The organism is Candidatus Babeliales bacterium (genome assembly GCA_035944115.1).
Lineage (GTDB): Bacteria > Babelota > Babeliae > Babelales > Vermiphilaceae > DASZBJ01.
Genome location: DASZBJ010000017.1, coordinates 1 through 57,671, shown reverse-complemented (window position 1 = coordinate 57,671; position 57,671 = coordinate 1). Strand labels below are relative to the sequence as shown.

The window sequence follows — 57,671 nt, the reverse complement described above, 5'->3', positions numbered from 1 at the left end:
GTATTGCAAAGACGAACGCTGTATATGGTTTTTTAGAAGTGGATATAGCAACTGATAATGCAAAGAACATGTATTTAAACTGTGTTGCATGTAATAACGGCATTAACTATTCTCCTAACATTATAGCAGCCAATAACGCTCCAGTAACTACGTCGAAAGCCGCTCGTGGATTTGATAATATTGATTGTAGCTTGCCGGAACCACCAACATGTGCAGCAAAACAAGTTTCAGAACCACAAACATTGATAGAGCCCGGTATTTATTGTTTGACCAATGATATTTGTGGCACAATTTGCATTGAAGGATCAAGCATCACCTTAGATTTGAATGGATACACAATTCATGGTACGTGCGATAATAACGCTATTTGTGTTAAGTGTACGGATGAAGTGCGTATTAAAAATGGACGAGTAGAGGGTAGTTATTATGCTCATGCTGGTATTGATGTACGTGATTCTCTCAATGTGAGAATAGAAGATGTTACTTGCGAGGGTTGGTCTATCGGTATTAAAGTAAAATATAGTTCGCAAGTGGTTCTTGAACGCATTATTTCCAGTGACAATCAGCAAGGCGTAAATTGTAAGGAGGTTAATGGACTTATAATACGAAATTCTATTTTCGACTACAACTGTGAGAATGGGGTCTATGTACGATCCAATAGTCAAGCTGAGCTCGTTGGATGTTCTGCAAAGAATGAATTTACGGATCAAGCGGATGCAATTGCGTTTCATTGTGCTGATTCTAAAGTGTTGTTGCGTGATTGTTTTGCCGACGGATATGGTGTTGGATTTGGTGCAGAATGCAGCGGGAACGTTCAGATGTATAACTGTGTTGCAGAATGCAATACGGTATCAGGATTTTCAGTAGATGGCGATCAGATTTATTTAACAAACTGTGTTGCTACTAAAAACTATAACGGATTTGTGATGCCGTCGTCATATGATGGTAAAGTTACTTTGCGTGATTGCGTTGCAAATGCTAATGAAGAATTTGGATTTTTTGATGGAACTACTCCGACAGATGAATCAGATAATATGTATCTAAATTGCGTCGCTTGCGATAATGATACTAATTATTCTTTCAATATTATTCTTGCAAATAACGCGCCGGTTACTTCAGCGGCTAATGCACGTGGATTTGATAATATTGATTGTTCAGATTTTACACCTGATTTGCTATCTCATGTAATTGAAGTGTTACTTGGTTAGGATATTGGTGTTTAGCATAAGGAGGACGTAGAGTTTTGGAGTAATTGTATAGAAGGCGATGAGAGTCTCTTGTTGCATCTTTGTAATATGCATATGGAACAAGAGGTTGTGATGAGAATGTTTATAATATAAGGAAGTACAATGAATTATAAAAGCATGTTGCTAACAGGTGCTGTATTATTCTTTCATTTGGTAAATGCAACCGGTAATGTGAGCAATAAAGGGGTTGATGCTTCTCGGGCATCTAATGGAAAGGGTTTATCCTGTATTCAAGATACACTGTGTGCGCTTGTAGAAAAAGTTGATAATCTTGCGTCTTGCGAAGATAATACATGCGCAGCTACGGTAATTACGGAAGCACAATTATTATCAGACAGTGGTATTTATTGCTTGGGTAATGACGTAACAGGAACCATTATCATTACAGGATCAAGTATTACATTGAACTTGAACGGGCATGTAGTATTATCTGGTTCTGATGGAATTGCAGTTGCATCAACTGCATCAGATGTACGTATTAAAAATGGATTTGTACGAGGGTCTGGCGCCGATCGAGGTATATTTATTAATGGTGCAACTGACGTACGCATAGAAGATGTAACTTGTGAGAACTGGGAAAATGGTATTTACGCCCTTGATGCATTTACTGTTACATTGGATCGCGTGATGTGTAATGAAAACGAAGTTGGTGTGTTATTTGAAAACAGTACAGCAGCCGTTGTTCGTAATAGTGCGTTTAATGATAACTTGCTTGGGACCCTTTCAATAAATGGTAGTATTGTTGAATTTATTAATTGTTCTGCGTTAGGCGAGATTGCCTCAGACTGCTTAAGACAACGAGCTGTTGTGGATCAGTCGGCTCTTAATCGGTTTGGCGGAAAAAATGCAATGCGAGCATGTACACAAAATAATGAGACAATTGGATTCGGTTGTGGTGATGCAACTGCACTCTATCGCGATTGTTCCGCATTTAATCTCTTTTTTGGTTTTATGGCTGAAGGTGGGCAAACCGATACCTTTAATTCAGTTGCTCAAGGCAGCTTCATAGGATTTGCTCTTTTTGGTGATAGACATACGCTTACAAATTGTTTAGCTGAAAATAACTTTGAAGCTGGATTTGCGTCAGAGACTTTTCAAGGTTCAGGTGAAGTTATATTCCGTGAGTGTGTGGCTAAAGGTAATTTTGGATATGGTTTTTTAGAAACGGACGTAGTAACTGATAATGTATCAAACATGTACTTAAATTGTGTTGCATGTAATAACGGTACTAACTATTCTCCTAATATTTTAGGTGCGAATAATGCGCCAGTCACTACACCGACAGCAGCTCGTGGTTTTGACAATATTGATTGTGATTTAAAAGAACCAGCAACATGTGCAGCAAAAATGGTTTCAGAACCACAAACACTTACAGAACCAGGTGTATATTGTTTGACTAACGATATTAGCGGGACGATTGTTATTGAAGGTTCAGGAATAACGTTAGATTTGAACGGTTATACTGTTTTTGCACAATTATTAAAAGCTGGTAATAACAATGGTATTAATATCAGCGATGTAGATGAAGTACGTATCAAAAATGGCCGTGTACAAGGCGCTGATAACTTCAATAGCAGCGGTATTTTTGTAACTAATTCTTCCAACGTGAGAATAGAAGATGTTACTTGTGAAGGTTGGACTATTGGTACTGAGATGGAATGTAGTTCTGAAGTAGTTTTGGATCGCGTATTTTCTAGTTATAACGATAATGGTGCAACATGTAATCATGTTACAGGGCTTGTGATACGCGATTCTATTTTTGATTACAACTCTGATAATGGGGTGTATTTAAATGGTGGTTCTCAAGGTGAGATTGTGCGATGTACTGGAACGGGAAATAATGACTTCCCAATTACAGATTTAGTAACATTGGGCGCAACTACTTTCCATGTTGATGAATCGCAAGTAATACTGCGTGATTGTTCAGCATCTGGTTATGTAATTGGTTTTTCTGTTACAGGATGCCGTTGTAGCGTAGACTTGTACAATTGCGTTGCAGAACAAAACTATGAAGGGTTTGTATTGGATGGTTTGCGAGCATGTGCGACAAATTGTGCTTCGAACAATAATGTTTTCAGTGGATTCTTTATGCCAGTAGATTGCGAAGGCGGTTTTGTTACACTACGCGATTGTTCAGCGATAAGTAACAGTAGTTTTGGATTTGTTGATTCTACTGTTCCTACTGATACATCAGTAAATATGTATTTAAACTGTGTCGCATGTCTTAATGGCATTAACTACTCACCTAATATTATTTTAGCAAATAATGCTCCGGTTACTTCAGCAGCGAACGCTCGTGGGTTTGACAATATAGATTGTAGCGATACAACTCCAGATTTGTTGGCAGCCGTGATTCAGTTATTACTTACATCATAATGGTTGAATAACTGATGATATGCTTTTTACGTTGTAATTGATTATTAAGCGCCCTTTGCAGATGTGAAGGGCGCTTAATAATACCAATTTAAGGATTTAAAAGGTGTATGTAGTACTAAAAAAAGGAGAAGGCATTATTACAGTTTTTGTTATGCGGTATTGATAAATTAGAATCAAAGGATGGCTAAAGATGAATTATAAAAATATTTTGTTGATGTCTGTTGTGTTGCTTTCTCATATGGTAAATGCAACCAGTAGTAATGTTGAGCAGGATGTTGCATCAAATAGATTTTGTGCGCCCAGTGGTGGAAAGGGTTTAGCGTGTATACAAGACACTATTTGTGAGCTAACAAATAAAATTGATGCTCTTGTATGCTGTGAAGACCTATGCGCAGCTACGGTAATTACGGAAGCACAAATATTATCAGAAAGTGGTATCTATTGCTTGGGTAATGACGTAACAGGAACCATTATCATTACAGGATCAAGCATTACATTGAACTTGAACGGGTATGTAGTATTATCTGGTTCTGATGGAATTGCAGTTGCATCAACCGCATCAGATGTGCGCATCCGTAATGGATCTGTACGAGGTTCTGGGGCCGATCGGGGTATATTTATTAATGGCGCAACTGACGTGCGCATAGAAGATGTAACCTGTGAGAACTGGGAGATCGGTATTTATGCCCTTGATGCATTCACTGTTACTTTTGACCACGTGATGTGTAACGACAACGGTACGGCAACAATCTTTGAAAATAGTGTTGGAGCTGTTGTTCGCAATAGTACCTTTAATAATAATGAATTTGGAGCGTTGGCAGTAAACGGTAGTATTGTTGAATTTATTAATTGTTCTGCATCAGGAGGAACTCAGATTTCTTCAGATTGTAGTCTAAGAGGACAAAGTGTCCCTGCTTTGCGAGTAATTAATCGTTTGAAAGCAAAAAATATGACGCGACGGGCTTCAAGCAATAGTTTGGTTGGGTTTCTTTGTGATAATGCGACTGCATTATATCGCGATTGTTCAGCATTTAATTTTGCGGTAGGTTTTACCAGTGAGTTTGGTCAAATTGACGCGTTTAATGCAGTAGCTGAAAGTTGTTGTATAGGATTTTCACCCATTGGAGACAGGGCCACTTTGACAAACTGTATAGCGGAAAATAATTTTGAAGCTGGATTTTTCTCAGGGACAGGCTTAGGTGAAGTTATTTTTCGTGAGTGCGTAGCAAAAGGTAATTTTGGATTTGGTTTTTTTGACGACACGCTGGGAACTGATAATGTATCAAACATGTACTTAAATTGTGTTGCATGCAATAACGGCACTAACTATTCTCCTAATATTATAGCTGCGAATAATGCGCCAGTTACTACTGCGATAGCTGCGCGTGGTTTTGATAATATTGATTGTGATCTTCCAGAACCAGCAACATGCGCAGCAAAAATGGTTTCAGAACCACAAACACTTACAGAACCAGGTGTGTATTGTTTGACTAACGATATTGTTGGAACGATTGTTATTGAAGGTTCAGGAATAACGTTAGATTTGAACGGTTATACTGTTATTGAGCAGTTGTTAAGAGCTACTGACAGTGCCATTTATGTCAACGATTCAGATGAAGTACGTATCAAAAATGGCCGTGTAGAAGGTGGTGACAATTTCAACAGCAGCGGTATTTATGTACGTGATTCTTACAATGTGAGAATTGAAGATGTAACGTGCGAAGGTTGGTACCGTGGTATTCGAGCAAAATATAGCTCTGAACTGGTTCTTGACCGCGTTATTTCAAGCTACAATTATGATGGTGTAAACTGCAAAGAAGTTACAGGGCTTGTGATACGCGATTCTATTTTCGATTACAACGCTAATAGTGGGGTGCATGTACGTCGTAATAGCCAAGGTGAGATTTTGCGATGTACTGGAACGGGAGATAATAACTTTCCAATTACAGATTTAGTAACATTTGGTGCAACTACTTTCCATGTTCATGAATCGCAAGTAATACTGCGTGAATGCTCAGCTACTGGTTATGTAATTGGTTTTTCTGCTAAAGGATGCCGTTCTAGCGTAGACTTGTATAATTGCGTTGCAGAGAGCAACTATGAAGGTTTTGTATTGGATGGTTCGCGAGTAAATGCAACGAATTGTGCTTCGAACAATAATGCTTTCAGTGGATTCTTTATGCCAGTAGATTGTGAAGGTGGTTTTGTCACACTACGCAATTGTTCAACGACAGGTAACAGTAGTTTTGGATTTCTTGATGCTACCCTTGTAGGATCAGTAAACATGTATTTAAACTGTGTTGCATGCGCCAATGGTATCAACTACTCACCTAATATCGTTTTAGCAAATAATGCTCCGGTTACTTCAGCAGCGAATGCTCGTGGATTTGCTAATGTAGATTGTAGTGATATGACTCCAGATTTATTGGCAGCCGTGATTCAGTTATTACTTATACCATAATGGTTGAATAACTGATGATATGTATTGTGCATTGTAGTTGATAATAAAATAAGCGCTCTTTGCCAATGCTAAGGGCGCTTATTTTATTATAAATTATAAGAATACAAAAAATGGATGTTGATCTTTTTAATAAACAAGGGCTCGGTGTATATCCTCCTTGTTTTAAAGGACATCATATGAATTTTTATAAAGGGATGAATCAAGATGAATTATAAAAATATAGTCGGTCTATTAATGTTGATGCTTTCTCATGCAGTATATACAACTGGCACGGTGACGAATGAGGATGCTCTTCGCTCTGCAGCATCTACACGAATATCTGGGACTGCAATTCAAAATGCATTGTGTGAGATGCTCAGTACCCTTGAGGATATGAAACGTACAGATGATTTGTGTAAAGCGACTGTGATTACGCAAGCGCAAGTGCTATCGGAAAGTGGTATTTACTGTTTGGGGAATGATGTAACCGGTACTATCTTTATTGCAGGATCAGGGATCACACTGAACTTAAATGGATATACCATATTTGCGGGCTCTGATGGAATTGCTGTTTCAGATACTGCATCAGACGTGCGTATTAAAAATGGGTTTATACAAGGCACAAGTGTTGATAGATTGAGCGAAGATAGAGGGATTTTTATTAGTGGCGCTCGTGATGTTCGCATAGCAGATGTAACATGCCAAAATTGGGCAATTGGGATTTATTTTGTAGATGCCACTGCTGGCACCCTTGATCGTGTAGTATGTGATAGAAATAGGGTTGGTTTTTTATGTGAGCAGTCTCTAGGGCTTGTTATTCGCAATAGTGTGTTCAGTGACAACGTTCTCAGAGGCGCCCAGAGCAGCTCTTGTAGCTCTGTAGAATTTATTAATTGTTCGGCATTTCATTCAAGTGGAGCTGATTCAGAAGTGATCGGGTTTTCATCTAATGGTGCAACAATAGTGTACCGTGATTGTACGGCATTTAATTTAGGTTTAGGTTTTATTGTTGATTTTGGGCGAGGTGATTTTTTTAATTGCGTTTCAAATGGCAACATTATAGGGTTTGAAGTTGATGGAGATGCAGCAACGGTGAACAATTGTGTTGCACAAGACAATATTGGGAGCGGATTTTTTTCAGTTCCTGATCAAGGTGAAGTTGTTTTTCGTAATTGTTTGGCAAAAGGAAATGGTATTGGTTTTGGAGAAGTAGGCGCTATAACGGATGACATCAAAAATATGTATCTCAACTGTATTGCGTGCAATAATGGTACTAATTATTCTTCTAACATTATTGCTTCAAATCATGCTCCTGTTACTTCAGCAGCGAATGCTCGCGGATTTGATAATGTAGATTGTAGCAATATGACTCCAGATCTACTAGCAGCAGCGATTCAGTTGTTGGTTGGAACTGTTCCTACAGATTTTATACCATAATAGTTACACAACTGCTGTTATGTATTTTAGTTAGATTATCAAGTGCCCTTTGCGGATTGTAAAAAGCGCTGATTGGTATGGTTTTTAAGGTTGTAAGTGTTATGTATTGATTTCTTTAAAAAAGAATGAGTAGCTTGTATCACAGTTATTGTTAAAAGATATTATATGAATTTTTATAAAAGGATGAATAAGTATGAGTTATAAAAATATGGTGGGAATATTAGCTTTTGTGCTTTGTCATGCAGTATATGCAACTGGCACTGTGATTAATGAAGATGCTGTGCGTTCTGAAGCATCTTCACGAATATCTGCGGCTGCAATTCAAAATGCATTGTGTGAAATTTTAAGTACGCTTGAGGATCTGAAATGTCCAGATGATTTGTGTGAAGCGACTGTGATTACCGAAGCACAAATATTATCTGAAAGCGGTGTTTACTGCTTGGGCAATGATGTAACGGGTACCATCTTTATTGCAGGATCGAGTATCACCTTGAATTTGAATGGACATATAGTTTTGTCTGGTTCTGATGGAATTGCCGTTGCATCAACAGCGCGAGATGTACGTATTCGCAACGGGATGGTACGAGGAGCAAGCGGGGAGGATAGAGGTATTTTTGTGAATGGCGCTACGGATGTTCGTATCGAAGATGTAACGTGTGAAAATTGGGAAACTGGGATTTATGTTCTTGATAGCTTTACCGTTACCTGTGATCGCGTAATCTGTAGTGATAATAGGGTTGAAGGTGCAAAGTTTGAAAATAGTACTGGAGTTGTTGTCCGTGATAGTGCTTTTAATGGGAGTAATATAGTTGGAGCATCAGTATTAAGTGGCAGCGCAGTTGAATTTATTAATTGCTCGTCAACATCTGGAGTTTCTACAGATTGCTTAAGGCAACTGAATGTTGCAGGTATGTCAGCAATTGATTTTTTGAGAGCAGGGAAAGGCACCGCTCGAGCTTGTTCGGCTATGCAAATTGGCTTCCTGTGCTTCGAGTCAGCAGTAATCTATCGTGATTGCACATCATTTACTTCTATTTTTGGGTTTCTTTGCGACGTGGGACAGACTGATGCCTTTAATTGCGTTGCTGAAGGCAACATCATAGGATTTTCCCTTGGGGGAGATAGGCATTCTTTGACGAACTGTTTGGCAGAAAATAATGCTGAAGTTGGATTTCTGTCCGCGCCTGCTCAAGGTGAAGTTATTTTCCGTGATTGTATAGCAAAAGGTAATCTTGGAAATGGTTTCTTCGAGGATGAAGTGGCGCCATCCGATGCTGTAAGCAATATGTATTTAAATTGTGTTGCATGTAACAATGGTATTAACTATTCTCCTAATATTATAGCAGCCAATAATGCCCCAGTTACTACACCGACAGCAGCTCGTGGATTTGACAATATTGATTGTAGTTTGAGTGAGCCGGCAACATGTGCAGCAAAAATGGTTTCAGAACCACAAACACTGACAGAGCCAGGGATCTATTGTCTAACTAATGATATTTTTGGAACAATTACCATTGCAGGCAACGGTATAACATTAGATTTGAACGGATATACAATTCATAATCAACCACTAAGAGTTTCTTGTGGAAATGATGGTATTTGTATGACTCGTGTAGATGGAATACGTATTAAAAACGGACGTGTAGAAGGTCCGTATACTGATAATATTGGTATTAGTATAAGTACGTGCTCTAATGTGACGATAGAAGATGTTGTTTGCGAAGGTTGGAACGCAGGTATTCAAATAGTATCAGGCATTGCAATAACTATTGATCGAGTTTCTGCAAGTTTTAACAATCAAGGCGTATCGTGTAGCCTTGCTAATGTTATAATGCGCGATTCTATTTTTGATTATAACTTTAATGACGGCGTATATATGACAGACATTTCTCAAGTGGAGCTTGTACGGTGTACTGCAACAGGGGATCCAGGAAACAACGTGCCTACTGATGTAATCACGTTTGGTCGAAGTGGGTTCCATGTAGCAGGCTTTGAAGTGGAAACAGTGTTTCGCGACTGCTCGGCCTTCATTTATCCAATTGGGTTCCTTGTAGAATGCCCTGCTCGTGTTGATATGTATAATTGTGTAGCAGAAAATACGTTTGAGGGATTTGTATTAGATGGTGTTCGAGTATATGCACTCAATTGTGCAGCAAATAATAGTTTTGTTGGGTTCCTTATGCCAGCGCGTTGCGACGACGGTTTTGTTACACTAAGAAATTGTTATGCGTCGGGCAATAGGGATTTTGGATTTTTAGATGAAAGCATTCCAACCGATACCTCTGTTAATATGTACTTAAATTGTGTGGCATGTAAAAATGGGACTAATTATTCTAGCAATATTATTGCATCCAATAATGCTCCAGTTGCCTCTGCAGCAACTGCCACTGGATATTCTAACGTAACCTGTTCTTAGAGTTATCCCTGCAGATATTTTCTCATTTGGTGATATTCGGCGCGCCCTTTACAGATGTAAAGGGCGCTTTTTTTAATGTTTTTCATTATATGTTGCTTATTGTAAAAAATAAGCAGTAATTTGTTTTCAGTTGTCGTTGGAAAATATTGTATCAATTATTATCAAGGGAAGAAGGTATATGAATTATAAAAAAAATATGGCAGTAGCGTTGGGTTTATTATTTTCTTGCGCGGTCTATGCGACTGATACTGCAGCCAAGAAGGATGGTTCTTCTACTCGAGCATCTGGAGCGGTAATTCAAAGCGCGCTGTGTGAAATTTTAAGAAAAATTGATGCACTGAGTGCTTGTGATAATGCATGTAGCGCTACAGTAATTACAGAGTCACAAATATTATCTGAAAGTGGCACCTATTGTTTAGGCAATGATGTTAATGGCACAATTTTTATTGTGGGATCAGGGATTACATTGGATTTAAATGGACACACTGTATTTGCGGGTTCTGATGGCATTGCTGTTTCAGATACTGCATCCAGTGTGCGTATTAAAAATGGATATTTAAAAGGCAATGGTTTTGGTAAGGATACTGTTGCAGTAGATAGAGGTATTTTTGTAAATGGTGCGCGAGAAGTTCGCATAGAAGATGTAATGTGTGAAGGGTGGGATCTTGGCATTTATTGTACGAATGTATCTACACTTTTGCTTGATCATGTGATGACCAATAACAATCAAACGGCAGGATTATTCTGTGAAAACAGTTCGTCTGCTCTTGTTCGTGATAGCATCTTTAATAGAAGTGCTGTTGGTGCATTGGTCACCGATGGCAGTGTTGTCGAATTTGTTAATTGTCTGGCGGCAATTGATTCTCAAGAACATGATCAACTAAGAAACACAGTAATAACAGTGGGCGCTGGATTTTTATCTGACGGCGCATCTGTAGTCTATCGCGATTGCAAGGCGTCAGGTACCGATATTGGATTTTCTTTTATGCAAGTATCGGATATCCCATCGGACTCTCTTAGAAAAGGTAGTGTTTCCAACAACAGAGCAGATTTCTTTAATTGTGTCGCCGAAGACAATGTTACCGGGTTTGAATTACATGGAGATCTTGCAACTTTAACAAATTGTATTGCGCAGGGGAATAGCAAAGCCGGCTTTGCATCATATCCGGATCAAGGTTCCGTGATTTTTCGTAATTGTGTATCAAAAGATAATAGTGTCTTTGGGTTTACAGAAGGGGGCATGATAACAACTGATATCTCTGGGCCTGCTCTTAATATGTATCTAAATTGTGTTGCATGTAACAATTTGATTAATTATTCGGATAATATTATTGCTGCAAATAATGCACCTGTGCGATCAGCAGCGGATGCAAGCGGGTTTGATAATGTTGATTGTAGCGCTGAGCCTGTTTAAGATTAGAGATCGTTGTTGTTAGCTGTGTAGGATCCATTGTTATAGGAGACGAACAAAGATGAATTATAAAAATATATTGTTAATGTCTGTTGCATTACTTTCTCAGGCAGTATGTGTAGTAAGTGCCTCGGTTGAGCAAGATGTTGTACCTAATAAATTGTATGAACTGACTGGTTCACGAGGTCAATCATGGATTGAAGATGCGATTTGCCAGCTTACAAATAAAATTGATGAAATTAAATGCTGTGAAGATCTCTGCAAAGCAACCGTAATTACAAAAGCAGAAATATTAACAGAGAGCGGTATCTATTGTTTAGCAAATAATGTAACAGGAACTATTGTCATCGCCGGATCAAGCATTACATTAAACTTGAATGGGTATACAGTATCTGCGGGTTCAGATGGCATTGCGGTTGCGCCGGCCGCATCTGACGTGCGTATTCGCAATGGATTTGTGCGTGGATCTGGAGCAGATCGAGGTATTTTTGTTGATGGCGCGTCTGACGTTCGCATAGAAGATGTAACGTGTGAAAATTGGGAAAATGGTATTTATGTTCTTAATGGCTTTACCATTACCTGTGATCGCGTAGCATGTACGGGAAACTGTGACGTGGGATTAACAGTTGAAAATAGTGTAGGCATTATTGCTCGCGATAGTACATTCAATCAAAATCTAGCTGGAGCATTATCATTAAACGGTAGTATTGCTGAATTTATTAATTGCTCTGCGGTAGGTCAAATATCTACGGATGTTATGAGGCAACGAGAGATTGTTAATCAATTTAGCGTTGATCTTTTAAGAAAAAAAAATGTAATGCGTGCCTGTGTAGATGGTAGTGGGCAAGCGGGATTTGTTTGCGCTAATGCGGAATCATTATATCGGGATTGTTCAGCATTTAACTGTGTGGTTGGCTTTGCAAATGAAGGCGGTCAAGTTGATGCGTTTAATTCAGTAGCAGAAAGTAATGTTTTAGGGTTTCTACTGAATGGTGATAAAAGTACAGTGACTAACTGTATAGCGGAAAATAATGCGGTGGCTGGATTTGTATCAGATCCTGACCAAGGTGAGGTTGTTTTTCGTGACTGTGTGGCAAAAGCTAATGGAGAGCATGGTTTTTTTGAATACGACGCGACAGTAACTGATAATGTAAACAACATGTATTTAAACTGTGTGTCATGCAACAATGGTATTAATTATTCGGCTAATATTATAGCAGCCAACAATGCCCCAGTAACTACGTCAGCAGCAGCACGTGGATTTGCGAATGTTGATTGTAGCTTGGATGAGCCAGCAACATGTGCAGCTATTCCAGTTTCTGAAGCACAAACACTTTCGCTCAGCGGAACGTATTGCTTAACCAATGACGTAACAGGAACGATTGTCATCACGGGATCAAGTATTACATTAAACTTGAATGGATATGCAGTATTATCTGGCTCTGATGGTATTTCAATTGCATCTTCGGCATCTGACGTGCGCATTAAAAACGGATCTGTACGTGGATCTGGAGCAGATCGAGGTATTTTTGTTAATGGTGCAACGGATGTTCGCATAGAAGAGGTAACCTGTGACAATTGGACTATCGGTATTTATTCTCTAAATGCTGTTACCGTGATCTTGGATAATGTGAATTGTAACAACAATACTACATCTTTCCAATGCGACAGTACGGAGGGAGCTATTGCTCGTAACACTACTTTTAGCAATAATTCTACTGGTGCGTTGGTATCTGTTAATAGTACTGCTGAATTTATTAATTGTTCAGCGTATAAAGTTCTTGAACTGAGAGGCCAGGGCATTGATGATGCTTCGTTGGTAGGTGTAACGAGCAAAAAGGTTATTTCTGAAAATCGAGCTCAGCCCATACCTTCAGCAGGTTTTTATTGTAACTTTTCTTCAATGACGATATATCGTGATTGTAGCGCAACATTTTTTGATAGCGGATTTGTGAACGATCAGGGCAGTGCTTCTGAGCATTTTAATTCGGTTGCAACGTCTTGTGATATAGGTTTTGAGTTGCATGGTGATAAGGCAACTCTTACTAACTGTATTGCACGAGATAATAGCCAAGCGGGATATTCATCATTTCCAGATGTTGGGGAGGTTATTTTCCGTGACTGTGTGGCGAAGGATAATGCCGAGTATGGCTTCCTTGAGGAAGGTCCAATAAGTGAAAATGTGCACAACATGTATTTGAATTGCGTTGCATGCAATAATGGCACCAATTATTCTTCCAATATTATAGCAGCAAATAATGCCCCCGTTACTTCAGCAGCAGCAGCGCGTGGATTTGGGAGCGTTGATTGTAGCTTGGATGAGCCGGCAACGTGCGCAGCTATTCCAGTTTCTGAAGCACAAACACTTTCGCTCAGCGGAACGTATTGCTTAACCAATGACGTAACAGGAACGATTGTCATCACGGGATCAAGTATTACATTAAACTTGAATGGGTATGCAGTATTATCTGGCTCTGATGGTATTTCAATTGCATCTTCGGCATCTGACGTGCGCATTAAAAACGGATCTGTACGTGGATCTGGAGCAGACCGAGGTATTTTTATTGATGGTGCACCGAGTGTTCGCATAGAAGATGTAACGTGTGAAAATTGGGAGAATGGTATTTATTTTGCCAATGTTGTTACAGGGGTGCTTAATAATGTTATCAGTAATAACAATAGTAGTAGTGGCGTCTACTGTAATAACAGTGTAGGGATTGTTATCCGCAACAGTATTTTTAATGATAATCGGGATGCGGGAGTACTGGCAGATAATGGAAGTGCTGTTGAATGTATTGCATGTTCTGCAACGGCCCATATTGTGGATTGTCTCAGGCAGCAGCAGGTTGAAGATAGTTTGAAACAGCGAGCCCACATTACGTGCTTTTCTGGACAGGTAGGATTTGAAAGTCTGAACTCAACGATGGTGGCCCGTAGCTGTTCTGCATCTACGTTATCGTCTGGTTTTTTTAGCAGTCTTGGTCAAAATGATCTCGCGGACTGTTTTGCGCAAGGTTGCTTATTCGGGTTTACTATTGGTGGGGATACGAGCACGGTAACAAATTGCGTTGCTGAAAAGAGCTTGGATTCTGGGTTTTTAACATCGCAAGATGGTGGTGAGGCTGTTTTCCGTGAATGTGTTGCGAAAGACAATATTCTGTATGGCTTTCAAGATGCTATTGTTTTGACTACCGATCTTCCAGTGAACATGTATTTAAACTGTGTTGCGTGTAATAATGGTACCAACTATTCTTCCAACATTGTAGCAGCAAATAATGCCCCAGTTACCTCAGCAGCAGCCGCTCGTGGATTTGAGAACGTTGATTGTACCCTGGATGATCCTGCACCATGTTGCTCAGATATGTGTCCACCTACCACCCCTCCGTGCGCAGCTACTCCAGTTTCGGAAGCACAAACGCTTACATTGAGTGGGACATATTGTTTAACTAATAATGTGGCGGGACCAATTAATATAGCAGGGGACAGTATAACGTTAGATTTAAATGGATATACCGTTACTGGAGCGCCACTTAAAGGTGCTTGTGCAGCACCGGCCATTTCGGTTGAGTCAGGAGTACGTGATGTTCGTATTAAAAATGGGCTGGTATCAAATGCTCCTACAGGTATTTGTATTCTTAATGCAGACTTTGTGAGAATAGAAGATGTGACGTGCGTATCGTGCGATATTGGTATTGATATGGAAGTTGGTAGCAATATTGTTCTTGATCGTGTAATAAGCAGCCAAAATTCTACATATGGTTTAAAAAGTTCAGTGGTTACTGGACTAACGGTTAGAAATTCCTCGTTTGATAATGATGGAGTAGCAGGAGTATATGTAACTCAAAGTACAGGAAATGAATTTATCAGCTGTAGTGCCGTAGGAGGAGTAACAGGCACGGAAGATTCATCAGGATTTGATACTGTTTTCAGTACCGTAGTATTCCGTAACTGTTTTGCTTCAGGTTATACATTTGGGTTCCAGATAGAATGTGACAGTTTTGTAAATATCGATAACGGTATTGCAGAAGGTTGCGAGACAGGATTTTTATTATACGGACTTGATGTATACCTTACAAATTGTACCGCTAGAGATAACAACATTGGATTTTATGTGCCTGTAGAATGCGAAGAGAATGGTAGGATGACGTTGCGTGGTTGTTATGCAAGCGGGAACACCGGGGGCTTTATTGATGATACAGTAGTGCCTACTGATACAACTCTGAATATGTATTTAAATTGTGTTGCATGTCATAATAGCGTTAACTATTCAGCGAATATTATTGCATCAATGAATGCTCCAGTAAGTGCGGTTTCGGATGCTACTGGGTTCGGCAACGCGGACTGTAGTATCCCAGGTCTTCATATAATTAGAAAACAAGCCAGGTAATCCACCAGTTCGACTAGATTTTGGGCGATATGATAATAACGGCACGATGTTTTACATCCGTAAAACATCGTGCCGTTATTTGTTTGTCTGGAGCCCATTAGCATGGTATATTAATTTTTTTACCCTTACATTCACTATTGTAATTATGGAGACATGTCAGAATGACGAAACAAACTTTTTACGTTACCACCCCTATTTATTATGTAACAGCTCGTCCGCATCTTGGTTCATTATATTCAACATTATTAGCGGATGTTGCAGCTCGTTGGAACCGTTTGCACGGTAAACAGGTATTTTTCTTAACGGGCACAGATGAGCATGGGCAAAAGGTAGCGGATGCTGCGCGACAGGTTGGTAAAGCGCCGCAAGAGTTTGTAGATAGTTTTATTCCCGCATATAAACATGCGTGGGATGCGTATGAGCTTGAATATACAGAGTTTATTCGTACCACTGATAGTTATCACGTGAAAGCCGTTCAAGGATGGCTGCAGCGGCTCATTGATACGGGTGATGTATATAAAGGAGCATATACTGGATGGTACTGTACTCCGTGTGAAACATTTGTGACGGAAAAAGAAGATAATACACACCAGGCGGGGCAAGCGCCAAAGCATGCGCTGTGTGGTCGTCCAACTCATGCGGTTTCAGAACAAACATATTTTTTTAAATTGTCTGCATACCAAGATAAATTATTACAGTTTTATGCAGATAACCCAAATTTTATTGTGCCAAAAGAACGAGCTAATGAAGTTATTAATTTTGTTAAAGCTGGATTGCATGATTTTTCACTTTCACGTACTACGGTTTCATGGGGAATTCCGTTTCCGAATGATCCAACCCATGTGACCTATGTTTGGGCAGATGCGCTTAACAATTATATTACCGCTATTGGCTATGGTGATAAAAATAAATTAGAAATGTTTAAAAAATGGTGGCCGGCCGATGTACAGATTCTCGGTAAAGACATTGTTCGGTTTCATGCAATATATTGGCCTGCATTTTTGATGGCTTCCGGATTGCCATTACCAAAGCAATTATTGGTACATGGATGGATTAAAGTTGGTGATCAAAAGATGTCTAAATCACTGGGAAATGTGATTGATCCGCTGACATTGCTCGAAAAATATGGTGCTGAGCCCGTGCGTTATTATTTAATGCGTAAAATGGCGATTACCCACGACAGTTCATTCACTATTGAGGACTTGGAGCAGACAATTACGGCTGATTTGGCAAATGATTTGGGAAATTTACTTAATCGTATGGTAGCTCTCGCCCATAAACATGCGATTATTGAGTTGCCAGTGCAGGATGTTTGGTTTGATAAGGCCATGGACTTACGGGATGATTGTTTGAATTTGTTGCAAGATTTTAGCAGTTATATGGATGAGTATCTGTATCACCGTGCGCTTGCGCGGATCTGTGAATTTATTCATAAGGTGAATATGTTTTTCCATTCTCAAGAGCCGTGGAAGTTGGTGCACACCGATCGTCAAAAGTTTATACAAATTTTGAGTGCAGTTGCGCACAGTTTGAAAGCAATAGCAATTTTACTGTGGCCAGTAATGCCACATAAAATGGAGCAATTGTTGGGCAGTATTGGTGTTACTTTGAAATTGCAAAATGGTTCGATTGAACAGTTAGAGTTAGGGCAATGGCGGCAATCATTTATGTTACATAAAATAGATACACTGTTTCAAAAACATGAGCCAGTGGTACAAGAGGTAATTATGCAAAAAGAAGAAATACAAAAAAATGATGTGGTCAGTAATGATAATGGCTATATAGCCATTGATGATTTTGTAAAAGTTGATTTGCGCGTTGGCACTATTATCAAATCGGAGCCGGTTCCAGGTTCAACCAAGATGCTTGTTTCTCAAATTGATTTTGGACCGCTTGGTATGCGCCAAATCCTTTCTGGCATTGCGCAATGGTATGAACCAAGTCAGTTAATTGGTAAGCAAGGAGTGTTTGTGGTTAATTTAAAGCCGCGCATGATGCTTGGATTAGAATCACAAGGCATGATGCTTCTTGCAAAATCGGGTGACCAGCTCAAAATGGCAACCGTTGCAGAGCCTGTTGCTAATGGTTCGCGACTGGCGTAACAAGTGTAATTGTAAATGGTCGAGGGTTCTGGAGATTAATCTTCAGAACCCTCGATCATTTTGTTTTTATTAAGGTTTTTAATACAGTCTAAAATGGTATACAGTCAAAGCCGTTTTATTGATGTAAACTGTCTAATTTTCGACGCAATCTGGCCTGAGCTGCAAGTTGCCTTGCCATTGGGGAATTATTAGACTTAAGAAAGCTGTCAAGCTCTCGTTTTGCTTGTTGGTTGTCTTTTCTGTTTTTCTGCCTGTCGTAATTGAATTCTAGGCCCCCCTGTAAGGCTTTTTGCGCTTCCTCAGCAGAAATATTCGGTTTTTTGCCTAATAAAGTTGTGAGTTGTTCAATGGCGAGTCTACCCATGACGTTTTCATCTGGATTTGCCGAAAGCAATGGGTTGCCGTAAAAAATTGTTAGCGTGGTAGTTGCAAGTATGAACATGTATTTCATAATTTTATACTTTGACTTAAATAAACACATTTTATAATCCAATACTATTGAGCTATAGTAGCCTGCGCATTCAGATTGTCAATAATCTGTGTAGTTTGTTGGTCAAATAACTATTTTTTATATCCACATGTTTTGTCATTACAAGATAGGGAAACGGTGCCATCTTTTGCGGTCTTTTTGACTAAAAATGGTAGCTTGCATTTTGGACACGGTTTTTCTTCTATCTCGCCAAAAATAGCGAATTTACATTTTGGATATGAGCTACATCCCCAGAAACTGCCTCCGCGCCAGCGTCGTTCTACGATATCGCCGCCGCATGATGGACAAGGGAAATTCGCTTTGTTCTGTTTGATATATTTACAGTCAGGGTATCCGGAGCAGGCGATGAATGTACCAAACTTACCACTCATTTGTCGTAATTGACTGCCACATTTTGGACATTTTTCATCTAAAAGTTGTGGCTTTTCAGTTTCTATTAGTTCGATTACTCCTTCTTCATTCCGTCTGAAGTTTGAAGTGAATGTGCAATCAGGGTATCCCATGCACCCCAAAAATTCGCCCGTTCTGCCAAATTTGATACTGAGTTTATTTTTTTTGCAGGTAGGGCAGTCCACATCAGTTACAATAGCCTGCTTTTTTGTGCTACCGTCTTTACTCTTGCCCGTAAACTTCTTTAACTCTTTTTGAAAACTTTTATAAAATGTATGTAAAAGTTTATCTCGTTCGAGCTCCCCGTTGGCAATTTTATCAAGATCGAGCTCCATATTTGCAGTAAATTTTATATCCATGATATCAGGGAAATTTTCCGTGAGCATAGTTGTTACTGCAAAGCCAAGTTCTGTCGGGGTAAATCTTTTTTTACTGTCTATCACCACGTATTTACGTGCTTGAATGGTGCTGAGTGTTGCTGAGTAGGTACTTGGTCTGCCAATACCTTCTTTTTCCATTTCTTTAATAAGCGATGCTTCAGAATATTTTGGAGGAGGTTGTGTGAAGTGTTGTTTTGGATCAAGTTTTTCAAGAGCAAGAGCATCTTTTTCTTTGAGCGTAGGAGGTAATACTACCTTATCTTCTTTTTCCTCTTTTTCATCATCATATACTTTCAAAAAACCATCAAAAATTAAGGTTGAACCGGTAACTTTAAACGTATACTTATCCGCAATAATAGTAACCTGTCGTTGTGCATATTCTGCTGGTTTCATTTGGCATGCAACAAATCGGCGCCAAATAAGTTCATATAAACGCGCAGCATCTTTTGGCGCATATCTTTTAACTTGTTCGGGGGTGATATTCACATCAACCGGTCTGATGGCTTCGTGTGCATCTTGCGTGGCTTCCTTGCCGGTTGTATAAATATTTGCTTTGGTTGGTAAATAATCTTTAGAAAAATGTTTTCCAATATATGATCGGGCTTGAGTAATTGCGCTTTCTGAGATTCGTTTAGAATCGGTACGCATGTAGGTGATTAACGCAACAGGTGTTGATTCATCTTCAAGCGGCATACCTTCATATAATTTTTGAGCGATTTGCATTGTTTTTTTAGCAGTAAAACCAAGTTGGTTAAAAGCGGCTTGTTGTATGGTACTGGTCATAAACGGCGCAACAGGATTTTTGATGCGCTTTTTATCAACAATAGAATCAATCGAATAATCAAGATCTTTGAGTTCTTTTAGAATCTCATTGGCCTGTTTTTCATTGTTAATTTCTGCTTTCTTTTTGCCAATGTGTGTTAAAGCAGCTTCAATTTTAGATTTTAGATGTTTAAAGATGCCGGTGATGCTCCAATATTCTTCTGGTTTAAAGCTGCGAATAGCCTCTTCTCGTTCGCAAACCAGGCGTAAAACTACCGATTGTACGCGACCAGCAGAGGTACCCGTAGCAACTTTTTTCCATAAAATAGGAGACACTTCATAACCTACCCAGCGATCAAGAATACGACGAGCTTGTTGTGCAGCGACTTTCTTTTCATCAATGTGCCCAGGGTTTTCCACCGCCTCGATAACAACTGGCTTGGTAATTTCGTTAAAGGAGATGCGGTGTATTTTTTTTGGATCTTTAACGACCTTTTCTATCTCTTTGCCAATATGCCATGCGATGATTTCTCCTTCACGGTCAGGATCGGGCGCAATATAGATATCATCAGAAGTAGAGGCCTGTTTGCAGATATCCGCAATAACTTTCTTCTTATCATCCAAAGTTACGTATTCAAGTTCAATAGAGTCGTCCTTCATGGTAATGCCCAGTTTTTTTGTCGGCAAATCCTTGATATGGCCGACGGTGGACATAATGACAAACTCTTTACCCAAGAACTTTTGGATAGTTTTTATTTTTGCGGGTGACTCTACAATTAACAGTTTTTTCATACTCTATACTTTTCGTTGGGGCATCCCTCTGCCCGTTCCTTGGCCATTTAAATGACACATTTTATAATAAATTTTGTTTCGCTTCTTGCAAGTTATCATTCATAATAAATCAAATATTTTCTAAATGTCAAACATTTTAAGGATTGGGGGGTAAAAAGTCTCATATATAGCATTTTTTTATCTGTTGGGCATGGGTAATGATGGTTCGATTGATCGGGACGGAGCTGGCTTTGGCCGTGTTTACGATAAAATCTCCAAAGGTTGTTTAGTATAATAAGAACGTAGGATGATGCAATTATTTAAGAAAGTAAAATAATATTGGATTTAAGGGAGGTTTTATTAGGAGAAGAGCCAATTTTGGATATTTTTGCTTTTATCATTGCTTGCGATTATGGAGAGACTCTTTAAAATAGAAGCGGTTAGTAGTGAATAAAAAAATAAAGGAATGTTAATGAATATAATGTCTGAATGGAAAGATTCATTATCGTTGTTGAAGCCAGCAAATTTAAAACTTTTTTTATTGGTCACGCTTAATACGCTGCGGCAAACATTTGTAGCGAGGTTGCGGTATTCTTGGCCTCTGATAGTGCTTTATAGCGCTACGGCTTTATTATTTTTATTTCCACCAAGAGCATCAGTGGGGGAAGTGTTTAAAGTGATTCAAGGGTACATTGTGCTTTTGGGTATGATTCTCTTAGCATATCAGAAGTATTCAATTTGGTTACGGTATTATTGTAGATTTGTCATCCTCTATTTGTTGCTTGGAATTCTGGGTTATCTTTTCCTGTTTGTTAATCCGAAAGCATATGAGGCTTCGTGGATTGTGATTGGGATACTTGTTTTGTTAGTTGAGTTTGTTATCGCAATGCGTCCATCGGTGGGTCTTAAAAATTATGAGTATTTTGATCAGTATGTTTTTCACAGTATAATTTCTGTTGCTTTACTGAATGGGATTTGGCAGTTGTACAGGACGTTGTACCAGGTATTAGTGTTACCGCACTCTATTGTTCTTAACAGCATGTTATTACTTGTTATAGCAATGATAAGTACATTTATGATTATGTTTTTTTTGGATGGTAAATTATCTCTTAAAAATTTACTGTGTTCAATATATAGAGCATTAAAAATGTTTTTTTATAATTTTCCTTTTATATGTTTATCATTGTTGTTGATAGAGGGTTTGTTATTAGGGTTTATGACATTGTTTCTTTATGTAGTTAGTTGGTTGCATCGACTTGTAAATCCAACTGAGTATCTTAATGTTTATACAGTACTTTTTATTGTTCCATTGTACCTATTCTTCTTTTGTATTGTCCTTTTTACTATCTGCTTCTTCGGTAATTTGTATGTTAAAAAATCGCAAGAGCAATATAAACTTTATTTTGATAAATAAGGAAGATTAATGAATATATGGTCTGAGTGGCAAGATTCATTGTCGTTACTGTATCCTGCGAATATAAAACTGTTTTTATTGGTGACGCTTAATACGCTGCGGCAAACCTTTGTGGTGTGGGTACGATATTATTGGTCTTTGATATTGTTATATAGCATATTTACGGCCTATGCCGTATCTCCTGGGCTTGGCAAAGACATTGATTATCTTGTGAATGGATTGCTGTTTTGGAGTGTACTAGTTGCTGTAGTACATCGAAAGTTTTTCGTATGGTTAGGGTACAATTTGCTAGTATTATTTTTGTGTTTATGGCTTAGTTTCTTGAAATGGATAAGTGTTGGCATATTGAAATTGACTAATGTGGAAACGTTTGATGTTTTCTTTATTACGATTGGGGCGCTTGTCTTATTAGTAGGCTTTATTATAGCAATGCGTCCGTCAGTAGGTCTTAAAAATTATCAGTATTTTGACCAATATGTTTTTCACAGCATGATCTCTGTTGCTTTGTTATATGGGATTATGCAGTTGTACGGGACAATATATTCGCCAGATTACGCTGTTAGTACCTTAATCTTATTTATGATTATGGCAGTTGTGAGCCTATTTTCGATTATGTTTTTTTTGGATGGCAAAGTATCGATTAAAAATGTACTATGCTCCATCTATAGAGCATTAAAAATGTTTTTCTATAATCTTCCTTTTATATGTATATCATTGTTATTGGGATTTGCGTTGTTTTTAGCAGTAGGAATTTTGTTTATTGCCGCGGTGTATGGTCTTGGTTTATTAGCAAATACAGCTATGTATCATAGAGTTTCTAATGGGCTTATTAATGTCGTTTTTCCATTCTATCATGTTTGTGCAGCTTTATGTGGCATCTGTTTCTTCGGTAATTTGTATGTTAAAAAATCGCAAGAGCAATATAAACTTTATTTTGATAAATAAGGAAGATTAATGAACATACTGTCTGAATGGAAAGATTCATTATCCTTATTATATCCTGCAAATATAAAACTGTTCTTATTGGTCACGCTTAATACGCTGCGGCAAACCTTTGTGGTTTGGATTCGATATTATTGGTCCTTCATCTTGTTATATAGCGTATTTGCGGTTTCTGTTTTGTTTCCAGAGTTTGGTCTGGTAGAACTTGGATATGGATTGTTGTTTTGGGGTACGATTATTCTAACCTATCAAAAGTTTTCAATGTGGTTGCTATATTACTGGATGTTGTTGTTGCTGGTTTGGTTTCTTTTACCATTGAGACTGATTAATGTAAAAGAGTTTGAATCTTTTTTGATTACGATTGGACTCCTGATTTTATTAGTAGAATTCATTATCGGAATGCGTCCTTCGGTGGGACTTAAAAATTATGAGTATTTTGATCAGTATGCTTTTCATAGCATAATCTCTGTTGCTTTATTATATGGAGTTTGGCAGTTGTGCGGGGCAATGTATTCACCGAATTACGCAGGCACTGTTTTTATCTTGTTATTGATGGTTATGGCAGTTTTGAGTATGTTTACGATTATGTTTTTTTTGGATGGCAAAGTATCTATTAAAAATTTATTATGCTCAATCTATAGAGCATTAAAAATGTTTCTTTATAATCTTCCGTTTATATGCTTATTATTGTTGTTAGGAAGTGTAGCATTTTTAGCGATCAGTAAGTTATTTTTTGGCGTGGTGATCTGGTTGGCTAGCTTGGTAAATATAGCCATGTATCCTAATACAGTATTTTCTGATGTATTAATCTCGGCATTTCTTTTTTGTGTTGCTTTAGTTGCAATCTGTTTCTTTGGTAATTTATATGTTAAAAAATCGCAAGAGCAATATAAACTTTATTTTGATAAATAAGGAATCTAAATGAGAGTTGCTACTATTTTTGCCTTTCTTCATACCGTTATTTCTTCGATGTTATTTCTCATTTTGCTCGCAATTATATTTATACCATTGTTGATTTGTTTGTTGGTACCAGAAAAATATCGCTTTGATAATCCGGTGTTGTATTGGATTGGTAGTTTTTTTTATTGGGCATCGCTGAAAATTATGTTGGTGCCGATTAAAATAAAAGGGGAGTGTGGAATCCCGTATGATCCAGCGATTATAATTGCTAATCATGAATCTGCACTTGATATTCCTTTGCTTGGGGCGCTTATGCATGGACATCCGCATATTTGGTTAGCAACGAATCATCTTTTTAGATTGCCATTGTTTTCATTCTTTTTACCGCGTGCGACGGTGGTAGTTGATATAGAGTCTCCGACGAAAGGTATGCGCTCCTTACTGAAAGCGATAAATTTAGTAAAAAATAGACAAACTCATATTGTTCTGTTTCCCGAAGGAGGACGATATCAGGATGAGTTTGTGCACGATTTTTATAATGGTTTTGTGTTGCTTGCAAAAAGAACAGGAAAGCCGGTAATTCCAGTGCGCTTATTTAATGCAGGTAAAGTGTATCCCGTGCATTCTAATTTGATGGGGTGGCATACGGTAACGGTTGTGATAGGTAAACCATTTATCTATCAAGTTGAAGAAACGGATGAGCAGTTTAAGCAGCGTGTTGTTCAGTGGTTTGTTGATCAAAAAGAGGAACAGGCGTGAATTTGTCTTTGCATTTTACATACCCATTGGTTTTATATATTGGTATACCAGTTGTTTTGTTGTTTGCATTGATTCGGTGTAAGTATTACGCGGGATTTCGATATACCTATTCATTAGCATCATCATTGCATACGCATGGTGCTGTTTCGCATCATCCCTATAAAAAGATTTTGTATATTACGCGGTTAACTACATTACTCATGTTTGTTTTTTTGTTAGCCAAGCCACAACTAATTGATCCGAAATCAAATGTAGTAGTGAATGGTATTGACATTGTGTTGGTATTAGATATTTCAGGAAGTATGAATTTACCGCACCATGGGCACGATGAGCGTTCCCGTATTACGGTTGCAAAAGAAGAAGCGATTCGTTTTATAAAAAAGCGTACTAACGATGCAATAGGAATTGTTTTATTTGGTAATGATGCGTTAAGTCGTTGCCCGCTTACGGTTGATAAAAAGATTCTTACCGAGATAGTTCGTGATGTAGAGATTGGGCTGGTTAATCCAGAAGGAACGGTCATAGCGCAAGCAATTATAACTGCAGCGAATCGATTACGGTATTCAAAAGCGGCAAGTAAAATTATGATTTTGTTAACAGATGGTGAGCCGAGCGGAAATGATATAAATCCAGATATCGCTATTCAGGCTGCACAACAGTTAGGAATAAAAATTTATACCATAGGCATTGGTTCAGATATGCAGGATATGCGCACCCTTTTATTGGGATTCCCCGTGCAACATAGTTCATTTAATGTTGCATTGCTTGAACGATTTGCCCGTGAAACAGGAGGGAGATTTTTTCAGGCGAAAGATGCAAAGGATATGCGTATGATTTATGATACCATTGATGCATTGGAAAAAACGGAGATAGAATCATCTATTTTTAGCACCTGTTATGATTGGTTTATACCGTTTGTCTGCATAGCTGCAGCATTATTGTTTTTTGAATTGTGTATGACAACATTTATTTGGTTTGGCGTATAAATATGAATATAGGAATTACGTGGGGAGCATTAGATCGTCTTATATGGTCTCCAATATTAGTAGTGGTTGCGATTTTGCTAATATACCGATTGTATAAAACGAAAATGGTAGTTCGTTTGCTTGCGGTACTGCAGCATGAATCTCGACTACTACTTGGTTTTTCTCAGAAAAAAATGAAGCTTAAAGCATTGTTATTTTTTTTAGGTTCGGTTGCATTGTTTCTTGTTGTATTAGAACCACAATGGAATAAAAAAGAGCATGTTGTTGCACAAGAAGGACGAGATCTTTTTATAGCATTAGATATTTCTCGAAGCATGCTTGTGCAAGATTGTAAGCCCGATCGTTTGAGCTGTGCAAAAGAAAAAATAAAATCATTGATCAAGTATCTTTCATGTGAGCGAATAGGCCTTATTTTATTTTCAGGATCTACCTTTGTGCAATGTCCTTTGACAGCAGATTATGGTGCATTTGAGATGTTTTTAAATCAGATTGATGTAGAAACAATTTCTTCTGGAACTACGGCTCTTGATGCGGCAATAAAAAAAGCAATTGCTGCATTTCAGACGACGCCAGATCAAAAAAATAGATTATTAGTTGTGTTTACTGATGGAGAAGATTTTTCGAGTAATCTTGCAGGAGTCAAACAACAAGCAGCACAAGTCGGTATGCATATTTTTACTATTGGTGTTGGCACAACGCAGGGAGCCCCTATTCCTTTGTTTGATGTGCGAGGCAATCACATGGGCCATCAACGTAATCAAAAAGGTGGCGTGGTCATCTCTCGTCTTAATGAAGATATTCTCCGTGCGCTGTCACTTGATTCTGGTGGCATTTATATTAAAATGACAGACGATGATTCTGACGTGCGCTCGCTTATATCGCACGTGAATCGTTTTGAAAAAGAGAAATTTGATGATAAGAAAATAGCATTATTTGAACAGCAATATCCTTATTTTATCGCGGGCAGTTTTGGTTTTTTTTTGATGGAATGGTTTCTATGATGAATCGCTTTGTGTTTATTATTCTATATTTGTTTTTGTTCTCATCTTTCCCCTTACATGCTCTCTTTGAACGTGATAAAGCTGCATATGCAGGTCAGCGTGCAGAATGGGAAAAAGCTCGTGAGATTTTAACGCCACTGGTGGTGAATAATGTTGATGATTTTGTTTTATTATATGATATGGGAGTTGCGTCATATAAAGTTGGCGATTATGAACATGCGCAAGGTTATTTTGATGCAGTAATTAATGCGCAGTCAATTACTGATCAATTAAAAGAACAAGCGTGTTTTAATGCAGGAAACAGTGCCGTTCAACGAAAACAACTCGATGATGCCATTGCCTATTATGAGCACGCATTATCTATCGTTCCTAATAATGAACGGACAAAGCACAACTTGGAGATTGTAAAAAAAATGCGTGATGAGCAAAAGAAAAAAAAAGAGCAAGAAAAAGAGCAGAACGACGAGCAGAAAAATAAAAATCAGGATAAACAAGAACAGCAAAAGGATCAGCAAGATAAAAAGCACGATGATAAACAACAAGATTCTTCAGGTAATGACGAACAACAGAATGATGCCCAGCGAGATCAAGATCGTAATGATGGAAATCAGCAAAAGAACAAGCAGAATCAACAGCCGGACCAGTCTGGATCAAACGAAGAACAGCACAGCAAGCAGCAGTCCGACCAAAACAAAGAACAAGGCGGAAATCCACAGAACCGGCAGAACAATGAAAAGAAACAGCAGCAACAACAGCAAGGGCAAAAGGATCTTGAAGGTGATTTGCAAGATAAGCCAGGTAATGAACATAAGAATCAAAATGAACATAAAACTCACAACCAAAATGAAAAGAACGATACACAAAATATAGCTAAAGACAGTAAACAGAATACGGCTGAACAAAAAAAAGAACAAGCTGATGCAGCTGCAGCAGGTAAACAGGGAGGACAAAAAATGGCAGCAGTGGAACGCACAGATGCATTAAATACGGTTGATGAGTGGCTTGCAACGATTTTAAAAAAGCGTGAAGAGGACGATGCGCAGTTAAATAAATGTATGATTAAGGCGGCAGTAGGAGAACAATTAGCGGGGCAAGATGGACAAAATTGTTGGTAAAATAGTATTACTCGTTTCATTGGTAATGCAATCTGTTGTGATGCATGCAGATGTGACATTACGAGCGCGAGATGCGAATGGAAAACCATTAGAACAGATTGTGATTGGGCGAGAATTTATTGTAGAGGTTGTATTAGATGGAGAGCATAGTCGTGTGCGCAATCCGATTGTTGATAACTTGAAATCATTGAATGTTGTAGCGCAATCAACACAGATGCAAACTATGAATGGAGTAACGACTGTTTCATATCGATATACGGTGATAGGAGAACCACTTGGAGTTCTGACCATTGGTCCAGTATATGTTGTGCATAATAATAAGAAGGTAGAATCTAACGTATTGACTGTTGCGGTGGTTGACCATCAACTTGAGCAATCTGATAGAACAATGGTAGATGATGAAGCTCTAGTTATGGTGCGATTAGTATGTGATAAAAAACAAGTGGTAGTTGGAGAGACCGTTCGCTGTTCGCTGCAGTATCTTTATAAGGATGAACGGGTTAATCTCATTGGGGTTGAAGAACCGAGATGGGGCAAGTGCCATGTGAATAAGCAGGGGGATTCTAGAGCTACGACTGAACTTGTTGATGGTGTTGAATATGATTGTCTGACAACGTCATGGGATATGCATGTCATGGAGCCAGGGACTGTTACTATCCCAGGAGTACGAGCAGATGTGCAGGTGCCAGTATCACCGAGAGATCGTTTTGATCAGTATTCTTTTTTCTTTAGAACGAGTCACCAAAAAAAACGATTATATTCTAATGCAGTAAACCTTATCGTTGATCCATTGCCTGAGTATAATGGCACTGTGCATGCAGTTGGATCGTTTTCTCAGTTGAAAGCATCATTAAAACCGACCGTTGCTAAAATAGGTGAAGGGATGGTGTTTTCTTTGTCTGCTCGATGGTCAAAATATTGTAATATTATTGAAGCGCCAACAATATTACAGATTCCTGAAGGGTTTACGTCATATGATTCAAAGCAATCTACTACGCATGTATCACCAGATGAAGGTGTTGTATCTTTTGAATATATTATGCAAGGTATGAAGCCGGGTGATTGGGAAATTCCATCGCAAACATTTACCTATTTTGATATAAAAACGCGCAATTATATAACGTTGAGTAGTGAGCCGTTATCAGTGACTATTCTTGGTACAGCGCTATCGAGAAAAAATGAGTTAGGCTCTTCAGCGGGTGCACAGCAGGTAGAAAGTGGTAATATTACTACTGCAAATGGGCAGTCTGATCAGCATAATGATATTCATTCTATTATTTCGAATGATATATGGTATAGCAGATCGGTGCGCGAAATTCCGCTGTCATTTTTTTTGCTGTTATTATTGGTGCCAATATTAGGGATTATTTTTTTTCTATTGCAGAGCATGTGGCTCTGGTATAAAGATAAAAATGAGTTAGTTATACGTAAAAAAAGAGGCTTTATGCTTGCTCGTCGCGCATTACAACAAGCAGAACAGCAGCATGCCGCGGGACAATTATATTTTATCTTTATACAGTTATTTGTTGCCCGTTTTGGATTACCAGAAAGCGCTCTTTCTCAGGATGTGATAGCAGAACGTTTGGCACGCGCAGGAATGTTGGTTGATGACATTCATGCATGGAACAGTTTTTTTTCTCAGATTGCAGAGTTGGTATTTTTTAATAAAACGATTGATGATCAATCGGCTATTGCATTATTTACGCAAGCACATGCATGGTTAACCGTATTTGAGCAAACGATATGAAACCAAACACGATTACTAATCAAGAGCTGTTTTTAACAGGTCACGCATTGTATAATGATCGTTTATATGATCAGGCGCTTGCGACGTATCAATTGATTTCTGATAAAGGTGCCGCAGCTTGGTTTAATATGGGTTGTTGCGCGTATCGGTTAAACAATTATCCAGAGGCCCGTTTGTATTGGAAGCGTGCAGAACGTCAAGCGCCAACATCATTGTATTATGATATACACTATAATATGCGTTTTTTAGATCAACAGCTTGGTTTGCCTGTTATTGCACCAGCTAAAATAGAGATAGTAAGCAATAAGATGCAGTATGTGCCATTTTGGGGATTGCAGCTACTGTTTTTATCGGTTTGGGTGTATTTTTTTTTACTAATAAAAAGATGGGCTTTGTATAGACGATATGGTACAGTTATAGCTCTTTTGTCTGTGCAGTTATTGTTGGGTTATCTGGTGTGGCATCGGTATCGTCAAATGCATGATGTGGTAGTGATTGCCAAAGAGTCGGTTATCTCTTTGTACGCGGGGGCAGATAAGAGATATCATGTAGTAGGGCAAGTGCCGAGCGCTGCGCAGATGCAACGACTTTGTAAATGTGGCGATTGGTATAAAGTCCAATATGGTGAACTGATAGGATGGACCCACAAAGATACTTGTTTTGATGTATGACGGATGTACGAAGTAGTGTAGAGAGTATCTAATATGTTAAATAACCTATGAATAGTATAAAAACTATTTTTTTTGTTTTTATTGCGTTTGTTATGACGATAACAACAGGCCTCTTATGGTTTGAGTATCGTTTTTTCAAACAAGAATCTAATAAGATGCAGATGATCCAGCAGGATTATCAGAATCATTTGACGGCAATTAAAAAGTTGTTTGTTGAATATGCATATCTTAAAGATCTTTTTGAGCAACGTGACGATAAAGACGAAAAAAAAAAAAGTAGTTACGACGAGCAATTGATGGCATATGCTCTGCCTCAAGATGCAAATATTTTTTCATCAGATAATCCTGATGATAGTGATGCCTTTTGTGTGCTCAATAGAGATGTGGAGCATTTGCATCATAAAACAGTGCAGTATTATACTAAGCAGGGATACAAAGACGTATTAGAGCATATCACGCCTGATATGTGGGCTGAGTATACTGATACCGTGCTTGAGAGATCTGTTATAAAACCACAGAAAAAAAAGAGAGCAAAAAAAGCGCAACGTCCGGTTGTTGCCGGTAAAGCGGCTCAAAAACCGAGACATGTAAATCAAAATGTTGCTCATGACATTAATTTATCATGGCCGATAAAGCGTTCAGATTTTTGGCTAAGTTCATTATTTGGTCCGCGTAAAAAAGCAAATGGATCTTCTGGGTATCATTATGGTATTGATATGGCTTCAGTAAAAGGAACTCCAGTGTATGTAGCAGCAGATGGTGTAGTAATTGAAGCGCGATATGCTTCAGGATATGGCAACACTATTTTGGTAGCACATACTAATAAATATCGTACGCGGTATGCTCATCTTGATAAAATTTTGGTACGGGTGGGTATGAAAATTAAGCGGGGTGCGTTAATTGGACGAGTAGGCGATACCGGTTCAGTACGTAAACGAGGTGCGGATGCGTCACATTTACATTTTGAGCTTCATGCTTTTGGTACACAGGTAAATCCGTTGTATTTTTTAAGTTGATAAATATACAAGATTAGTTACGTTATAGGTAGTAGAAATGCTGAATAATAGAAGGATTATATATGAATATACAGCAACAAGAACAGAGTTGGGGTTCACTCTTTAAAGAATTAGCGCTACTGCTTTTTATCGTTTTTCTTGTGCGAACATTTGGATTTGGTTTATACCAAGTGCCAACCGGTTCAATGGAAACAACGATGTTAGTAGGAGAGCGATTCTTTGCGGACAAATTTACGTATCTATTTTCTAAACCACAACGGGGAGACATCATATCTTTTAATGATCCAACATTTGCATATTCAAAAAATCCAATAGTACGTACCTATCAAGAGTATGTGGGATGGCCAATATGGCCGTTTGGACCTGCCAACTGGACCAAGCGAGTAATTGGCATTCCGGGCGATCATGTAAAGGGAGTGATAGAAGATGGTAAACCGGTTGTGTATGTGAATGATAAAAAATTGGATGAACCGTATTTAAATAAATACCCATTGCTTGTTGTTAACGCAGAAGAGGGTGTGAGTGTTAAATCATATGATCCGAAAATATCAGATATGGATCAGCCATTTTATCGAATTCATCCGCAAGAACCTGTGTGTGTACGCCCAGATATTATGGTTGGAGAGGGAATAACGATTACTCCAGAAAGACGTATTTTAAAAGAGCCTGGTAAGCCGATTTCACCAATGTCCGGATGTTCTGCTCGTCGTAATGCAGGTTGGAATGGCACTGATGAATATGATGTAACTCTTGGCCAAGATAATTACTGGTTGATGGGAGACAATCGTCAAGGCAGCAAGGATTGTCGGGTGGTAGGCCCGATAGATGGGCGATTGATTCATGGAAAAATTGTGTTCCGTATATGGTCAGTTGATAGTGAAGAATCGTGGTGGATTGTCGATTTAATTAAGCATCCGGTCGATTTCTGGAGCCGTATGCGCTGGGGGCGTTTTTTTCAAAAGGTTAATTAATCCACTTTTTGTTGCAGATTTATAATGATGTGATACATTAATGGACATGAAATTGTTACTGATCACATAATTTTTAACTTATGATGTGAAATAACAGCTTTTTAAAAGGATTTGTTTGCACGTAACAGTGTAGCAATCGTAGTAAGGCGGCATAGCCAAGTGGTAAGGCGTGGGACTGCAAATCCCTGATCCCCGGTTCAAATCCGGGTGCCGCCTCCAAAGAATTGAAATTTGAAATAAAGTTGGTGTGCCGTGGTGGCGGAATTTGGTAGACGCAAAGGACTTAAAATCCTTCGGGTGTTATGCCTGTGCCGGTTCGAGTCCGGCCCTCGGCACCATATTTTTTTGTGAATGATGTTGGGTATGTTTTGTGAAGTAGTACAAAGTATATGCAATATTATTTGCGGGGAAAACAGTTAAATAAGATACGTAACAAAGGATCACTATGAACAAGGCGGATTTGGTTGAACAAATGGCGAAGGTAAGCAAATTACCTAAATCAGTATGTAAAGATGCTCTAGAAGCTTTTATCACTTCGGTAAGTGCTGCATTAAAGCAAAGCAAGCAAGTTGTATTGACTGGTTTTGGAACTTTTGCAGTTGCTGATCGTAAGAAAAGAACTGGTGTAAATCCTGCGACTGGTAAAAAAATTGAAATCGCAGCGAAAAAAGCGCCAAAGTTTAGAGCAGGAAAAGCATTGAAAGATGCGGTTAACAAATAAATTCTGATCTCTATATAAAAATTCAAGAGGACGTATCTTTTTAGGTACGTCCTCTTATTTTTTTGTAAATTATTGTTATTATGCTCATTCAATTGATATAAGAAGATATCTGGAATGCCAAAATTGTGAGATTGATTATAAAAGGAGAAATGTATGGAGTATAATGGTATAGATATGGAGTTAGCGCAGGGTGTAATGCCAGATTTTGGGATTGCTGATTCGGTGGATGTAATCAACATAGAAGTTGCTAACAATCCAGTAGAGCCAGGTTTTTTAAATAAAGTTCTTGATGTACTCTCTCCAAGCAAATTGATGCAAAAAATGAATCTGTCTAAAGAGATGCTCATGCAGATGGGTGTGGCAGTAGCAGTTGGATTTTTGATTGGTTTTCTTTTAAAAAAATATAGTAAAGTTGTTTTCGTTTTGGTTCTTCTCGGTTTTATTCTGTTTCTGTTACAGCATGGTGGCATATTTTCTATCACTGTGCATTGGGCAAAGATACGAGAACTTTTAAATATTCAGCCGATTGCGCTTTCAAATGAAACAGTTTTGGCGGATTATTGGGATTGGGTAAAGCATCATCTTGGATTAGTAGTTAGCTTTTCTGTAGGATGTGTTGCTGGATTGCGCTTAGCGTAAAAAGGAGATGAGCATATGGAAAGAGAAAAAACATTTGTGCAAGAACTGTGTGAGATTCTTGTTAGACACAATGTCCTTTCAACAGATGATATAACAAAGGTGCATGAATCATTTGAGGAATCATCAATTACTGAATTTGATAATTTTCTCATTGATGAGGGATTGGTTGATCGTGAGTATGTGTTAGCTGCATTATCAGAATATTATCATGTTCCTTATTTTGATATGGAAGGATTTTTTTTTAATTCATTTTTACTGCATAAATTTCCTAAAGATTTTTTATTACGGCATTTGATAATTCCGTTATCTGTTGATGATGATATTTTGATAATGGTTGCGGCAAATCCAAATTATCCGGGGCTTGAAAGTTTATGTAGAACATATGTATCATACGATGTTAACTTTTGGGTTGGTATTGGAACAGATGTTATTGGTACGGTTGAAGAATATTATGATGAATCATTAACTGAAGTTGATATACACGCAGATGATCCTATGTATGAACGTCATGAGCAGGATGAATATCGTGCATTATTGACAGAAACAGACGAAGAGGACGAATTGTAAATGAGCTTGCACATAACTGATCAAGAGCAACTTTCGATTATTCAGCTCGCTGATTTTATTCTTGATAGAGCGATTGAGCAATGCGCATCTGATATACATTTAGAATCAACCGAATCAGGGTTGCGCGTGCGGTATCGAGTTGATGGCATATTATATGATCAGCAAGTGATCGGTAAAGGAAGCATGCAGCAGTTATTATCACGATTGAAAGTGCTTGCGCGTATTGATATTACAGAGCGGCGTGTGCCACAAGATGGGAAATTTAGAGTAGTGCGCGATAATCATGAAATTGATTTGCGAGTCTCTACGTTTCCTTCTATTTATGGTGAAAAAATTGTGATACGTATTTTGGATCGCATGCACAATAATATTCGCCTTGAACAGCTTGGATTTGATGGTGCCATGCTAAACGTGTTTAAAAGTTTGATTCATCGTTCAAGTGGACTTTTTTTGGTAACTGGTCAAACGGGATCAGGAAAAACAACGACATTGTATGCAGCGCTTGCAGAGATAAATGCTACAGAGAAAAATATTATTACGTTAGAAGATCCAGTTGAATATAGCGTTGATGGTATTACGCAAGGGCAAATTCATCCTGAGGCTGGTTTTACCTTTGAAAAAGGAATGCGTGCATTATTGCGGCAGGACCCCGATATTATTATGGTCGGGGAGATTCGCGATAAGCAGACAGGACGTATTGCTATAGAAGCTGCGCTTACTGGTCACTTGGTTTTTTCTACGTTGCATACTAATGATGCGCCCGGTGCGATCATGCGGTTGATGGATATGGGGATTGAACCTTTTTTACTGAATGCGGCAATTACCGGTGTGTTAGCACAGCGACTTGCACGTAAAATTTGTAAAGAATGTCGAATCCCTGCTGAAGTTACGCAAGCGGAGCGGATCGTTCTTGATCGCTGTAATATTAATCCATCGCAGGTTTTTATTGGTAAAGGATGTAAAACCTGTTTTAATTTGGGGTATAAAGGGCGTACGGGAATATTTGAATTGTTGCAAATGACCAGCGAGTTGCGTGGGTTAATAGTTTCTAATCCTATGTTTGATGCAATTTATAATCAGGCGCACGCAGATGGTATGATGACATTTTTTGGTGATGCGCAAAAAAAATTAGAGGCAGGAGTAATCAGCGTACCAGAGCTCGTGCGAATACTATCGTGATACTCTATGATGTACAAAAAAGGGGGCGCTCAGACTGTAATAGCCTGAGCGCCCCCACTGCTTAATGGAGAAAGAGTTATTTCTTTTTAGGTTTAGCAGCGCTTGTTGCACCACCAATTCTAAACATGCCGGTGCCGCATTTTGGGCATTTACCCTTCATTGCCGGGCGTCCGTTTTTTAATACTACTTCTTTTGCATCCTTCATTTCAGCTTTTTTGCGACATTTAACGCAATATGCCTGTACTGCTTCTGCCATTATATATCCTTTTGGTAATGGGATGATTATTACTACTTCCGAATGAGTATAGGCAAGTTAGGTAAGCAGAATCTAGAGTTTGTATAGTCTATGTGAAACATCTTGAAAAAAGATCGTTATTTTTGTGGATTTTTTTTATAAATTTTTTGGTATACTGATGGTATCTTTGAAATTTCTGGGGGCGTACTGGTTTCGACGTATTGATGATGGTTTCAAAAGCATGTCGAGCGTTTACTGAGTGCTCGTAAAACAATTGGTTAAAAACATAAATGCAAACTCTAATCGAGATGCAGAACAGTTATTTAATACACCATATGCGAATACTGGCTTCTATGCCGGTGCAATTGGCGCTTAAATAGTTGTTACTTGTTGGCGGGGCGTGTCTATCAGCTCAGTCAACACGTATAATACAAGATAGAACTTGCAGGCGAGGTTTTTTAGTTGTGTAGCCTGATAAGTATCACAAAACTGGCTTATCTTAAATTTTGTGTTTTCGAGGATCTAGATAAGTATATTCGAAAACTAAGCATGTAGCGTTTGAAATTTGAAGCTTTGCGGACATGGGTTCGATTCCCATCGCCTCCACCAGTCATTTGTGAAGCAAATGCTTGGCAAGCCAGTTTTTCAAAAGTTTTAAAAATTTAAATAGACTCAAATAGCGACGTAAGCTGGCAAGCCAGTTTTTTCAAGGATCTACAAATTTGGAATGATTGGCATCCCAAGAAATTAAAAAAAGCGAATGGCGTTCTTGCCATTCGCTTTTTTCTGTTTAATACAATTTTTATGTAAGCCGGATAACGGTGATAACAGTCCCCTCTTGATTAGTTATGACCCGTATTCCTTTGTATTCGTACTGTTTGGTCATAGCTCTTTTCCCCGCAATACACTTTCCTTTTTTGATTACTCGTTCAACTGTCTTGGGAGAAATACCACGTGGTGTTATATACTTTATAAATTCAGATGACCCATAAGGATATCCTAAAGCAAGTGCCCGTCTTTCTAATTCTAATCGTACTGAAGTGATGTCTGGTGCCATGCGCTCGACGGCATGTTTTGTGTATAAGCGTCCATCAATGATGCGTTGTTCCATAGGATACCAGTGTTTCCATGTCTCTTGCCCATCAGAGCAACTGGTTATGGGTATCTGTCTACTGACATGACATGGTCGTGGGCAGGCGCGGAGTCGGGATTTGCATGGCGCATATCGCATGCTCGGGCGATTTGTTCGGGGGGCTGCTGTGCGTTGTCTGCTGTAATGAGATGCAGTTTCAATCGTTGTTGGGATGGAGATCAACACGTTGCAGAGGATAATCAGTACCACCAGTTTTTTTTGATTGTTCATTTTTTATCTCCTTAATTATTATGCATAGAAATTGCTATCTAAAAAATCTATGTTTTGTTCTGATCGATGTTCATCATGTGCTGTTAGTTTAGAGCGGGTTGTTTTTAGCTGATGTATGGTCATATATGCTTGCGCTATAAAAGATGCGGTTTGTTCGGTAATTTCAAGAGTGGAAGATTCCTCAAATTTCTGTTTAACGATTGCATACAGTACCATAATTTTGTGTATAAATTCCTGATATAGTGCCTTTCCTTGCGCAGGGTTTACGCAATATTGGATTGGTATATTACATAACTCATCTATCATTTTGCTCATGTAATGACCGACTTGGGATGCGCAATGATTTAATGATTTGGTTGTTTCGGTGGCAGGGATGGGATTACAGTGTGATTTAATAACACCTGATAAAGTTCCTGCAATAATCGCTTTTCCGTATTCCAGTAATACCCAACAAAAGTCATTGATAGTTTTTGCACGATCTACATAGCCAACGTTATTGTAGGTGTTTGATATATCAAAGAATGTAATGATAGTTTTAGTAAAATTATTAATGGACGGATGCCACGAGTACGTCTCATGTAATGCTGCAGTTTGATTGAGCATTTCAAGTAGCTCTTCATGCAGTTGCATTTGAATAGGGTTGCCTAAACAGTTGGTAAAATAGTGCGCAGGAATATTATTTTTACTAAGCAGGTAATGCACCGTTGCAGGTAGTTCATATGATTGCGGTAGTTGAGGGTGTTGATACGTAAGCATTTGGTTCATAGCATGGACCCGTTTTATCCAGCACATTTCTGTTCCGTAATTGTTGATAAATAGATAATCATAATCGATCATCGGCACGGTGATATCATCCAGTGTGTCTAGGCGCATGTGAGTTGTATCACGTGGAACAGTACGTTTCGGAGCACGATATTGTTTGCAAAGATCGTCGTCGGGGCTTATTTCTAATGTCCACATTCTGTGCATATCAATCAGGTGAGCAATGATGTCGATCATATCATCAAGAGATTCCAGCTGTGGGATTGCATCATGTTCATCGTGATAACAGCAGTATGCATAATCTACTTCTGTTGGGTACGTAGTTGTGTGAGTCGTCACTAAAGCTATTAGTGCGCACTGTATTATTATTCTTTTTATCAACATGTTTCTTCTTTTTTTATAATAATGAAATGGTAAATATGTCGGCACACTCTAAAAGGCGGTACAACCGTTTTTGTATATGTTCTATCTCTGACTGACCTCTTAAGCAATTATTATCAGCGTTGTACCATACCGGGATCATTCGTTGTGCATAATCCATAAAGCTGCGTAGTCCAACGCGATACCCTTCTTTCCCTTCATATGTTGTTATTTTTTCAGGGAATGCAAAGCCCATACCAAAAAGTCGCGGTGCAATAATGCCCGCTTCTGTAGCGGTGATCGGAGTTGTATCATTGATTTCTGGCAGGTTGTTTCGTTCAAAACCGATTGCATAAATTATTTTACTGCATAGTTCAATAGTTGCTTTTAGGGCTTCAGGACTGCTTTGAATGCGGGTCAGGTTTGCTGGTGGATTTTTTTCCAATACTTCCTGTGCCCATTGTGCGGTCATACCTTTTAAACCATCTAATGCATTAATTTTGTAATCCCCTTTATCAATGGTGTAAATAAGAGGAGAGTTATAGAGGTTATAAATATGCTTTACGGGAAAGGGCAGTTCTGATAAAAATTTAAGCAGCATGATTGCTGAATGTGAGCCACCAACAACACCAACGATATCGTCACTCGTTACTAATCGTTCGAGATTGTAAGGGTTTAGTGCAAGATCAAGAGAGATAATTTTATGCTGTTCATAATCAATCGTTTTTGGATGAGATCCTGTTGCAAGTATAACGTGATGAGCGCTTACAGATTCACCAGAGCAGGTAGTGATATACCAATTATCATTGGTAAAATAGAGTGACTCCATTGAATTTTGTATGGCACGTATTTGGGTACAGAGATAGGCAGTAATATCACGCAGGGGGTCAATAACAACTTGTAGGTTATCAAACGCGAGCGGGTTGAGACTATTTAATTTGTGTACTGTTTCAGCAGGACATTGTTGAAATGAATGGCATGCGTTTATAAATGCGATAAATTCATGAGTTGCATTATTTGACGTAACGTAGTCATAATAAGCTCCCATTCGTCCTACATTAAATTCTGGATCAATCCAGGTGAGTCGCTGCGGAGGGACTCCAATATCAAGGAGTATCCCAATTGCTGCAATACCAGCAGGACCAGCTCCCACAATGAGCCAGTCGGCATCGACCTCGTGCTGCGTATATCCTGGAGCTTCTGTGTAAGAATATGTGGCTTGTGCAATTAATAGGTAGGTAATAATAAAAAATAATCGTTTCATGATATTTGGGCTCCTTTCTCATTAAATCAATATGTTTAGTCATACCATACAAATAATGTTCTTGTGCTGTAAAGAGTTCTGTATGGCCGCGGGGGCTGTTTTCAAACTGTATTATTGGTGGTATAATTTTATGTATAGCCTGTCCAGGTCATGCCTGGGTTAGGCATAAAAAAGGTTATCTATTTAATAGGAGGTTATTCTATGAAAGTTTTATCAAAATGGTTTTTCATATTTTCTGTCGCATTGCTGGGCGGTAGCTTCATGCCTGGATTACGTGCAGCCGATGCGGAAAGGCAAGAAGAGCAAAAAAGCGTAGCTCAGCAAGAGATGTGTCCAGTGTGTCATGAAGATAATATGGGTGCAGGTATAGGGGGGAATGCCCGCGTTGAGCTTGCATGTAAGCATAAATTATGTGGGACTTGCTTTCAAGCTATTCGTAATTCGACATGTCCAATGTGTCGAGCGGCTATTGCAGTTCCTGATGAGGTTGCTGCAGGACCGGGAAACCGACTCCTGGAGGAGCAATTGCGGGGCGCTGAAGAACGAAATCTGGAATACCTCGTGCAAAACCAAGATGCAGAACGCATACAAAAAAGAATTGATAAATATGTTCTATTTAATGTACTGACCAGAATTATGGTTGTGGCTGGTTTTTATAAAAATTTAAATCTAACGATGCCAGCTGTATTGATAAAATTGTGTCTTATTATGTTTGCAGTAGATCGTCGAGATAGTACCTATTCTTTTAATCAATGGTATTCGATCGTGGAGCCGCATGTAGCGGCTTTATGGGTTGCGCTTCATCATATATATTCCATGGATGGTGCATCAATTGAAGTAGCAAAGCATTTCTTGGCGGCGATAGAAGTTCTCCCTCTATTTGATTCATTATCTAAGGTATTGGTTCGTAGATAATTATTATTTTTTACTGATTCTTGCTTTTAAAAAAATATATCAATTATCATGACCTTATATATAAGGGTTAGGGGACCATTGTAGGGATAATTTTGACCATTCTTTGAATGGTCTTTTTTATTTTACATGATTTTATTTTTTTTCTTGTTATAAGATGGGTGATATATGGTCATTATCTATTCTATAAGAAGGAGTATTGCAGTGAATTGTTTGAGTCGATCGTTGTTTATGAAAGTATGTGTTATGAGTGGGTTAATGATAGCACCATTATTTGGAGCTTTAAGAGATGATTTTTTTGACCTGTTAGTTGATGCTATTGATGTTACGGATCGTAGTTATAAAGTTGGATATGATGAACTGGTGCTTGATACCTATTATATTGTAGAAGATATAATCGCTGAGATGAGTAATTTTCATATGCTGTTTTCTCCAATACATGATCGTTCGCTGATAACTATGCAACGTTTGTTTGTGGCAATAGCTGATGAATTTTATCCGTTCTTACAAGATTATGAATACCTGTATGGATATTCTTTGTATGAAATTGCAGCATTGCGGGTGGTGTTATTAGATTTGTATGATGCAATGATTGTCGCAACAGTCTCAAGTCGGTTACGGTACGATCATGAGTTGGACGTGATCATTGAATTTTTAAATGGCACAGTGCTGGAGATGCGCCGATCATTATTGGATCTGTATTCGATAAGACGTGTGATAGATAATCTCGATCATGTACGGCATGTTGTCGCTACATTATGATGCAATTTTCAGTTTTTTATAAAAAATATTGCAAACCATTTTTTGCTTTAAGTACAGTGATTGTACACGTCATGAATGTTGCATAACGTGAACGGTAAGGGTCGCGGGGTAAACGTATGTGTGAAGCATCATTAGGGATTTATGGAGGTTATACAATCTATTCTATTTGTTGTTTGTTATGCCTTTTCTGCGTTAAGAATGATAATTTTTATGATGATAGTATAGAACTGCTTTAGTGTATGAATTAATGGTTTAAGGATGAGATATCATGTTTGGCATCTCATCCGTTTTTTTATTAAACCGTAGAAAATCTGGTCGCTTTGGATTGTTAATTGACTAAATAAGGGAAAGAGGTATCATCAGGGAGTTAATTATACAATAGTTATTTTGTTTTGTGAGTGAAAGGATTTCTCATGAATTATAATAAAAACCTCCTGTCTGCTTTTCTATTAGTAAATTGCGCATCTATTAATGCAGGTATGGCTCCAGTAGCAAAACCAGCAGAAAAAATAGCGCCAGTAAAATCATCAACTACAGAGGCCATTTCTATGGATGCCCTGCTTTCTAGTTCGCAAGTTACTGTTGACTTGAAAGTTCGTTATGTTAACACGATGGACGCAATGCAGATGTCGGCTCGTGGTAAAGAAGTGCAAAAAGAGCTTGAAGTTAAACGTGATGAATTAACTAATAAAGTAAAAAATGAAGAATCAAGAATTCAGCAAGCAGTTGCAATGTTCAAAAGCAAAGAATCAACGCTCAATAAAAACGCACGCAATGAGGAAGAAGCAAAAATAGTTAAGATGCAGCGTGAGTATGAAATGTTATTAAAGACATGTGAAGATGATTTGAAACTTGCAATGCAGCAAGCTACAGAAGCATTGAGCGTAGAATTAGAAAAAACAATTACAACGCTGGCGCAAAATAATAAGTACGATGTGGTGCAAGATGTATACACAGGTCGAACCGTTTATGCATCTGAACGTGCTATGATTACCAATGATTTGATCCAGTCAATGGACAAGCAGTTTGTGGCATCGAATAAAAAAGCACCTGCAAAAACAGCAGCGGCGACAGCGTAAAATAAAAACAAGTAAAAATGTAAAAAGGCGGTTATTCTTATAACCGTCTTTTTTTTGGCGATAATAAATAGCGTAGGTCAAGGATGTCTATGGAAATTCCATTAAATTGGGATATTAAAGCGATTATTGGACTTGGTAATCCAGGAAAAAAATATACCTATAATCGTCACAATATCGGTTTTTTAGTTGCGGATATGTTGGTGGATACTATTGCTGGATCATGGGTAGAACAATCAGTGATGCATACTGCAGAAATTCGCATGGGTATGAAAAAAATTATCGTGGTAAAGCCCCAGACATTTATGAATGATTCTGGTCGCGTTGTACCTCTCCTGCGCAAGCAAGGCATTGAAATCGGTCAAATATTGGTAGTGCATGATGAATTAGAGTTACCATTTGGTGCAGTAAAAACAAAGATGGGTGGTAGCGCCAAAGGTCATAATGGCTTGCGTTCCATTATACAAGCGGGTGGCATGGAGTTCATGCGTTTGCGGTGTGGCATTGGGCGACCACAGCACAGAGAAGCGGTGCCGGATTATGTGTTACAAAATTTTTCTGAACCAAAAGCTGATGTGGAGCAGATGATCTATGATGCGGTTGCTATGATTGAGCAGTTGGTTGGCAAATAAAATGTTTGTGGGACTTATGTTTCTTTTTAGAAAAAAATATGCTACAAAAGATCTTATTTTAAACGTTCTATAACAAAGGATCTTATTATGAAACACCATTATTCATCTTTTTTATTGTTGAGTTGTTTAGTAATATCGAATGTACAGTGCACTTCTGTACTGGATGCAGAGGGAAAGTTATCAACTTCAAGTCTTGTTACGGTCACGAATTACCGAACTGTTATGCAAGATGAGGAAGTGAAAAAAAATCCATTTCTAAAAGGGTCTGCTGAAGTCAGAAAAGCAACAGAAGAGCTTCTTAAAAAACAAGGTGCGGTTGCTGAGGCAGAATTCAATGCACTAGAAAAACAAGCAGAGTTAATGCTGACGGAAGAGAGACAAAATCAGTTGGTGAAAAATGGATTGCTTTTTGAAGCGTTGTGCCGTACCGGTGATTTTCCTGCGATGTTAGAGGTGTTTAATAATATGCCCGCAGAAGAATTAGGTAGAGCTCTCAAAGATGGTCTGCAAGCTTATGGACAGCTTAGTTTTGCAATCGTGAAATTGCTGTCAACGAAAACGCACGTTCCAGAAAAATTAAAACCGTTTGAAGCAGAAGTGGATGCAAAAGTTAAAGAGCAGTATGAGAAGCGCAAAAAAGATCGTGAAGGAATGAAAATGCTACGAGAAACTGGAATTATCAAATAATTATTATATTAAAAAAGGCCAACACACTCGTTGGCCTTTATCGTTACATACTATTTGAGCGGATACAAAATTACAAATCCACGTTAAGAATTGGATATTGCAGCCAATCTTGATAATCAAAATGCCACCATTCAGTAGGTAGCCCGACAAAGCCATGTTTTTCCATCACCGTTTCAAGTAGTTTTCTGTTACGAAGCACTTGTTCAGGAAGATCGAGGTAATTTCGGAACGCTTTCGGAGAAAAATGGCAGAAGTATGTACCCATATCCAGCTCAACATTATTGCTATCAACTAAAGTAAGATCTACAGCACATCCGCGATTATGACGAGCTCCCCCTTTTTTAGGATCAGCAATAAAATCTTCATTGGGCATCGCTTGCCATAGCTGAGCGGAAACTCTTGGTGGTCGATATCCATCCCAAATTTTTACGGTGTAGCCAAGGGTTGCAAATTCTTGCGCTGCGTTATTAAGAGCTTCTGCTACGGGTTTTATGAGTAAGCATTGATATGAGTTGTATAGTTTCTTTTTAGTAAAATTATCAGTGGTCGCAAACTTTAAATCGAGTTGTATGTTGGGATACAGTTTTTGTATATCGACCAGTTGTGCATCTTCAAAGTAACTCTGCACATCAGGATTGAGCTTTTTATAATCCACTTGTTTTGTAAGATGAGAGAAATCAAGTCCGCAGTAGGTATTCCACAATAAAACCACTTGATCTTTGCTTCTTGCATTATTGGCAATATCGGCAATAAGAGCGGCGATTGGTTTTGCAGAGTACGTTCCTTCAACGATAATATTTTCTGTCCCTTTTAGTAGTCGCGCTGCATCATCACCAGAGCGTAACCATTGGCCATACTCTGTACCACAAAAATCTTTGTTGATAATCATCTGATTGCGGGGAAACGATACCAATGGAACTGTAGAAGAATAACTGTTTAGTAGCTCGTTAATTTGGATAAACAGTTTTCTTATATAATGTTTATAGGCATCTTCTACTTCTTCTGGTTCTACCAGAACAGCCACTACTTTTGATTGTATGTTTGCAAGCGTAAGTCCTAACAAAAGTCCTGCAGTGGTGCCGCAGCTGCCAGTCGGAACATATATAAAATCTGGCTCAGGCATGCTACCATTTTTAATCTGTTCTTTTAGTTCAAACGCCGCATTTACAAAGCCTAAAGCGCCAAGAGGGTTTGATCCGCCGGTTGGAATAAAATATGCATTTTTATTGTTTTCCAGCATAGCTTCTAAAGCTGCTTGTCTATCTTTATGAGAAGGGAAAATGGTAGTTATAGCATTAAAATAATAATCTAAAAGAAGGTTCTGACGTACTACAGGTGAATTAGGTTGATGCTTTAACATCAGCGTGCAATTGAGCCCTAACTGTTTGCAGTAGCATGCAGTAGCAAGTCCATGATTTGTGCCGGTGCACCCAAAGGTGATGACATCGGTTGCGTTTTGATCTATTGCATCTGCAAGTAAAAACTCTAATTTACGAACTTTGTTACCGCCATAAAGATCTTGCGATCCGGTCAGGTCATCACGTTTTATAAAAATGGAGTTATAGTCTAACGCTTTTTCTAAGCCGTTACATCGCTGTATTGGTGTTGGTAGGTTTGCAAGTGCTACATATTGAATTTTAGATGTAAGATCGGGAAATGCATCGAAAAGTGGTATTGCATGTGCGGTAAAAGATATGAGGAGGGAGAGTATGATGGTATATAATTTCATAATGTTCCTTTTTCAGTTTCTATTGTTTTCTTCTTCATATCCTAAATCTTCTAGATATAAAGGCATGGTCGGCAACATTGCCTTTTTTAGGCAGGCAAGATGACAGGAATAGTATTGTTCAGGTGGTTTATTCTCTTGATCATCATTTGGCATAATGCTGATAGCAGATGGATCAACAGGTGATGTCAGTATGTTCGTTTTACAAAAACAACATACATATTTTACCGTGGATATTTTTTCTGCAGTAAATAGTTTATGAATACTATTTTTTATACGCGACCATAGTGAAGTTGATGCAGCTAATTGATTGTTTATGCATTCAAGATGGCACCAAAAAAATTGATTACGCATCTTATCTTGCTCTTTATCGATATTAATTACAACATTGAGGCAGCAAGGATCACATGGAGAGGGAGCAAGATCCTCTTCGCAAAAGCAGCATTGAAATTTTAATGATTCTTCATTCAGTTCTATTGTTTCTTCACCAAGCGTGATTTTCATTTTCCTTCCTTTGCTATGAAGTTATACATGTTTGCTTGATTGTGTTTTATTTTATGCAGATCATAGTATAAAAAAAAGAGGGCTACTGTGTAAATGGAGAATTTATGTATGATCACATGCAAAATGTGAGAGCTGCTCAGCTATTATTGGGGTTGTCTGCTTTTTAAGACATTCTAAATGGCAGCACAGTGAGCTTTTATGTTGTTTGCTTTCTTCTTTATCGATGTTACTGGTAAATCTTAGAGCACATACATTGCTGTCGTCGCAAGAGATTTTTCCCTCACAAAAGCAGCAGATACAAGTAAATATTATATTATTATTCATACCGATTCCTCTGAATTTTCGCCTTCTTCATGGTAATCTCCCAGATATGGCAGGTCAAAATATGCTTTTAGAGTTACTCGTTTTTCTACACATTTTACATGGCAAAAAAAATATTGATGACACTGCCGTGTGCCTTCAATAGGGATTTTAACATGCATACGACAGGGATCAATATGAGATGACATGATGGGTTTATCGCAAAAAAAACATTGATGTCCAATATTATATTCTTTGTAATAATGTTGGAGAGTTTTCTTGATATTAAAGGCGATTTCTTTGAGTCTGTGGTCTGAAATATATACATCTGGGTATCGTTCTAATTCCGCTTGCGATGGGGCAAGTAGATGGATAGCATTTGTTAATTCAGAAAAAGCTTGTACTTCGTCTGGTGTAAAATTTACTGCATTCGGATCATAGTAATTGACATATTCTTCACTGAAATTTTTGGCGTTGATTTGGTCGGATGTGTAGAGATTAAGTAATTGGTATAATGTTTTTTTATGATTGTTGTTTTTACTCAGTGTTTGCATAAATATCCTTTTTGCTTTGTGTGATAATATTGCATACATATACGTTAGTATGCTAAAAATGACCTGTATATTTTTATAAAATTTTAAAACTATTCAAATTAAGGAGAGTTGGAATGATCAAAAGAGTGTCGTTTTTATCGGTGGTACTTGCGGTATTTTGTAGCGCATCATTTGTGTCAGCTGGTAGTTGGCGCGTGCTTATGTACAGTGATTCAAGCGATAATTTAACGGATATGATTATGAAAAACATTACGGATATGATGCGGGGAAAGCCAAACGATTCGGTTGAATTTTTTTTGCAGTTGCATGCATATTACAATGTTGGATTACGATATAAAATCACCGATAAAGGTTTGCAATTTATAGAAGAAGTAGCGTTGAGCGATGATTCGTGTCAGGACTTTGTGGATGCAGCAACATGGGGTTTTGCTGGCCATACTGCTGATCATACTATGCTTATTTTTTCAAATCATGGTTGGGGTATTATGGATCCGCAATGGGATGAGCACGATCAGGCATACTATATAGACGGTGATGCATGTGCGGTGAGCTGCCCCGTTAATAAACATGCAATGATTGGTAATCATGTGCAACATAGAGGATTTATGTTTAATCACACCACAAAGGAGTACCTTACGAACCAAGATTTGGTGGCAGGGTTTGAAATTGCTACGCAGGATTGTTTAGGCGGTAAATCACTAGATGTATTGGCGTTTGATACTTGTATGGGGGGGATGATAGAAATTGCATATCAATTGGCTCCATTTGCGCGATATATGGTGGGGTGTCAAAGCTGCTCGTTGAAAGATGGATTTGATTATCAAGCATTAGCGGCAGTTCTTAATAGTGCTCATAATACACCGCGAACTGTTGCAGCGGGAATAGTGAATGGATGTGATGCATATTATGATGAACATGATGATTCTGGTCAGTATACCTATTCTGCATTTGATCTTATATACGTGTATGAAGTTTGTACGGCAATGAATACGTTGATTGATTATATGCGTCAGCTTCCAAATTGCCAGGAGGTATTTAATGCAACGCGGGTGTTGACGCCGCGTTTTTGCATTTGGCCAATCTATACAGATGTCATTGAATTTTTTGATATTTTTGTCCAGCAACTAGCATTATCAGGCCAGACGGATCAGTTATTTACGGTTATTGATGCACTACAGGGTTTAAAACAGGCGCACGATAAAATGATTATCACGTGTTGTGGCGGTTATAAAACAGCGGGGGTTGCAAATGGTTCTGCAATGTACTGTCCATTTAATTGCGTAGACGGTATGTATCAAACTACTTTGTTTGCCCAAGCATGCGGCTGGAGCGATTTGTTGTATGCAATGCAGGATCCACAGCAAGAAGCGATTAAGTGGGCTTGTGGTATGTAAGGTAATAAAAAAGAAAAGAATAATAAAAAGAGCCTGTGTTATAGCAGGCTCTTTTTATTACTCTTTTGATTGGCGTATGTATAGTTCGATATCTAAAGCAATAGGATATTCATTAAGATTGAAGTGTAAAATATGGCTATATGTAGCTAAAAAATCTAATAACATATCACAGCTTTGCAGGGAAAGCGTTTCACATTCAGCGGTAAATTCCTTGTACTGTTTTTGTTCTTCTGGGGTGAGGTGTTGTTTACCAGTAATAGTAACATTGTATATTTTTGTTGCATGGAATTCAGACGGAGTAGCACTTTCTGTCAGCTCGATAGCAAGTGATAATTTTGCTGTAGGTCCTTCTGGTGGAAATAGTGCAACAATGTTTCCATGTTTAATAATAATTCGGGCTAGGGATTGTTTGATGAGGTTTGCTAGATAATCCAATCCAGTAAAGAGCTGTTCTTTGTCTTCGATTTCAGATTTATTCATCTCTTTTAATAAAATTAATTTTGCCTCGTAAGAACCTTGAAAACTTAAAGGGCCATTTTTATAAAAAAATAGATCAGTTGGTTCTTGTTTGTGTGAATTAGTTGCATATAAAGGCGATAAAGGCGCAAAGAGAAGGGTGAAGAGGTAGGTTTTTATGAGAAATGATAATTGCATAGATACTCCTCAATAGTTTTTTAGATGAAATGACTGCTTACTATATTTATTATATCTAAAAGACTTGGAAAATATATTGTTAAAAAGGCCCACGGAGGTGAGCCTTTTGTAGTTATTAAGATATAGGTTGCATCTGCTTTATTTTAAGCGATTGATGGGTAGCAATATATACAACTGACACGACTCCAAGTGCATAACAGTAATAGACGTGCGGTACAATATTGAGTGGGGAAATGCCTGCAATACTGCTGGCAAGGAGGATTTGTGCGCCGTACGGGATTAATCCTTGAAATACACACGAAAAGATATCGAGCCATGCGGCGCTATAATGCGGCGGTATCTGATATTGTTTGGCTATATCACGTGCTATAACTCCGCTAAAAATAATTGCTATGGTATTGTTTGCAAATAAAAAGACAAAGATAGAAACGATAGCAGCAATAGCAAGTTGAGCATATTTTTGTGGATTGCGAGTTTTTGAAATCCATTGTGCAAGGTGAGTTGCAAAGGCATGAATATCTTTTCCTGCAAGTCCTGAAAGACCTCCAACCATTAATGAAAGGAGCATGATTTCATGCATGCTCGCAAATCCTTTTACTATATCGTTGCTAAAACTGAGCAGTGTATACCCATGATGGAGAGCGCCAACGCATCCGGCAAAGGCAAGAGAAGACATAAGTACAACAAAAACGTTGATGCCTGAAATGGCAAGAGCAATCAGTAATAAATACGGGGCAATAAGCAGGAGAGAATATGGTTGATGTGGAATCGCAATATCTGCATCTTGTACAAAGAATAAAATGATGAGTGTTACCATTGACGCAAAACAAGCGACAATCCCGTTTATCCGTAATTTTGCTTTCATATCAGCTTCTTGAGACATTACTGCAGCAATGGTTGTATCAGAAATGATTGACAAGTTATCACCAAACATTGCGCCTCCTACTACAGTTGCCATGCCAATTGGTGCTGAAAATGCACCTTGTTGAATCAGTCCTGCAGCAATGGGAGCAATGGTTGCAATAGTTCCCATGGATGTGCCGATTGCAGTTGAGATAAATGCAGCAGTTATAAAAAGCCCAATTAAGAGAAATTGTGGAGAGATAAGAGATAGTGCCAAGTTTATGGTGGCGTCTACGCTGCCGATTGCACTTGTTACCGTACTGAATGCCCCTGCAAGTATGAAAATGATACACATGGTGATAATGTCAGGATGACGCACGCCGTCAAGAAACTGGTTCATTTTTTGGTTGGTAGTGCCCTTATGAATGATCCATCCGAATATGATAGCGGGTAGAATCGCAACAGTCGGGGATAATTGATAGAAGGCATTATTGACTCCGGTATAAGAAAAATAAATGCCGCTGCCAACATAAGTAAAAACAAATAATAAAATGGGTAAAAAACTGATTAATATCATAGTACCTCAACGAATATGTTTAATTGCGAAAGTAATAAATTAGGTGTAAAGAGATACAAAATTATAGTCCCGAGCGGGACATAGAAGACATAGAAAGGAAAAGAACAGAATGTAATAACATATAATTATATCTCACATATAAAAGGTACTTGAATAGGATCGTACCATATTTTCTCGTTTTAACAATAGCATTGGGTAATATTTTTATTGTATGGTGAGCTATAGAGAGTATTATTGCATTGGTTATTTTGATTATAGTATGGTTATACAGTTTTCTATGAGAGAGCGAATAGTTTGATGGTCACGTCATAGCTCATTAGAGTTATGGCGGAGAGGAGGACGTATGAAGAAAAAATTGATTATTTCAGGCATGCTGCTAGTTTCGTTGGGCATTATCGGTTGTATATTTAGTGGCTTTGCCATGCCGCAATTACAACTTACATTAACCACAACCTCTTTTAATAATGGTGGAAAAATTCCGCAGCAATATAGTTGTGACGGAGAAAATATTTCTCCTGCATTAAGCTGGGAGGTTTCTGATGCAGCAGCAGTAAAAAGTTATGTATTAATTGTTGATGATCCAGATGCGCAAAAAGCTGTGGGTAAAACCTTCGTTCACTGGATTGCGCTTATGCCTGCAACCGTGACAGAGTTACCACAAGGTATATCAAGATCCGGTGCTCCTGCAAATGCTGTTAATCGCACTATTATTGAATTGCCTAATGATGATAATGAAGCTTGTTATAAAGGGCCATGCCCTCCACAAGGTAAGGGTGAGCATACTTATCAGTTTACATTGTTTGCAATGAATCTCTCTGTCGAAAAACTCTTGCAAAATAATGGATTAAAAGCCCCTTATACAGCGCAACAGTTTCAAAAAGTGATGCAAAAAAATATTGTAGCGCAAGCACAAATAACTGGGCGATATAGGCGGTGAAATCATTTGTAAAACGCAGTCCTTGTTCTTGCCTCCTTAAAAATCGTATTCAAACTCTATTTCAGACTCTGTTCTGCTACTCTTTAATTCGTAAATAATAAAATCAGAACATAACTCAACACAGGTTAAAACATAAAAACCCAAATCTACTAAATCATCACTGTTGGATATTTTTTTAAAAGGAGCAATAGGAACTATTGTTATAAAATCACCCGTCTGATTACATTCTATTATAATCTCCATCAAATAATTTTCTTTCATAGCATAAAAAGTTGCAGGAATTTCAGCTTTTAAAGATGTATAAATATAATCCTGCACTTGCGCAATGGGCGTTTGACTAAAATTTTTATCAGGAGAATATATACATCCACAACGAGCCCCATTCCAAATTATTGATTTAATATGCCTCTTAAAATCATATTCTGAATTTTCAATCTCAATTCTAGCTTTTACAATCATTAACGTTTCCCGTTTTCAATACTGTAATGTCCATAAACTTTCTATACAAAGACCAGCACACCATTTTAATAATAACCGTATATACCGATCAAAATTCACATGGCATGCGTCACGACCACTATTATAAAAAGGTCTTTCTCTTGAAGACCCAATTGACTCTAAAGAAAAACATATAGCATTCTCATCTTTTTTTTGAATTCTTATCCAAAATAAAACATCTTCAATATGCGCATGTAAAATTGGTCCGCCATCATAAATTATTTGGGGATCAGTCGATAATAAAAGCTCTGCTCCTTCTGCGGCGCTTAGATGGCGAAATGGCTCATAGTCTTCACCATCTCGATAAAAAAAAACCACTTCCAATTGCTTCCCGCGCTCAAGCATGTGTAAAATACTGTCCCTATTATAAGGAACTCCCAAGACAGCTTCAACTGCGTAACTCATACTCATCTCATTACCCTTCTACAAAAATAATATTTTTTTCATTGAACCAATCTTTCCAATGTCCAGGAATCGGCTGTTTTGAATGTATTTCAAAAATCTTACCGCACTCTCTTGCTATTTTAGCCTGCTCACCAAATATACCTCCCATCTTATTACCTGGATCACTAACTTTTTTTGCCCAATCAATATTTTTACATTCTATAAGCTTTGTCCTAGTGGCAATATCAAACTCTCGCCGCCCAGCACTTCCTATTAAGATTTTTCCTATTTCTACTATTTCTTCCCCTTTCTGCATCAAATCATACGCCTTTTCAATTTCGTACGCAGCGCCACGAGCAGTGCCCAATCCCCCAACTTTTCCACCTTTGTGCCCAGTTTTATATAAAGTCTCTAATAATTTTTCAGCACCTTCAATATTCTTTATTGCTTCCGCCGCTCTTTCCAATTTTGCAAGATCGCCAATAGCAGCATCCAACTCGGCAAATTTCGGTATTATATTACCAATATTTTTCCCGCCACCAGTAATTCCAGCAATTTTACTTTCTGTTTCAGCTGCTTTTTCAAAGATTTTTGTTGCTTCAAGCGTAGCTTCAACCTCAGCCCCACCTTCTGCACACATAAGCAAATGTTCCGTAGGCACGGTATTTGGGATTCTTTGCAACGCTTCTTTTATGTATGGAGCAACCTGCCTGCATAGCAAGCCAGCACCACGCAACAATTTATCGTATACAACGGGCGTCAAACATAATTCAACACCAAGTGATGTACACATTCTTAATTTTTCTGGAACCGACATTTTGCTGAGTTTATTATTTAAACGGTGACCGGCAGCCTCCAAGGCATCTCCCATCCGCACCAGTTTGTCTGTATATGCCTCTAATTCATCCTTTGGATAGTTATGTTTAACGCCAGCAAACTGCGACAATATCTGCGTCTCGCACTCATCACTAAAATATTCTGCATGCATAATAATATCTTCTATAAATGCAGCCGCTCTTTTGAGTGCGCCAGCTGCATGTTTGATTGTTGCACGAGGCTTAGTCGCTAAATCCCCTATTGAATATCCTATGGCTTTGATACCATCAAAAATGCCTCCCGTAAATGCCTGGGAGCACTCAAGCATATCCCAACAAAAATCTGCAATTGCACTGGCTTCTTTAATATCTCCACTTTTATTGCATGTTTGCGCATTGTTAGCAAAGCCGCACATTATAGATGAAAATTTATGTAGATTCGGTTGTACACTAAGCTCACCGAATGTATTGGTAATATCTATAATTTCTTCATGCTTTGCAGTGACTATTGCATTACCAAAACAGCTCACAAATTCTTGCGCATCTATATCCAAATCATGTAAGATCCTTATTGCTTTATTGTTCAATTCTCTGGTAACTAATATTGATACATCATTACCATTAATTACCGTCTGTACCGCTACAAATCCATTTCGTAGGTGCTGTAACCGATTTTTATTACCGCACTGCTGAGACTCTAGACAGTTATACTGGGTGCGTAACAGGTCTTGTATCATCTCCAGCTGTCTTATTTCTTCCTGCTTTTCTACTTCTTCTTGCAACAGCTTCTGCTCATATTCTTGTTGTTGCTTGCGCGCCGCTAATCTTGCCTCCTCGTCACGCCTATGCTGTTCCTGTACTGCACGTGCGTGGGCTGCTTGGTGATATGCAATAATCCTTGTTGTCTCGACAGCTATTTTTTCTCTTGCTTGCGCAGATAACTGGTTGCGTACTGATTCATCACGATTTATAAGATCCTGCACCGCGATTATGCATTGTTGATAATCAGGATACTGTTTAAGAAATTCCCAAAAGGCTGGATAATCATACAAGGGCCATTGTTGCACAATTGCATATCGACAACTATCATGCACATACCATTTAAACGTATCGCTACAACCAAAATATTTATATTCTGACCGCAAACTAACATCTTCATCTACTGAATATAAATCCGCAAATAGCGTCCCCAGCCCTTCCCAATAGGTCTGGAGCGTCCAGTGTGCACATGCGCGAGGATTATGCACTAAATGTAATGGATGAAATTGTATCAATGCTCCTGATGCATTATCACAATACACAGTAGGATAAAGATTGATTTCCTCCCGAGACAATTTTTGATATGCCAAATCCCTATAACTAATGATTTTGGCGCCATTTTTTATAAGTTCACGGTAGGCTGGAGAACTGTTATATAGCAGAGCTGCCTGACGGTGAGAGAGCTTACTAATATCAAGTGCACAATGTGAACGAGCGCGTGTAGAGTTTCTACACTTTGAAGATCCATCATGCGAAGATCCAGAGCCTCCCGGCCCCGTTATACAATAAAACCCAGGTGTTTGCGGCAGTCCATTTGGACCAATTTTTTTCTCTGCCTCTGTTGAGCAAAAAGAAACTGCACTCGTATGGTTATATGTTTCTGCGTAAGCAAAACAACTGAAAAACAATAAGAAAAAAACAAAAAAATTGTGTGCCATTGTTACCCCTTTCTCGCTCTCTCTTATTACCAATTAGAGTTGGTAATACCGGGCTAACCACACTAACGCCATTATTGCCATGATGCTATCTTCCGCGAGTGTGACATAGGTCATAGGAATTTTAAAAACGGCTCCTAAACATGCGCAGGTGATTGGGTTATTCTGTGTGAGTGCACGAATAACCCCAATACTATTTATGGTCATGAGAAATAAAGTGATCCAGTTAATGAGCGGCAGTTGGAAATGAAACAAATAACTTATTCCTAAACTAAGTTCAATAAAAGGATAGAGGTATGCGTATGCGCGTGAGCGTTGCGCAATGATGTCATACATACTATATGCATCAGCAAACTTACGCAGGTTACTTATTTTAAATAAGCTAAATATGATAAAAAATCCTGCCATGCAATCCAGCATGGCATTATTAACGTCAAAGCCATAAAAAAGTTGCTTTGCTACGGTAAACAAGATGATACTGCTGATTATGATGATAAGCGGTAAAAAGTTTTTTAGTGTGTACTGATTTGCTGTATGGTCGGTATGGTTCTGAGGTGTGTGATTCATATAATCTCCAATTTTGATATATAGATACCTATTACGGTAATACGTTATAGATTGGTGAGTAAGTAAATCAAGAAGATATGATCTAATCATGTAAAATGGGTTGTAACTATGAAACAGATAAAAAAGATAACGATAATTGGTAATGCAGGTTCTGGCAAATCAGTACTTGCACGTAAATTGCATACATTATTTCATCTTCCGGTGTATCATCTTGATCAATATTTTTGGAAACCGAATTGGGTAATGCCAGATCTTAACGAGTTTAAAATTGTGCATGATGAACTGTGCGAACGAGATGCATGGATTATTGAAGGGATGTGTTTGCCTCTTTTGGAATATCGAGTATCTCAAGCGGATATGATCATCTTTTTAGACATGCCGCGGTATCTTTGTTTTTGGCGAATATTTAAACGATTTACTTCTTATTATGGCCAAGAAACGCCAAGTAGCGCAAAACAATGTCCAGAAGCATTCAATTGGAATTTCTTACGATTTTTAACCGTAGTATGGAAGTTTAAGGGTCAAGATTTGCCCATGATCAAAGGGCTCCTTGATGCATACGCATCTAAAAAAATTGTATACACGTTACAATCGCAAGGGGAAATAGATCTGTTTTTAAAAATGGTTGGATCAAAAATAGAGTAATGTTGTTTTCTTATCGCTAGTATCGGTATATTCACAGAGTTATTTCGATTTGATTGTAGATATTATTATTTTATTATCCAGGGGGAGTGATGAAGTTACAAAAGATATTTACGTATATTTTAATGATTGCTTTGTATGGCGGAATGCCATTGTTTGGAATGCAAGCTGATCCTGCGGGTACGGAAGATATTTTTGATGCAATTGATGAAGGACGTATTGAGTCTGTAAAGTATTGGTTGGATCAAGGAGTGAATATTGAATCAATGGGTAAGTATGGTGATACGCCACTAAGGTCGGCGTCTAGTCATGGTAACAAGGAGATAGTTAGATTGTTGCTTGATAGAGGTGCCAAGATTGAAGCGGCGGATCAATCAGGTAGAACCGCATTGTTTACAGCGAGCTTTATCTTATTGCGGGGATTAGTTAAAGGTGATTTTTTAGGTACGATTAAATTATTGCTTGATAAAGGTGCCAACATAAATGTGAAGGATGCAGGGGGCCGGACTCCATTATCGGTAGCTGACGATTTAGCTATAACTAAATTGTTACTTGATAGAGGTGCGCAGTTTGATGATAAAGTTGCTGAAAAGATTTTTTCCAAAGTAATGGATGAAGATAATAGCGAATTATTACAATCGTTAGTAGCATCAGGTTTTAAGTTTGATGTTAATAAACCAAATGATCAAGGCGAAACGCCACTTATAGAATATGTTATTAATCCTAAAATTAATATTGTTGCGTGGTTAATAAAACACGGAGCAAATCCGCATATACAAGACAAAGCAGGATTTGACGTATTCGATTATGCACAAAATTCTCCAGAATTGCTTGCGATATTACGTAAGACGAAGTTTAAAGCGCCAACTCATGAACAACGAGCTGAAAACACAAGCGATACGAAAAAAGCAGTTCGTCGATTAGAAAAATTAGTTGGTCACCTTGCACCTAAACCTGCAAGTGAGAAAGAAGGTAAAAAAAGTGCAGAAAAATCAGTGAGTGCCATATTAAAAAAATTACCAATTCCAACAGAGGTACATTATGAACGATTTGCTGAAAAAATAGAGCAGGAATTCGGTGAAAAGAGCAAATATGGCAAACCGGGCTATACCGTAAAAAATGATCCAATTGCACAGCAATCTATTGCCGCAGAAAAGATTGCGTATCAACAGGGTAAATACGTTTTTTATCGATCCGAGCCAGGGGAATACAGGATATATGAGTTTTTTATTGAGGAATTATACAAGTTAATTCGTTTATTTGTTGATGACAATCGATTTAAATCTTTTATTTTTACCCGGTTTTTTAAAGATGCTGCGCGAATGCAGACAGTCAGGGAATACCTGAATACAAAGCCACCAAGAGAGTATAGCGAGATACGACAAGATTCTACTAAAAATGTTTTATTATCAGCTAACATTCCATTATTTGGCAATGTGGATATACCTGGTGAGTGCACATGGAATTACTTTGTTCAGAATGTGCAAGCGGGAGGGGCAGTAGAGCTATCGGTTATTTTTAAGCGTATTTTCGATAAATATGGTTTTGATCAGAGTTATATTGATCAATTATTGGCACTAAATACAGGGCTATTAAATGAGTATGCCTCATTACAGCAGATTATTATGCCAAGAAATTTGGTTGGTAAAGTAGCGATGTTTTCGATGTTTGATTACTGTAAACCGTTGTCAAAAGTTGGTGGACAAAAATGTTGGGATCCGAATACAGGTAATTCGCGTGTTGCAGATATTATTGATAAATATAGAGCTGGTGAAATTGAGGTTCATGACAGCATCCAAGTGCGTATTTTAATGAATGCAATATATGGACTTAATCCAGAAAGTGGCATCGAATTTAATTTGTACACACGACTTCCACAAAAGCGAATTGAAGCATTAAAAAAACAGGTTACGAAAATTACTGATGCAATGTTTAGCGATTGGTTGAAAAAGCAATTACAAAGTAAAGAGGTACCAGAAAGTTTGGAAGGTGAGCCGTTGGGAGATGTGCTGAAACACCTGGGCAAGGGACGCGCGAAAAAGGAGAAGCTGAAATCGAAATTATAGTAGTCCGGTAAATATTGACGTTTAAAAATGGTTGCATCGAAAATGGAATGAATTTGATGCAACCATTTTTTGCTTCGTATTGCTCCTAGGCCGTGTGAACCAAATTATCCTAGCACCATAGGGATTTCTAAAAAATAGACTAATAAACACGACTGTTGGCTTATCAAATTGGATGGCGATTCGCTTGGATTGTCTGAGTCCATTGCTATGCCAGAAAACGTTGCTG

The 57,671-nt window shown here is 38.3% G+C and carries 48 protein-coding genes, 2 tRNA genes and 1 other RNA gene (1 of these 51 running past the window's edge); 35 read left to right on the top strand and 16 right to left on the bottom strand.

Features of this window, described 5'->3' with window-relative positions:
• The 8 genes from VGT41_02195 to metG form a co-directional block, all read left to right on the top strand.
• Positions 1–1,208 carry the 3' portion of a right-handed parallel beta-helix repeat-containing protein gene (locus VGT41_02195; GenBank protein HEV2601084.1) on the top strand. 1,027 nt of this gene lie to the left of the window's left edge, so only the last 1,208 of its 2,235 coding nucleotides appear in the window; its start codon lies beyond the left edge, outside the window; it ends in the stop codon at positions 1,206–1,208.
• A 141-nt stretch (positions 1,209–1,349) separates the two neighbouring features.
• Complete coding sequence (locus tag VGT41_02190; GenBank protein ID HEV2601083.1) at positions 1,350–3,623, top strand: right-handed parallel beta-helix repeat-containing protein; 2,274 nt, start codon at positions 1,350–1,352, stop codon at positions 3,621–3,623.
• 190 nt (positions 3,624–3,813) lie between these two features.
• Complete coding sequence (locus VGT41_02185) at positions 3,814–6,084, top strand: right-handed parallel beta-helix repeat-containing protein (GenBank protein ID HEV2601082.1); 2,271 nt, start codon at positions 3,814–3,816, stop codon at positions 6,082–6,084.
• Between the two features lie 204 nt (positions 6,085–6,288).
• On the top strand, positions 6,289–7,500 hold the full coding sequence (locus VGT41_02180; protein HEV2601081.1) for a right-handed parallel beta-helix repeat-containing protein: 1,212 nt from the start codon (positions 6,289–6,291) through the stop codon (positions 7,498–7,500).
• 193 nt (positions 7,501–7,693) lie between these two features.
• Complete coding sequence (locus tag VGT41_02175; GenBank protein HEV2601080.1) at positions 7,694–9,916, top strand: right-handed parallel beta-helix repeat-containing protein; 2,223 nt, start codon at positions 7,694–7,696, stop codon at positions 9,914–9,916.
• Between the two features lie 178 nt (positions 9,917–10,094).
• Positions 10,095–11,330 carry a right-handed parallel beta-helix repeat-containing protein gene (locus tag VGT41_02170; GenBank protein ID HEV2601079.1) on the top strand — a complete coding sequence of 412 codons (1,236 nt, stop codon included), beginning with the start codon at positions 10,095–10,097 and terminating at the stop codon, positions 11,328–11,330.
• 58 nt (positions 11,331–11,388) lie between these two features.
• Positions 11,389–15,714: a right-handed parallel beta-helix repeat-containing protein gene (locus tag VGT41_02165; GenBank protein ID HEV2601078.1), complete on the top strand. Its 4,326-nt coding sequence runs from the start codon at positions 11,389–11,391 to the stop codon at positions 15,712–15,714.
• A 161-nt stretch (positions 15,715–15,875) separates the two neighbouring features.
• Positions 15,876–17,816, top strand: a complete 1,941-nt coding sequence (gene metG, locus VGT41_02160; protein ID HEV2601077.1) for a methionine--tRNA ligase — start codon at positions 15,876–15,878, stop codon at positions 17,814–17,816.
• A gap of 115 nt (positions 17,817–17,931) precedes the next feature.
• Here the strand turns inward: metG and VGT41_02155 are convergent, their stop codons facing one another.
• Entirely contained in the window at positions 17,932–18,267 is a 336-nt protein-coding gene (locus tag VGT41_02155) for a hypothetical protein (protein HEV2601076.1), read from the bottom strand.
• Between the two features lie 110 nt (positions 18,268–18,377).
• Positions 18,378–20,630 carry a type I DNA topoisomerase gene (gene topA / locus VGT41_02150; GenBank protein ID HEV2601075.1) on the bottom strand — a complete coding sequence of 751 codons (2,253 nt, stop codon included), beginning with the start codon at positions 20,628–20,630 and terminating at the stop codon, positions 18,378–18,380.
• A gap of 451 nt (positions 20,631–21,081) precedes the next feature.
• On the opposite strand from topA, the gene VGT41_02145 reads away from it, so the two are divergent.
• The 17 genes from VGT41_02145 (at position 21,082) to VGT41_02065 (ending at position 35,237) form a co-directional block, all read left to right on the top strand.
• Positions 21,082–22,023 carry a hypothetical protein gene (locus VGT41_02145; protein HEV2601074.1) on the top strand — a complete coding sequence of 314 codons (942 nt, stop codon included), beginning with the start codon at positions 21,082–21,084 and terminating at the stop codon, positions 22,021–22,023.
• A gap of 9 nt (positions 22,024–22,032) precedes the next feature.
• Entirely contained in the window at positions 22,033–22,968 is a 936-nt protein-coding gene (locus tag VGT41_02140) for a hypothetical protein (protein HEV2601073.1), read from the top strand.
• 9 nt (positions 22,969–22,977) lie between these two features.
• Positions 22,978–23,877 (top strand): hypothetical protein, encoded by a 900-nt coding sequence (locus VGT41_02135; GenBank protein ID HEV2601072.1) that lies wholly within the window; start codon positions 22,978–22,980, stop codon positions 23,875–23,877.
• A 9-nt stretch (positions 23,878–23,886) separates the two neighbouring features.
• Positions 23,887–24,624, top strand: a complete 738-nt coding sequence (locus VGT41_02130; protein HEV2601071.1) for a lysophospholipid acyltransferase family protein — start codon at positions 23,887–23,889, stop codon at positions 24,622–24,624.
• Positions 24,621–25,610, top strand: a complete 990-nt coding sequence (locus VGT41_02125) for a VWA domain-containing protein (protein HEV2601070.1) — start codon at positions 24,621–24,623, stop codon at positions 25,608–25,610. Before VGT41_02130 ends, VGT41_02125 begins: the two co-directional genes overlap by 4 nt.
• A 2-nt stretch (positions 25,611–25,612) precedes the next feature.
• Positions 25,613–26,611 carry a VWA domain-containing protein gene (locus VGT41_02120; protein ID HEV2601069.1) on the top strand — a complete coding sequence of 333 codons (999 nt, stop codon included), beginning with the start codon at positions 25,613–25,615 and terminating at the stop codon, positions 26,609–26,611.
• The gene (locus VGT41_02115) at positions 26,608–27,726 is read left to right on the top strand and encodes a tetratricopeptide repeat protein (GenBank protein HEV2601068.1); all 1,119 of its coding nucleotides are present in this window, start codon (positions 26,608–26,610) and stop codon (positions 27,724–27,726) included. The genes VGT41_02120 and VGT41_02115 overlap by 4 nt, the downstream gene beginning before the upstream one ends.
• On the top strand, positions 27,707–29,473 hold the full coding sequence (locus tag VGT41_02110; protein HEV2601067.1) for a BatD family protein: 1,767 nt from the start codon (positions 27,707–27,709) through the stop codon (positions 29,471–29,473). The genes VGT41_02115 and VGT41_02110 overlap by 20 nt, the downstream gene beginning before the upstream one ends.
• The gene (locus VGT41_02105; GenBank protein HEV2601066.1) at positions 29,470–30,144 is read left to right on the top strand and encodes a tetratricopeptide repeat protein; all 675 of its coding nucleotides are present in this window, start codon (positions 29,470–29,472) and stop codon (positions 30,142–30,144) included. Before VGT41_02110 ends, VGT41_02105 begins: the two co-directional genes overlap by 4 nt.
• A gap of 47 nt (positions 30,145–30,191) precedes the next feature.
• Positions 30,192–31,160: a M23 family metallopeptidase gene (locus tag VGT41_02100; GenBank protein ID HEV2601065.1), complete on the top strand. Its 969-nt coding sequence runs from the start codon at positions 30,192–30,194 to the stop codon at positions 31,158–31,160.
• A gap of 62 nt (positions 31,161–31,222) precedes the next feature.
• Positions 31,223–32,131, top strand: coding sequence for a signal peptidase I (lepB, locus tag VGT41_02095; protein ID HEV2601064.1), 909 nt, complete (start codon positions 31,223–31,225; stop codon positions 32,129–32,131).
• Positions 32,132–32,276: 145 nt separating this feature from the next.
• Positions 32,277–32,350: transfer RNA gene (locus VGT41_02090), tRNA-Cys, on the top strand.
• 30 nt (positions 32,351–32,380) lie between these two features.
• Positions 32,381–32,469 (top strand) — tRNA-Leu (locus tag VGT41_02085).
• Between the two features lie 107 nt (positions 32,470–32,576).
• Entirely contained in the window at positions 32,577–32,852 is a 276-nt protein-coding gene (locus VGT41_02080; GenBank protein ID HEV2601063.1) for an HU family DNA-binding protein, read from the top strand.
• Positions 32,853–33,005: 153 nt separating this feature from the next.
• Positions 33,006–33,491, top strand: coding sequence for an FUN14 domain-containing protein (locus tag VGT41_02075; protein HEV2601062.1), 486 nt, complete (start codon positions 33,006–33,008; stop codon positions 33,489–33,491).
• 15 nt (positions 33,492–33,506) lie between these two features.
• Positions 33,507–34,058, top strand: a complete 552-nt coding sequence (locus VGT41_02070; protein ID HEV2601061.1) for a hypothetical protein — start codon at positions 33,507–33,509, stop codon at positions 34,056–34,058.
• On the top strand, positions 34,059–35,237 hold the full coding sequence (locus VGT41_02065; GenBank protein ID HEV2601060.1) for a GspE/PulE family protein: 1,179 nt from the start codon (positions 34,059–34,061) through the stop codon (positions 35,235–35,237).
• A gap of 76 nt (positions 35,238–35,313) precedes the next feature.
• Here the strand turns inward: VGT41_02065 and VGT41_02060 are convergent, their stop codons facing one another.
• Positions 35,314–35,493 carry a DUF5679 domain-containing protein gene (locus tag VGT41_02060; GenBank protein ID HEV2601059.1) on the bottom strand — a complete coding sequence of 60 codons (180 nt, stop codon included), beginning with the start codon at positions 35,491–35,493 and terminating at the stop codon, positions 35,314–35,316.
• A gap of 177 nt (positions 35,494–35,670) precedes the next feature.
• On the opposite strand from VGT41_02060, the gene ssrA reads away from it, so the two are divergent.
• Positions 35,671–36,081: a transfer-messenger RNA gene (gene ssrA / locus VGT41_02055) on the top strand.
• A gap of 193 nt (positions 36,082–36,274) precedes the next feature.
• Here ssrA and VGT41_02050 read toward each other — a convergent pair.
• Genes VGT41_02050 through VGT41_02040 form a run of 3 tightly spaced genes read right to left on the bottom strand, consistent with a single transcriptional unit; the run spans position 36,275 to position 39,221 of the window.
• On the bottom strand, positions 36,275–36,835 hold the full coding sequence (locus VGT41_02050) for a hypothetical protein (protein HEV2601058.1): 561 nt from the start codon (positions 36,833–36,835) through the stop codon (positions 36,275–36,277).
• 18 nt (positions 36,836–36,853) lie between these two features.
• Positions 36,854–37,981 (bottom strand): hypothetical protein, encoded by a 1,128-nt coding sequence (locus VGT41_02045; protein ID HEV2601057.1) that lies wholly within the window; start codon positions 37,979–37,981, stop codon positions 36,854–36,856.
• Positions 37,982–37,994: 13 nt separating this feature from the next.
• Entirely contained in the window at positions 37,995–39,221 is a 1,227-nt protein-coding gene (locus tag VGT41_02040) for an FAD/NAD(P)-binding protein (protein HEV2601056.1), read from the bottom strand.
• Between the two features lie 201 nt (positions 39,222–39,422).
• Here VGT41_02040 and VGT41_02035 point away from each other — a divergent pair, with 201 nt between their 5' ends.
• From VGT41_02035 to VGT41_02015, 5 genes are all read left to right on the top strand, one after another.
• Positions 39,423–40,136, top strand: coding sequence for a hypothetical protein (locus VGT41_02035; GenBank protein HEV2601055.1), 714 nt, complete (start codon positions 39,423–39,425; stop codon positions 40,134–40,136).
• Positions 40,137–40,337: 201 nt separating this feature from the next.
• Positions 40,338–40,895: a hypothetical protein gene (locus VGT41_02030; GenBank protein HEV2601054.1), complete on the top strand. Its 558-nt coding sequence runs from the start codon at positions 40,338–40,340 to the stop codon at positions 40,893–40,895.
• A 413-nt stretch (positions 40,896–41,308) separates the two neighbouring features.
• Positions 41,309–41,974, top strand: coding sequence for an OmpH family outer membrane protein (locus VGT41_02025; GenBank protein HEV2601053.1), 666 nt, complete (start codon positions 41,309–41,311; stop codon positions 41,972–41,974).
• Positions 41,975–42,063: 89 nt separating this feature from the next.
• Positions 42,064–42,603, top strand: a complete 540-nt coding sequence (pth, locus tag VGT41_02020; GenBank protein ID HEV2601052.1) for an aminoacyl-tRNA hydrolase — start codon at positions 42,064–42,066, stop codon at positions 42,601–42,603.
• An 87-nt stretch (positions 42,604–42,690) separates the two neighbouring features.
• On the top strand, positions 42,691–43,290 hold the full coding sequence (locus VGT41_02015; GenBank protein ID HEV2601051.1) for a hypothetical protein: 600 nt from the start codon (positions 42,691–42,693) through the stop codon (positions 43,288–43,290).
• 70 nt (positions 43,291–43,360) lie between these two features.
• On the opposite strand, the gene ddpX is transcribed toward VGT41_02015, so the two are convergent.
• The 4 genes from ddpX to VGT41_01995 all read right to left on the bottom strand — a co-directional run bounded on the left by ddpX (position 43,361) and on the right by VGT41_01995 (position 46,374).
• Positions 43,361–45,019, bottom strand: a complete 1,659-nt coding sequence (gene ddpX, locus VGT41_02010; GenBank protein HEV2601050.1) for a D-alanyl-D-alanine dipeptidase — start codon at positions 45,017–45,019, stop codon at positions 43,361–43,363.
• A gap of 12 nt (positions 45,020–45,031) precedes the next feature.
• Positions 45,032–45,520, bottom strand: a complete 489-nt coding sequence (locus VGT41_02005; protein HEV2601049.1) for a hypothetical protein — start codon at positions 45,518–45,520, stop codon at positions 45,032–45,034.
• 102 nt (positions 45,521–45,622) lie between these two features.
• Positions 45,623–45,844 carry a hypothetical protein gene (locus VGT41_02000; GenBank protein ID HEV2601048.1) on the bottom strand — a complete coding sequence of 74 codons (222 nt, stop codon included), beginning with the start codon at positions 45,842–45,844 and terminating at the stop codon, positions 45,623–45,625.
• Entirely contained in the window at positions 45,841–46,374 is a 534-nt protein-coding gene (locus tag VGT41_01995; GenBank protein HEV2601047.1) for a hypothetical protein, read from the bottom strand. Before VGT41_01995 ends, VGT41_02000 begins: the two co-directional genes overlap by 4 nt.
• 113 nt (positions 46,375–46,487) lie before the next feature.
• On the opposite strand from VGT41_01995, the gene VGT41_01990 reads away from it, so the two are divergent.
• Entirely contained in the window at positions 46,488–47,768 is a 1,281-nt protein-coding gene (locus VGT41_01990) for a clostripain-related cysteine peptidase (protein HEV2601046.1), read from the top strand.
• 57 nt (positions 47,769–47,825) lie between these two features.
• On the opposite strand, the gene VGT41_01985 is transcribed toward VGT41_01990, so the two are convergent.
• Both VGT41_01985 and VGT41_01980 read right to left on the bottom strand, forming a co-directional pair.
• Positions 47,826–48,422 (bottom strand): hypothetical protein, encoded by a 597-nt coding sequence (locus VGT41_01985; GenBank protein ID HEV2601045.1) that lies wholly within the window; start codon positions 48,420–48,422, stop codon positions 47,826–47,828.
• A 115-nt stretch (positions 48,423–48,537) separates the two neighbouring features.
• A complete protein-coding gene (locus tag VGT41_01980; GenBank protein ID HEV2601044.1) occupies positions 48,538–49,842 on the bottom strand; it encodes a Na+/H+ antiporter NhaC family protein in 1,305 nt (434 codons plus the stop codon).
• 343 nt (positions 49,843–50,185) lie between these two features.
• Here VGT41_01980 and VGT41_01975 point away from each other — a divergent pair, with 343 nt between their 5' ends.
• Positions 50,186–50,779: a YbhB/YbcL family Raf kinase inhibitor-like protein gene (locus VGT41_01975; protein ID HEV2601043.1), complete on the top strand. Its 594-nt coding sequence runs from the start codon at positions 50,186–50,188 to the stop codon at positions 50,777–50,779.
• Between the two features lie 36 nt (positions 50,780–50,815).
• Here VGT41_01975 and VGT41_01970 read toward each other — a convergent pair whose 3' ends face one another.
• Genes VGT41_01970 through VGT41_01955 form a run of 4 tightly spaced genes read right to left on the bottom strand, consistent with a single transcriptional unit; the run spans position 50,816 to position 54,737 of the window.
• Positions 50,816–51,238, bottom strand: coding sequence for a hypothetical protein (locus tag VGT41_01970; GenBank protein HEV2601042.1), 423 nt, complete (start codon positions 51,236–51,238; stop codon positions 50,816–50,818).
• Positions 51,239–51,253: 15 nt separating this feature from the next.
• Positions 51,254–51,682, bottom strand: coding sequence for a hypothetical protein (locus VGT41_01965; protein HEV2601041.1), 429 nt, complete (start codon positions 51,680–51,682; stop codon positions 51,254–51,256).
• A 10-nt stretch (positions 51,683–51,692) separates the two neighbouring features.
• Positions 51,693–54,173, bottom strand: coding sequence for a hypothetical protein (locus VGT41_01960; protein ID HEV2601040.1), 2,481 nt, complete (start codon positions 54,171–54,173; stop codon positions 51,693–51,695).
• 33 nt (positions 54,174–54,206) lie between these two features.
• Positions 54,207–54,737 carry a MauE/DoxX family redox-associated membrane protein gene (locus tag VGT41_01955; GenBank protein HEV2601039.1) on the bottom strand — a complete coding sequence of 177 codons (531 nt, stop codon included), beginning with the start codon at positions 54,735–54,737 and terminating at the stop codon, positions 54,207–54,209.
• A 108-nt stretch (positions 54,738–54,845) separates the two neighbouring features.
• On the opposite strand from VGT41_01955, the gene VGT41_01950 reads away from it, so the two are divergent.
• Both VGT41_01950 and VGT41_01945 read left to right on the top strand, forming a co-directional pair.
• Positions 54,846–55,382: a hypothetical protein gene (locus VGT41_01950; GenBank protein HEV2601038.1), complete on the top strand. Its 537-nt coding sequence runs from the start codon at positions 54,846–54,848 to the stop codon at positions 55,380–55,382.
• Positions 55,383–55,471: 89 nt separating this feature from the next.
• The gene (locus VGT41_01945) at positions 55,472–57,445 is read left to right on the top strand and encodes an ankyrin repeat domain-containing protein (protein ID HEV2601037.1); all 1,974 of its coding nucleotides are present in this window, start codon (positions 55,472–55,474) and stop codon (positions 57,443–57,445) included.
• Positions 57,446–57,671: the final 226 nt, after the last annotated feature.

What these genes read in the sequence shown, in the direction of transcription:
- VGT41_02005 (HEV2601049.1), bottom strand. Translation starts at nt 45,520, where the DNA reads ATGAAAATCACGCTTGGTGAAGAAACAATAGAACTGAATGAAGAATCA.
- VGT41_01945 (HEV2601037.1), top strand. Translation starts at nt 55,472, where the DNA reads ATGAAGTTACAAAAGATATTTACGTATATTTTAATGATTGCTTTGTAT.
- VGT41_02040 (HEV2601056.1), bottom strand. Translation starts at nt 39,221, where the DNA reads ATGAAACGATTATTTTTTATTATTACCTACCTATTAATTGCACAAGCC.
- VGT41_02060 (HEV2601059.1), bottom strand. Translation starts at nt 35,493, where the DNA reads ATGGCAGAAGCAGTACAGGCATATTGCGTTAAATGTCGCAAAAAAGCT.
- VGT41_02140 (HEV2601073.1), top strand. Translation starts at nt 22,033, where the DNA reads ATGAATATATGGTCTGAGTGGCAAGATTCATTGTCGTTACTGTATCCT.
- VGT41_01990 (HEV2601046.1), top strand. Translation starts at nt 46,488, where the DNA reads ATGATCAAAAGAGTGTCGTTTTTATCGGTGGTACTTGCGGTATTTTGT.
- VGT41_02000 (HEV2601048.1), bottom strand. Translation starts at nt 45,844, where the DNA reads ATGAATAATAATATAATATTTACTTGTATCTGCTGCTTTTGTGAGGGA.
- metG (HEV2601077.1), top strand. Translation starts at nt 15,876, where the DNA reads ATGACGAAACAAACTTTTTACGTTACCACCCCTATTTATTATGTAACA.
- VGT41_02115 (HEV2601068.1), top strand. Translation starts at nt 26,608, where the DNA reads ATGATGAATCGCTTTGTGTTTATTATTCTATATTTGTTTTTGTTCTCA.
- VGT41_02120 (HEV2601069.1), top strand. Translation starts at nt 25,613, where the DNA reads ATGAATATAGGAATTACGTGGGGAGCATTAGATCGTCTTATATGGTCT.
- VGT41_02145 (HEV2601074.1), top strand. Translation starts at nt 21,082, where the DNA reads ATGAATATAATGTCTGAATGGAAAGATTCATTATCGTTGTTGAAGCCA.
- VGT41_02035 (HEV2601055.1), top strand. Translation starts at nt 39,423, where the DNA reads ATGAAAGTTTTATCAAAATGGTTTTTCATATTTTCTGTCGCATTGCTG.
- VGT41_01995 (HEV2601047.1), bottom strand. Translation starts at nt 46,374, where the DNA reads ATGCAAACACTGAGTAAAAACAACAATCATAAAAAAACATTATACCAA.
- VGT41_02185 (HEV2601082.1), top strand. Translation starts at nt 3,814, where the DNA reads ATGAATTATAAAAATATTTTGTTGATGTCTGTTGTGTTGCTTTCTCAT.
- VGT41_02110 (HEV2601067.1), top strand. Translation starts at nt 27,707, where the DNA reads ATGGACAAAATTGTTGGTAAAATAGTATTACTCGTTTCATTGGTAATG.
- VGT41_02065 (HEV2601060.1), top strand. Translation starts at nt 34,059, where the DNA reads ATGAGCTTGCACATAACTGATCAAGAGCAACTTTCGATTATTCAGCTC.
- VGT41_01950 (HEV2601038.1), top strand. Translation starts at nt 54,846, where the DNA reads ATGAAACAGATAAAAAAGATAACGATAATTGGTAATGCAGGTTCTGGC.
- VGT41_02175 (HEV2601080.1), top strand. Translation starts at nt 7,694, where the DNA reads ATGAGTTATAAAAATATGGTGGGAATATTAGCTTTTGTGCTTTGTCAT.
- VGT41_01980 (HEV2601044.1), bottom strand. Translation starts at nt 49,842, where the DNA reads ATGATATTAATCAGTTTTTTACCCATTTTATTATTTGTTTTTACTTAT.
- VGT41_02080 (HEV2601063.1), top strand. Translation starts at nt 32,577, where the DNA reads ATGAACAAGGCGGATTTGGTTGAACAAATGGCGAAGGTAAGCAAATTA.
- VGT41_01970 (HEV2601042.1), bottom strand. Translation starts at nt 51,238, where the DNA reads ATGATTGTAAAAGCTAGAATTGAGATTGAAAATTCAGAATATGATTTT.
- VGT41_02170 (HEV2601079.1), top strand. Translation starts at nt 10,095, where the DNA reads ATGAATTATAAAAAAAATATGGCAGTAGCGTTGGGTTTATTATTTTCT.
- topA (HEV2601075.1), bottom strand. Translation starts at nt 20,630, where the DNA reads ATGAAAAAACTGTTAATTGTAGAGTCACCCGCAAAAATAAAAACTATC.
- VGT41_02190 (HEV2601083.1), top strand. Translation starts at nt 1,350, where the DNA reads ATGAATTATAAAAGCATGTTGCTAACAGGTGCTGTATTATTCTTTCAT.
- VGT41_02070 (HEV2601061.1), top strand. Translation starts at nt 33,507, where the DNA reads ATGGAAAGAGAAAAAACATTTGTGCAAGAACTGTGTGAGATTCTTGTT.
- VGT41_02050 (HEV2601058.1), bottom strand. Translation starts at nt 36,835, where the DNA reads ATGAACAATCAAAAAAAACTGGTGGTACTGATTATCCTCTGCAACGTG.
- VGT41_02015 (HEV2601051.1), top strand. Translation starts at nt 42,691, where the DNA reads ATGAAACACCATTATTCATCTTTTTTATTGTTGAGTTGTTTAGTAATA.
- VGT41_02130 (HEV2601071.1), top strand. Translation starts at nt 23,887, where the DNA reads ATGAGAGTTGCTACTATTTTTGCCTTTCTTCATACCGTTATTTCTTCG.
- VGT41_01965 (HEV2601041.1), bottom strand. Translation starts at nt 51,682, where the DNA reads ATGAGTTACGCAGTTGAAGCTGTCTTGGGAGTTCCTTATAATAGGGAC.
- VGT41_02165 (HEV2601078.1), top strand. Translation starts at nt 11,389, where the DNA reads ATGAATTATAAAAATATATTGTTAATGTCTGTTGCATTACTTTCTCAG.
- VGT41_01955 (HEV2601039.1), bottom strand. Translation starts at nt 54,737, where the DNA reads ATGAATCACACACCTCAGAACCATACCGACCATACAGCAAATCAGTAC.
- VGT41_02180 (HEV2601081.1), top strand. Translation starts at nt 6,289, where the DNA reads ATGAATTATAAAAATATAGTCGGTCTATTAATGTTGATGCTTTCTCAT.
- VGT41_02025 (HEV2601053.1), top strand. Translation starts at nt 41,309, where the DNA reads ATGAATTATAATAAAAACCTCCTGTCTGCTTTTCTATTAGTAAATTGC.
- VGT41_02045 (HEV2601057.1), bottom strand. Translation starts at nt 37,981, where the DNA reads ATGTTGATAAAAAGAATAATAATACAGTGCGCACTAATAGCTTTAGTG.
- VGT41_01975 (HEV2601043.1), top strand. Translation starts at nt 50,186, where the DNA reads ATGAAGAAAAAATTGATTATTTCAGGCATGCTGCTAGTTTCGTTGGGC.
- VGT41_01985 (HEV2601045.1), bottom strand. Translation starts at nt 48,422, where the DNA reads ATGCAATTATCATTTCTCATAAAAACCTACCTCTTCACCCTTCTCTTT.
- VGT41_02075 (HEV2601062.1), top strand. Translation starts at nt 33,006, where the DNA reads ATGGAGTATAATGGTATAGATATGGAGTTAGCGCAGGGTGTAATGCCA.
- VGT41_01960 (HEV2601040.1), bottom strand. Translation starts at nt 54,173, where the DNA reads ATGGCACACAATTTTTTTGTTTTTTTCTTATTGTTTTTCAGTTGTTTT.
- VGT41_02135 (HEV2601072.1), top strand. Translation starts at nt 22,978, where the DNA reads ATGAACATACTGTCTGAATGGAAAGATTCATTATCCTTATTATATCCT.
- VGT41_02100 (HEV2601065.1), top strand. Translation starts at nt 30,192, where the DNA reads ATGAATAGTATAAAAACTATTTTTTTTGTTTTTATTGCGTTTGTTATG.
- pth (HEV2601052.1), top strand. Translation starts at nt 42,064, where the DNA reads ATGGAAATTCCATTAAATTGGGATATTAAAGCGATTATTGGACTTGGT.
- ddpX (HEV2601050.1), bottom strand. Translation starts at nt 45,019, where the DNA reads ATGAAATTATATACCATCATACTCTCCCTCCTCATATCTTTTACCGCA.
- VGT41_02105 (HEV2601066.1), top strand. Translation starts at nt 29,470, where the DNA reads ATGAAACCAAACACGATTACTAATCAAGAGCTGTTTTTAACAGGTCAC.
- VGT41_02155 (HEV2601076.1), bottom strand. Translation starts at nt 18,267, where the DNA reads ATGAAATACATGTTCATACTTGCAACTACCACGCTAACAATTTTTTAC.
- lepB (HEV2601064.1), top strand. Translation starts at nt 31,223, where the DNA reads ATGAATATACAGCAACAAGAACAGAGTTGGGGTTCACTCTTTAAAGAA.